Below are 57,264 nucleotides of genomic sequence, written 5' to 3' on the forward strand. Positions count from 1 at the left end.
CACCAGCAGAAATATATCCCCTCCCGCGCCACACGGCTTTAGCCATCACCTGGCAAAACCTTCCTTTACCTCCTCAACAACCTCGATTAATCGCCGACCTGCATCCCCCAACGCTCCACTATTGTCTATGGTGATGCAGGCGAGGTTCTCAGGCAGCGCCACGTCTTCGCTCCGCCGAAGCCGTGCACCGATCTCCGCTTCGGTCTCCCGGCCACGGGCGCGTAACCGCGCGGCCAGGACTTCGGGTGTTGCGGTGATATTGATAACTGTGAGCTTGGAGAAGGTTGCAGCAAAGAGCGGAAGCACCGAACGAGAACCATTGGCGATCACAAGATCACCAGCCGCCAGCCAGTCTGTCGCCTCTTTCGGAATACCATAGCGCAACCCATGCGCATGCCAGTGGACGGCAAAACCTCCGCCGAGGAGAATACTCTCGAATTCTGCCTCTGAAACGGCATGGTGATCTTCCCCACCGGCATCGGTGGGGCGTGTAATCGCGCGGCGGACGAAATGTACGTCTGGGCGATTGGCGAAGTGTTCTCGGGCAATGGCGAGCAGGCTGTCCTTGCCGACGCCGCTCGGTCCAACCACGACGACCATCATGCCTGGCATGTTCTCGATGGCGTTCGACATCAGCGTCACGCCACCCGGCGACCTTCACGCCACACGGAGCGGACGACAGGCACGTCTTGATGACGGCGAACGCGCACAAGGTCGGCGCGAAGGCCAACGGCAATGCGACCGCGATCGTCAAGGCCGACTGTCCTTGCCGGTGTTGACGTGACCATGGCCAGCGCCTTCGGGAGTGAGATGGCCTCGAAATCATCTGCCAAAACGAAGGGTGCGTGCAGCAGGCTGAGCGGCACATAATCCGAAGACAGCACGTCGAGAACGCCGCGCTCGGCAAGGTCCCGCGCAGCAATGTTGCCGGAATGGGATTTGCCGCGAACCACATTCGGAGCGCCCATCAGCACGCTCATGCCGGCCGAATGGGAGGCTTCCGCCGCATGGAGGCTTGTGGGGAATTCTGCGAGCCGGACACCATGGCCCTTTGCCTCCTCGACGTGTTCGAGGGTCGCATCGTCGTGGCTGGCGACTGTGATGCCTCGTTCAGCGCAAATGGATGCCAGGGTATCCCGATGGATGGAGGAGTACTGTTGTGACAAGGCCAGCCTGCTTTCGACAAACCGCGCAAAGGCCTCGTCGGTCAGGCCCCGCTTGGTTTTGTAGTACAGCGTATACTGGTCCATGGTCTGGAACTGCCGCTGACCCGGCGAATGGTCCATCAGCGAAACAAGACGGACATGCGGGTCTTCGGCGAAATCGGCGAAATGGTCGAGTACGTTATTAGATGCCACTTCGCAGCGCAGGTGCAGCAAATGCTGGGCGCGCAAGCGATCTTCCCGCTCGGCGAGCTGGATGGCATCCGCCATATCGCGCATTTCACCCTTTTCGAAGCCGCCATCCTCGTCCGATCCCATACGCAGGCAATCGAAAACGGTTGTGATGCCTGATGTAACGACCTGGGCATCGTGGGCCTGAATGGCGGAAATCTTGTTCCAGCGCACGCCGGGGCGCGGGGAATAGTGCTGCTCCAGATGGTCCGTGTGCAGTTCGACAAGGCCCGGAATCAGGTAGTCGCCGCCGAAATCCTCGCCAATTGCGCTTTGCCCTTCGGCAATGTCTGCAATCTTGCCGTCAGCGATCTTGACGCTGCCATGCATGATCTCGTCGTCGAGGACGATGCGGGCGTTGGAGAGAATGAGTTCGGGCATCATGTCAGTGACCATTTCAGAAACTTGCCTGTCGGCATAAGGGGCGATTCTCTCGCCGGGTGAAAGTCTGCGCATCACGCAAATGATGCGCAGACCGTATTCCTTAGCGGCTCCGATCGCCGATCAGGCGGGACCGGAGCGCGCTGGAGGCCATGTCGAACAGGAAGACGACAACAAGGATCAGCAGCACCATGTAGCAGACATTCGCCCAGTTGGCGTTGGTGCGCATGGCTTCCCACAGCTTGAGGCCGATCCCACCGGCGCCGACCGCGCCGATGATGGTGGCGCCGCGGACGTTCGATTCCCACTGATAGAGCGTCTGGCCGACGATGACGGGCATGACCTGCGGCATCACGCCATAGCGATGGGTCAGCACGGTGGAGGCGCCGGTGGACTGAATACCTTCACGCGGCTTGTTGTCGACATTCTCCAGGCCTTCCGCATAGAGCTTTCCGAGCGTTCCCCATTCTGTGAGGAAGATTGCACCACTGCCAGCGAGCGGCCCAGGGCCAAAGGCACGGGTGAGGAAGAGCGCCCAGATCAGCATGTCGACCGAGCGCAGGAAATCGAAGAAGCGCTTTACGACCTGATTGACGAGACTGCTCGAGGTCATGTTGCGGGCGGCGAGAAAGGCTGTCGGGAAGGCGAACACGGCGCCCAGCAGCGTGCCGAGAAAGGCCATGACGATTGTCTGGAAGAGCTTCACCCAGATATCGCCATGCTGCCAGGCGGAATTATTCCAGAAATTGTCGAAGGCGAGCGACAGGTTCGACTGGCTCTTGTCGAGACGCTCACCGGATACGATGAGCTGGAGCACTTCGCCGAACGGCTTGTCGAAGAAGGGCGAGTGCGTGTCGAAGATGAAATTCGGCCAGCCCAGGAAGCGCTTGCGCACTTTTACCTGGTCGCCGGAAATGCTGACATCTCCGGAAAAGCCGAGATCGACCGAGATGGTATCCTCATAGGCGGACATCCAGCCGGGCAGGGCGCCGTCCACCTTGGCATTCTCGCCCACCAGCCGCACCGGGGTCGTCATGCCATAGGCGGTGACATCCACCTGGGTGGGCGCGATGCGGACGGATTTGCTACCGGACACTTCGACCAGAACGCTGCCGTCGCTATTGGCGCGAACCCAGTCGGGCTTGGGATCATCACCGAGAGGATTGAAGCGGGGATAGCGGGTGGCAATCTTGCCGTCCGAGCCGATGCGGAAGACGGGCTGAACGTCGTAGCTGATCCATTGGCGCAGATAAATGCCAAGGCGCTCCCAATGGCCTTCCGCTACCAGCTTCGGCAGATCGAAGAACCAGGCGGAATAGATGCAGTAGAGAAGAATGCCGCCGAGCACCATCAACCCGCCGAAGCGCTGCTTGAAGGAGCGGTGCAGAAGATGGGCGTGACGGGTTTCCAGATCGCGGAAGGTATTTGCGTCGAGAGCGGTCATGGTCGTACCTCAATGAACCGGAACGAAGGCGGCTTCGCCGACCAGACGGCGGCGCATTGCCGCCGACACCTGGTCGACGACCACGATCGTCACAAACAGCAGCAGCACCAGCGCCATGGTCTTGGCGCCGAATCCGCGAGAAATGGAGAGCTTCAAGGCCTCGCCGATGCCGCCGCCGCCGACCGCGCCGATAATGGTGGAGGCACGCACGTTGATCTCCAGACGCAGCAATGCATAGGAGGTGAAATTCGGCAACACTTGCGGCAGCGCTCCAAAGCGCACGCGCTCCAGCCAGTTGCCACCGACGGCCGTCATGCCTTCATCCGGCTTCATGTCGATGTTCTCGATCACCTCGAAGAACAATTTTCCGACCGCTCCTATCGTATGAAGCGTAATCGCAATGATCGCAGCCGCCGGACCGATGGAGAGGACTGCGGAAAACAGGCCGGCAATGACGATCTCCGGAAAGGCACGCAGGAACTCCATCAGCCGCTTCACCAGGATGCGCAGTGGATTGGAAGGCGCCAGGTTGCGCGCTGCCAGGAAACTGAGCGGCACCGCAATGACAAAGCCGACCAACGTTGAGATCAGCGCGATGTTGATGGTGACAATCATCAACTCGATGTAGTTCGGGATATAGAGTCCGCCCCAGAGCGGCACGCGACCTACGGTGAAATTATATTCCTCGCCGCCGCGATCATTGGGGCTCGGCAATCCCAGCAGTGCCCGCCAGACATCGTTCCAATCCTTCGGGATCAGCCAGCTCATGAAGTCGAACAGATGCGGCAGGCGATCGAAGAAGTGGCCGGCATTGCTCTCATCTGCAAAGCGGACGGAAGCGACGAAGGCGGCAAACAGGATGGCAAGGCCAAGGATGGTGTAGAAGCGGCGGCGAGCGGCCAGCTTCTCCCAAGCGTCAACGATTGCGACAGTGGCCGGAGCCACGTCCGAGGCGGTTTCCGGTTTGCTCTGGAAGGTCATCTTCTCGTCCAGTCAGATAGGCGGCAATCGGCGCGTATTCTCGGTGTTTTCCGCGCGTCAGAATTACCGGATCATGCAACGGAAAGGGGCGATCACACCGATCGCCCCGATCTTGATTTCAAGCTGAAAAATCAGCCGCCGATCGCCTTCTTGCGAACGTCGATGATGGCCTGGTAAAACTCGTGCTTGACCGGAACGTAACCGGTGTAGTCGCCGCCTTCGATGGCCGCGAAGCACTTGGCATCGGTCTTCGGCAGCTTCATGAAGAAGTCGGTGATCTTCGTCTGCCACTCATTGCCGAGCGCTGTGCGAACGACGAGCGGGCCGTTCGGGATCAGCGGCGAACGCCAGACTTCAACCAGCTTGTTCGGGTCAACGGTGCCCTTGGCAACGACCTTGTGGAAGGTGCCGGACGTGAAGCCATCCTTGAAATCGCCGATACCGGAGGAGTCATCAACGGCAATGTCGACCTTGCCGTCATAGGCGGCGAGCAGGTTGTTCTCGTGACCGCCGTTGAACTGCGTCTTCGCGAAGTACTGGTCGTTCGGCATGCCCGTCGTCTTCGGGATCTGCGTCAGCGGGACGAGGTAGCCGGAGGTGGAGTCCGGATCGGCGTAGCCGAGCGTCTTGCCCTTGGCGTCGGCGATCGACTTGATGCCGGAATCCTTGCGGGCGAGACCGATCGAGTAGTAACCGGTCGAGCCGTCCTTCTGCTGCGTGGTCAGGATCGGCGTCACAGCCTTAGGATCCTTGATATAGGTGCCGGCATAGCCTGCAGCACCGAGTTCCGCGAAATCGAGCGTGCCGCCGAGGAGACCCTGAATGACGCCGTCATAGTCGGCAGCCGGGAACAGCGAAACCTTCTCGAAGCCGAATTCCTTTTTCAGGTTGTCGGCAAGGCATGCGTAGTTGCGCAGGCGGTCGGCTTCGTTTTCGCCGCCGAGGATACCGATGCGGAATTCCTTCATATCGGCAGCAGAGGCGATGTTGGACAGCGACATGACAGCCGCCGTGGCAAGCAAGATCTTCTTCAGCATGTGGGTCTCCTGGGTTTTCCGGATCGTCCGGAAGGTGCCTTGGGGTGTTTCGCCTTTTGATGGGCGATCTCGTTGGCGCCGCGCGATCAGACAGTGGCAAGCGATCGGACGCCTGAAGATGGGTGGATGCCAGTATGTTCAGCCGTGGGCTGAGGCACTGTGATGCTGGTCGAGGTCATCCCTTCATCGAAGGTTGATGCATCGCCGACACCGTAAATCTGATGGACCGCGTCCGCCGTCAGTTCATCCGGCGTGCCGTCGAAGACGACGCGGCCCTGCGACATGCCAATAATACGTTCGCAATAGGTGCGGGCCGTATCCAGCGTGTGCAGGTTGGTCAGAACCGTGATGCCTTCGTTGCGGTTGATGTCGCGCAGCGAGTCCATCACGATCTTTGCGTTCAGAGGATCGAGCGAGGCGATCGGCTCATCCGCCAGCAGCATCTTCGGGCGCTGCATGAGTGCGCGGGCGATGGCGACGCGCTGTTGCTGGCCGCCGGATAATGTGCCAGCAGGCTGCAACGCCGTTTGCTCGATGCCGAGACGCTCGAGGGCGGCGATGGCGAGCAGTCGCTCTTCACGGGTGAATAGGTTGAGGATGCTTGCCAGCGTCGAGCGATGGTCGAGACGGCCCAGCAGAACATTGGTCATCACATCAAGGCGCGGCACGAGGTTGAACTGCTGGAAGATCATCGCGCAATCGCGCCGCCAATGGCGCAGTGCGCTGCCACGCAGCGAGGAGACTTCGACATCGCCGAAATGAATGCTGCCGGAGGTCGGGTCCGCGAGACGATTGATCATGCGCAGAAGGGTGGATTTGCCCGCGCCGGAACGACCGATAACGCCCACCATCTGCCCCGGCGCGATATCGACCGTTACTGCATCCACTGCCGTCTTCTTGCCGAACTGCCGGGTGAGGTCTTGTAGTTTGAGGCGCATCGCGGTCCCTCCGCTGTTATTGTCTTGCCGTCCAATCGACCTGCTACACAGCGTTTATAAAACGTGGATGTAAGATTTGTTTAAGAATTGTGAAACGTTATAACGTCATGTTTTACATTGCTTATTTCTCATATTTGGACAGAAACATTTCGGCATCGAGCGTGCGGAAATCTTCCAGTGCTGCAAACAGCCGGTCGTGATCCCAATCCCACCAGCAAAGCTTCTGCATGCGCTCAGCAACAGTCGATGGGAAGCGCTCGCGAATGAATTTTGCGGGTACGCCGCCGACGATGGTGTAGGGTGCCACATCCTTGGAAACCACGGCGCCTGCCCCGATGACGGCTCCATCTCCCACGCTGACGCCGGGCAGGATAGTGGCGCCATGGCCGATCCAGACATCGTGGCCGATGGTGACGCGATTGTCGCGCCGCCATTCGAAGAAGTCGTGATCGTTCTCGGCGCCTTCGAAGTAATCGGCGGCGCGATAGGTGAAGTGGTGCAGCGTCGCCCGCCAGGTGGGGTGGTTGGTGGCGTTGATGCGAACGGCCGCCGCGATATTGGCAAATTTGCCGATGGTGGCGCACCAGACGGCGCCATCTTGCATGATGTAGGAGTAGTCGCCCATCTCCACCTCATCCAGGCGGCAGCGTTCGGAGACTTCCGTGTAGATGCCGAGCCTGCTGTTGGCTACGCGTGCGCTTTCGTGGATGTAGGGCGTGAGGCCAAGCTTGCGGCTCATGCGGCCACCCCGCGCGGCGAGAACTGGCGGACATCGAGAATGCGATCGGCAACCGCTTCACGCACTTCCTCGTCGTGGAAGATGCCGAGCAGGCCGACACCCTTTTCCTTCTTAGCGCCGATCATCTCCACCACCACGGCGCGGTTGGCGGCATCGAGCGAGGCGGTCGGCTCATCCAGCAGAAGCACTGTATGATCCGTGATGAAGCCACGGGCGATGTTGACGCGCTGTTGCTCGCCACCAGAGAAAGTGGCGGGCGGCAACTGCCAGAGATCCTTTGGCAGGTTGAGGCGCGCCAGAAGGTCGGACGCCCGTTCATGGGCTTCTTCTGTCGAGACACCACGCGAGATCAGCGGTTCTGCAACCACGTCCAGCGTCGCGACACGGGGAACAGTACGTAAGAATTGACTGACGTAACCCAGCGTGCGGCGGCGCACTTCCAGCACGAGACGTGGATGGGAGCTCGCGATATCCACCATGCGGCCGTCGTGGTCGAGCAGGATCTGTCCGGTGTCGACGCCGTAATTGCCGTAGAGCATTTTGAGGATCGAGCTCTTGCCGATGCCGGACGGCCCGCCCAGCACCACGCATTCGCCGCTGGCGACGGAGAAGGAGACGTTGGAGACAACAGGCAGCACGAGGCTGCCGCGCAGATGCATGATGAAGCTCTTGGAAACTTCGGAGACGATGAGTGGGGTGGCCATGGGTGCCTCAGACCTGAAGTATCGAGGAAACGAGCAACTGCGTGTAGCGCTCGCGGGGGTCGTCCAGCACGCGGTCGGTCAGACCCTGCTCGATGACATGGCCATCCTTCATCACCATCATGCGGTGAGAGAGAAGGCGTGCGACGGCGAGGTCATGGGTGACGACAATGGCGGCAAGGCCGAGGTCGTTCACCAGTCCGCGCAGGAGGTCGAGCAGGCGGGCCTGCACGGACACATCGAGGCCGCCGGTCGGCTCGTCCATGAAGACGAGACGGGGAGACGTAACCAGATTGCGGGCAATCTGCAGGCGTTGGCGCATGCCGCCCGAAAAGGACCGTGGCTGGTCGTCGATACGGTCTTCTGCAATTTCGACGCGGCTCAGCCAGTCTGCCGCCGTCTGACGGATGCGGCCATAATTCCGATCCCCGACCGCCATCAACCGCTCGCCGACATTGGCGCCGGCAGACACCGACATGCGCAGGCCATCCGCCGGGTTCTGATGGACAAAACCCCAGTCGGTGCGCATCAGGAAACGGCGTTCCGCCTCGTTCATGTGGTAGAGATCGCGGTAGGTCTCGTCGCGCATGCGATAGGTGACGCTGCCCGTAGACGGAAGCAGCCGCGTTGAGAGGCAGTTCAGCAGTGTCGTCTTGCCGGAACCGGACTCGCCGACGATGGCCAGCACTTCGCCCGGCCAGAGTTCGAAGCTGACATCCTTGCAGCCGATGCGGCTGCCGTAGAATTTCGAGAGGTTGTTGACCTTCAGAAGCGGTAGATCGCTCATTCCGCAGCCTCCTGACTGGGCGCCAGCATCTCGCCGGTATGGCCTTCGGCGCGGCGGGTTTCGCAGAAATCGGTGTCGGAGCAGACGAACATGCGCTTGCCGCCGTCATCGAGAACGATCTCGTCCAAGTAGACGTGGTTTGCACCGCACAGCGCGCAGGGCTTGTCGAAGGTCTGGATCTCGAAGGGATGATCCTCGAAGTCCAGGCTCACCACATCAGTATGCGGGGGAACGGCATAGATGCGCTTTTCGCGACCGGCGCCGAACAGCTGCAGCGCTTCCGAGCGATGCATTTTGGGATTGTCGAATTTCGGGGTGGGAGAGGGGTCCATCACGTAGCGGCCATGCACCTTCACCGGATAGGCATAGGTCGTGGCGATGCGGCCGTGGCGGGCGATGTCTTCGTAGAGCTTCACATGCATGAGACCGTATTCTTCCAGCGCATGCATCTTGCGCGTTTCGGTCTCGCGCGGCTCCAGGAAACGCAGCGGCTCCGGGATCGGTACCTGATAGACCAGCACCTGACCTTCTTTCAGCGTTTCCTCGGGGATGCGATGGCGGGTCTGGATGATGGTGGCTTCGCCGGTATGGGTGGTGACCGCGACCTCCGCCACCTTCTGGAAGAAGGCACGGATGGAAACGGCATTGGTCGTGTCATCAGCCCCCTGGTCGATGACCTTCAGCACATCGTCCGGGCCGATGATCGAGGCCGTGACCTGCACGCCACCGGTGCCCCAGCCATAGGGCATCGGCATTTCGCGGCTGGCGAAGGGCACCTGATAGCCGGGGATGGCGATCGCCTTCAGGATGGCGCGGCGGATCATGCGCTTGGTCTGTTCGTCCAGATAGGCGAAGTTATAGGCGGCAAGCTCGCTCATTCTGCGGCCTCCTTGTCGATATCACGGTTCATCTCGGCGGCATGGCGGGCGCGCATGCGCCGAACAAGATCAAGTTCGGCCTGGAAATCCACGTAATGCGGCAGCTTCAGATGCTCGACGAAGCCGGTTGCCTGCACATTGTCGCAGTGGGAGATGACAAATTCTTCGTCCTGTGCGGGCGCCAGACGGTCTTCGCCGAATTCATCGGCGCGCAGCGCACGGTCGACCAGCGACATTGCCATGGCCTTGCGCTCGCTCTGGCCGAAGACGAGGCCGTAGCCACGGGTAAATTGCGGCGGAGCTTTCGCCGAACCCTTGAACTGGTTGACCATCTGGCATTCGGTGACGCGGATTTCTCCGAGCGAGACGGTGAAGCCGAGTTCCGGCACCTCGAGCTCCACCTCGACCAGCCCCATGCGAATTTCGCCGACAAAGGGATGCGTGCGGCCATAGCCGCGCTGGGTAGAATAGGCGAGCGCCAGCAGAAAGCCTTCATCACCGCGTGCCAAGGCCTGCAGGCGCAGATCCCGCTGCATGGGAAATTCCATGGGCTCCCGCGTCAGGTCACCTGCCACATGATCCTCGGGCATTTCGCCATCCGGCTCGATCAGACCTTCACCATCGAGAATATCGGAGACTCGCATGACATGGTCGGGGGTGCCCGGGCGTTCCACCGCTTGGTCGACCATGCCGTCTTCCAGCAGTGAGGGGTCCAACAGGCGGTGGGTGTAGTCGAAGGTTGGGCCAAGAAGCTGGCCACCCGGCAGGTCCTTGTAAGTCGCGGAAACACGCCGCTCCACCTGCATACTGCCTGTTTCGACAGGCTTCGATGTGCCGAAGCGCGGCAGCGTGGTGCGGTAGGCGCGCAGCAGGAAGATCGCTTCGATCATATCGCCGCGCGACTGCTTGAGGGCAAGGGCTGCAAGCGAGCGATCGAACAGTGAGGCTTCCGCCATGACGCGGTCGACGCCGAGACCGAGCTGTTCGATCAGCTGTTCGATGGTGATGGCGGGCAGGTTGCGATCGCCGCGACGGCGGTCTGCCAGCAGGCGGTGGGCATTGGCGATGGCTGTCTCGCCACCCTTGACGGCAACGTACATGGCTCACGCCTCCTTTAGCGAAATCTTGCAGGTGCGGGGCAGGGCGGCGAGGCGGTGGCCAGCAGTCAGGATCACATCCACGCCCTGCGGAAAGATCTGGCCGTTTTTCGCCCATTGCTTCAGGACATGTTCCGGCAATCCCTTCGGCGAAAGCAGCGCGGTCGTGCGGATGCCCGGGCCCTTCAGTTCCAGGGTTGGTCCGCCGTCCAGCGCTTCCACCTCGATGACCAGCGTCGTCGAGCGATCCGGATATTCCAGCGTGCCCTGCGCAAAGGACATCAGCGACGGCAGTGGTGCCTTGTGATGGGCGAAGGCAAACTTTGCCTCCGTCTTTTCCTTGGTCAGCGGCGCGCCGCAGTGAAAGCCCAGCCAGCCGGTGATGCCGGGGGTAAGAAGGTGCGGCCCAAGCCAGACGGCTGTGTCGTGGTCGCAAAGCGTCAGCATCACGGCACCAGCGGCGGCACCGAGCGGGGCGGGCGGTTCAACGCCCATCGCGACTTCGCCGATGGTGCCGGGCTGCGCCATGCAGTTCATGACAGTGCGAAAGACATTCTGGGAATCGAGAACCGGATTGGTAAAGCCGCCGGTCAGGCTCGTTTCGTGGATCTGCATCAGTCTTCTCCGCGAACCATGGTGAAGAATTCCACCTTCGTGGCGGCCGTCTGGGCGGCGCGTTTTGTCTGCTCTGCCGAAAGCTTCTCCTCCACAGGCTTCAGCAACTTGTCTTCCACCAGCTGATGGGTTGAGTCCTGCTGCCAGAGTGCATCGAAAATGGCTGCCAGTTCCGCTGCCCGCTTGTCGGTGCCGAGCCGATAGCTGTGTCCAACGGTTCCGTCCGTGAAGCGGATGGTGGCGCGGGTTACGGTCGCCTCGCCGAGGTTGAACGCCGCGCCGCCGCCGCCCATGCGCCCGCGCACCATCACGAGGCCGGTTTCGGGTCCGCGCAGGCGCTCGTGATTGGGTTTGGTGACCAAGGCGTTGAAGACGGTTTCCATGTCCGTGCGTGTCGCCCGCGCCAGGAGATCCAGAACGCGCTTGCGGGCAGGGGGCTCTGCCTGATGATGTGTGGTGGCTGCTTCCATGCTTCACCTCGAGATTTTCAATAGAATGTCTATTTATATAGACAACCGTACAATTAACTGTATGATTAGACCCGTGGCGTGACAAGCGTGTGACGGGCGGACATGCAGAGACAGAAGGGCGTGGCCCTGTGGCGGCAGATTGCGGACCGCATTCGGGCGAATATTGCCGAGGGTTTTTACGAGGCCAGCGGTATGGTTCCGCCAGAAACACAGCTGGCGGAAGAATTCGGGGTTAACAGACATACCGTGCGGGCGGCTATTTCCGCCTTGGCCCAGGAGGGTATCGTGCGCGCCGTCCAAGGACGGGGAACTCTGATCGAGCGTCGTGACAAGTTCGCTTTCCCCATCGGTCGGCGCACACGATTTACGCAGGGTATCGGCGACCAAGCGCGGGATATCCGTGGGTATCTTCTGGGTTCGGAGGAGGAAGTTGCCAGTGCGGACCTTTGCAGCTGGCTGAAGCTAGAGGTGGGGACGCGGGTGATCCGGATCGATGCCATGCGGCAGGCGGACGGGCGCGCCTTGTCCCGCTCCACCGCCTGGTTTCCAGCGGATCGCTTTCGGGGAATCGACGAGGCTTTTCGCGCAACCGAATCGATCACCAAGGCGCTCGCGCTGCTCGGGGTCCCGGATTATCTGCGCGACGTCACCGAAATCTCGGCGGTGCATGCCGAGCCTGATGATGTGGCGCAGATGGGGCTGACCCCCGGTTCGATCGTACTGGTCACCAAGGCGCTGAACACGGATGCAGACGGTGTTCCCATTCAATATGCGGTCACGCGCTTCCCGGCGGACCGGGTGCAGTTTACAATTCGCAGCTAAAACATGGCGCTGCAATCGCGAGGAGGCGGTTGTTTCGAAAAGCCTTCTACAAAGTCGCCGTTCTGTGGAAGGACGATCCTTTCCGGCAGGCTATGCGGCTGATAGCTACGAACGTGCTGGGATGGGAGATCTTGATGACCGGTGCCTGTGAGATTGCGTGGTTTTCTGCGCTGTGTGATGACGATTACGAGTTCCTCGGAGTTCCGGATTCCAAGCTTCAATCCAGTTTTGAACACTGTCGCGACATCGTGCTGCAGGCAGAAAGTGGCGGCTTCGACAATATCCTGCTGCCGTCAGGCTATTCTCTTGGCATCGACACCACTGCTTTTGCCTCAGCGATCGCAGCGCTAACATCGAAGATCAAGCTGTTGATGGCGGTGCGCATCGGCGAAAATTGGCCCGCGCAGCTGGCGCGTCAGATCGCGACCATCGATCAGATCGCCAAGGGGCGGCTGGCTGTGAACATCATTTCCAGCGAAATGCCCGGCGAGGTTTTGGCGAGTGGGCCTCGCTACCAGCGCACCATCGAGGCGATGTCGATCTTGCGCACGCTCCTTAACGGCCAGCCAGTCGACCATGACGGCACGTTCTGGAAGCTGAAGATCGATCCGCCGCGCATTCGGCCCGTCTCGGGTGTCAGCCCGAAATTCTATTTCGGTGGCCTCTCCGAAGATGCCCGCGAAGCGGCGGCGGAAGGGGCGGATGTCTATCTGATGTGGCCCGACCGCATGGAAGCCGTCCGCGACATCATTGCGGATCTTAAAGCCCGTGCCGACAAACGCGGGCGTTCGCTACGCTTCGGCTACCGTGTTCATGTGGTGGTGCGCGAGACGGAGGCGGAGGCCCGCGAGGCTGCCGACCGGCTTTTGTCGAAGCTGGACGATGCGGCCGGTGCTGCCATCCGGGCCAAGTCGCTGGACAGCCAGTCGGTGGGTGTCCGCCGTCAGGCAGAATTGCGCGAACAATCCGGCCATGAAGGCTATGTGGAAGACAACCTCTGGACCGGCATTGGTCGCGCCCGCTCCGGCTGCGGCGCCGCCATCGTCGGCGATCCGGATCAGGTGCTCGCAAAGCTCGCCGCCTATCAGCGCGAGGGGGTGGAGGCTTTCATCCTGTCGGGTTATCCGCATGCGCGTGAGGCCGATCTCTTCTCGCGCTATGTTCTGCCGCGTATTCAGCACGGCCCCTTGTGAGCGTTGCAAAGCCGGTCTGAAACTATTCCGTTTTTCTTGTCCTCTTTCCGGCGCAGGCACAGTAAGGTCCGCGCCTGAAGATATGCGGATGGGTATGCGGCGATGACAGGCGGCAGGCGGTTGAGAGATTTGGGCATCAGGATCGGGGTCTACCCGCCCGGTCCGTTGAATGCGATCACTGACGTTTCGGGCGTTCGCGTCGGCCATGTCGTCTGCTTCGAAGGTGAGCGGACACGCACCGGCGCGACCGCCATCCTGCCTCATGGCGGCAACCTGTTTCAGGACAAGGTTCCGGTAGCCCTTGCCGTGTTCAACGGCTACGGAAAATTTGCCGGTGCCACGCAGATCGAGGAACTGGGCGAACTCGAAACGCCTGTCGTGCTGACCAACACGTTGGCGGTCGGTCGCGCAATCGAGGCCATCAATCACTATACAATTTCCCAGCCGGGCAATGAAAAGGTCGTCTCGCTGAATGCGGTGGTGGGCGAGACGAATGACAGCCGCCTCAATGATATCCGTGCTGCCCGCCCGACGGTCGATGAAATCGCAACTGCGATTGAAACCGCATCCGAAGGCCCTGTGACAGAGGGGGCGGTCGGCGCCGGCACCGGCACGGTTGCTTTCGGTCTGAAGGGCGGCATTGGAACCAGTTCGCGGGAGGTAGTCGTCGCCAAGGAAACCTATCGCGTCGGTGTTCTGGTGCAGTCCAATTACGGCGGTCATCTCAAGATCGACGGGCGAGACTATGCCTCGCTTGCCGAGCATGATGTTGATGGCTCCATCGTCATTATTGTCGCGACGGATGCGCCTCTGTCTTCGCGCAATCTCAAGCGCCTTGCCAATCGTGCCTTTGGCGGGCTTGCCCGCACCGGTGCCGCCCTCAGCAACGGGTCCGGTGATTACGCGCTTGCCTTCTCCACAGCCGAGGCCGTGCGGCGCACACCGGAGCGGCGCAAGGGGCTGACACTCACGCCATCGCTTTCCAACGATGCCGTCTCGCCGCTGTTCGACGCGGTGATCGAGGCAACGGAGGAGGCAATCCTGAATTCCCTCACCATGGCAGAAACGACGGAGGGTTATAATGCCGCGACCGGTCGTCCCTCCCGCGTTGAATCCATCTCCCTTACTGCGCTGACGCGCGTTTTTCCCTCGGAGTAACCTCATGACCCGTATCGTCTACCTGAACGGCGCCTTCCTGCCGGAACACGAAGCCCATATTTCCATCTTCGATCGCGGCTTCCTGTTCGGGGATGGCATTTATGAGGTGACGGCCGTTCTCGAGGGCAAGCTGATCGATAGTGCTCTCCACATGGCGCGGCTGGAACGCAGTGTGCGTGAGATCGGCGGTCATCTGCCTGTTTCGACGGATGAGATCGTGGCCGCCGAAAAGCGGCTGATCGTAGAAAACAACATCCAGGAAGGTCTGGTCTACCTGCAATATACGCGCGGTGCGGAAGACCGGAATTTCTTCTATTCGGACGATCTGGAGCCGACGCTTGTGATGTTCACGCAGGCGAAGACACTGGAGCATGTGGCCGCGGTGGAGAAGGGGCTGAAGGTCAAGATCGTGCCCGACCAGCGCTGGGAGCGACGCGACATCAAGTCCGTTTGCCTGCTGCCGCAAGTGCTGGCGAAGCGTACCGCAAAGGCCGCCGGTTGCGACGAAGCCTGGATGGTGGAAGACGGCTTCATTACCGAGGGTGCGTCATCCACGGCTTACATTGTGACGGCAGATGGCCGCATCGTCACTCGTGGCAATTCGAATGCCATCCTGCCCGGCTGCACGCGGCTTGCCGTGCTGCAACTGGCCGAAGAAGCGGGGCTGGTTGTCGAGGAGCGCCCGTTCAGCGTCGAGGAAGCCATATCTGCCCAGGAGGCCTGCCTGACCAGCGCATCCAATTTCGTCGTGCCGATCACCAGCATTGATGGCAAGCCGGTTGGTGACGGCACACCCGGCCCGATCTTCAAGCGGTTGCGCGCGCTTTATATGGAAAACGCCCGCAAGACGGCGATCTAACCGGGTAGCTCTGACCATATGCGTTTGACGATGGTCCGGTTGTTGTCGCGGGAGCGATAGAGCCGGATCTCCACCTCGATGTCCCATTCGGCGCCGCCGGCACGGGCCAGTGCGCCGGATGCCAGTTCCGCCTTCACGAGACTTTCCGGTACCCAGGCGAGACCCCAGCCGGCCGCCGCCATGGCTTTCAAGCCGACTGACATGCTGCCCACATGCACCCGCTCATCCAGCGGCAGCCTTTCCCCTAACGCCCCTGCGATCAACTGCCCGAAGAAGGAAGACTTCTGGTAGCTGACATGGGCAAAGCCGGGTTCGATGCGGTGGTGCGGGCTGCCGTTTTGATCGGCGCAGCTGACGGGTACGATGTTTTCCCGGCCCATTGTCCGGTACTCAAACTGGCTGTCCAGCAGCATGGGCACGCTTCCATGCTGGTAGGTCAGCAGGAAATCCGAATGACCGTCCACCAGCGAATTCAGGTTTTCCTCCATGCTGCCGGAGTCGGGTCTCAATTGGGAGACCAGCGGCCCGACCGCTCTGTTTAAGCCGTTCAACCAGTCGGGGAAGAAGGTGAAGGAGAGCGTATGGAGGGCCGTCAGCGTGACGCGGCGGGCGTCCTTGCCTTCTTCCTGCTGCAGGCTGCGACGCGCCTGATAGAGCGCATGAAGCGCTTGCTCCGCGACGGGCACGAAACGTTCGCCGGCCTCGGTTAGCCGGGAGGGATAGGTGGCGCGGTCGATGAGGCTGGCGCCCACCCAGGCTTCCAGTTGCTTGATGCGGCGGCTGAAGGCGGACTGCGTGACATGCCGCTCTTCCGCCGCGCGGGAAAAATTCGAGGTGCCGGCAAGCGCCAGAAAATCCTCAAGCCATTTGACTTCCACGATAGCCGCTCCGAACAGGATAGTGGCATGTCCTGTAGGGCTTCCATCGCTGAAATGCAAAACTCAGCGGCTGAAATATTCGATCATCCGGGCGCGGTTCAGCACCAGTTGCAGGCGGTTTTCGTTCAGCTGGTGCAGGCAGACGCGCTTGGTCCAGGGGCCATCGTAAAGCGTGAAGAGGTAGCGGCCATCCCCCAGCGGCTTCAACGGCATCCGGTGCCGCACAGGGCCGACACCCATCACGATATGGCCGTCTTCAATATCGAAGCGCGCACCCTCGGGTGAAACCCACTGGCTATTCGGCATGGTTTCCGTTTGCGGTGTCACGGGCAGGTAGCGGCGCGGGGCATGGCCGACTTCGCCGATGATGTTGTCGCCGTCCATCTTCAAGCGAACCGGCTGCGAGGCCGATTGGGAGGAGACCCAGCCATTGCTTTCCTCATACACGGTTTCATCTGCGTCGAGGGAGGTCACGACGCTGCCCTTCACCTCAAGCCAGTCCGGCCCGCTCTCGCTCACATAAAGACCGTCCTGAAGGGCAGTCGATGGGGTGGGCAGGGGAAGATCGAGCAGCGCGGCCATGCCGAGAAGGGCGATACGGTAGCCGTTCGTATCCTCGCGGTTGGAGACGACCACGAAACCGGACTGGGTTTCCGGGTCGAGCAGGAAATAGCTCTTGTAGCCGGGATGCGATCCCCCATGGCCTGGAAACAGCCGGTCCCCCAGACGCGATTGGCGGATGCCGAGGCCATAACCGTTCATGCGGCCATCCGCCATGGGTCGATTAGCAGAGAGCTTTTCCAGAACGCCTGCGAGCCTGCCTTCGCCGCGCATCAAAGCTCGCAGCCAGTTGGTCAGGCTTTCGGCGCTGCCGGTGAGGCTGCCGGAGGCGGAAATGTGCAGGCCCGCCGCCGAGAGCTGCCATTTCTCACCCGTATGCCAATAGCCGGGCACGAGGCCTGCAACCGCATCGTTCCAGACATCGGGTGCATCAAAACTGGCATCCGCGCTATGGGCGAGTTCACGAATGAAGTCGCGGAAGAAAGCGCCCTTGCGCTCCAACACCGTCTCCACCAGGCGATAGCCGGTGTTGGAATAGGAGATCTCCGTGCCGGCCGGGTAATTCAGCCGCGTCTGGCGTGCCACAAAGGACATAAGGTCCTTCGCTTGCGTTTCCGTGTAGACGGAGAGGCCGAGCAGGGACAGGCATTCGCGCACATCCGGCAGGCCACCGCTCATGTCGAGCGCGCGACCGACGGTTACGCTTGCAAGCGGCTCCTGCAATTCCGGCAGATGATCGCCGAGCCGATCCTCGAGGCTGATGAGATCCGGGTGCGCGAGTACCATGGCGCAGAAGGCGTGCTTGGTGACCGAGGCGTAGCGTACCACGCTGTGGCAACTGAAGGGAGCTAGGGTGTTGAGGTTTTCGACGCCGCCGCATTGGGCAAAGCGGATACCCTCTGCATCAAAACCGATGACGGCTCCGCCTGGTTCGTTCGCCTTCCATTGATCGGTCAGGCTCTTGGTGGCCTCAGCGGCCGCACTCCAGTTTAGCATGGCGGGCATCGTCACATCACTCACAAGCGGCTGATTCCAAGTTTGCGTGCGAAAGCCGCCCTCGCGTCGCGGGTTTGCCTTGTAGCAGCCCGGTTCAGCGTGCACCAAGTCCGTTTCGGACAATTGTCATGCGCTGTTTGCATTTGCCTTGCCGTGGCGTCTGCCTCACCTTATGCCTTTCTCCTCTTCATTCTCTTCCTGGATATATCAATGACCTCCCATGCTCCCCTGCCGATTTTCGATGGCCATAACGACGTGCTTCTGCGCATCCGCTGCTCGGGGCGCGCTGATGCGGTCGAAGGCTTTCTGAACGGGGAGGAAGGCGGCCATATCGATTTGCCGCGTGCGCGTGCTGGCGGTCTGGCGGGCGGTCTCTGCGCCATCTACATCCCGTCTCCGGGCATGAACAAGGATGCCAATGGCGATTTCCTGGCGCCGGACCAGCCATCGGCTCTGAATGAGACGCTGGCTATGGCGCGGCTTCTGTTCGATATCGAGCGGCAGGCAAACGGCGCCTTGAAGGTGTGCCGGAATGTTGCCGATATCCGCGAGGCGATGGGCCGCGGCGCCTTTGCAGCCGTCCTGCACATCGAAGGTGCTGAGGCGGTCGGCGCCGATCTCGACGCGCTCTATGTTCTGCATCAAGCGGGCTTGCGCACGCTTGGCCCGGTCTGGAGCCGCCCGAACGTGTTTGCCTATGGCGTTCCGTTCCGCTTTCCCTCGACGCCGGATATCGGTCCCGGTCTGACAGCTGCCGGCGAGGATCTTATCCGCGCCTGCAATGAACTGAAGATCATGATCGATCTTTCGCACATGAACGAGCAGGGATTCTGGGATATTGCCAAGCTTTCGAAGGCGCCGTTGGTGGCTTCCCACTCCAACGCGCACGCACTTTGCGGCCATAGCCGTAACCTCACCGACCGGCAACTGGATGCGATCCGCGATACGGGAGGGCTCGCCGGCATCAATTACGGCGTGCTCTTCCTGCGTCAGGACGGCATCAAGAATCCGGATACGCCGCTGGATTTGCTGGCTGATCATGTCGCCTATATCGCTGATCGTATCGGCATCGATCATGTGGGGCTCGGTTCGGATTTCGACGGCACGACTGTGCCCGATGACCTGAAGGATGCGGCCGGTCTACCCAAGTTGGTTGCAGCTCTAAAGGCTCGGGGCTTTGATGAGGAGGCTATGACGAAGATCGCGCATGGCAACTGGCTGCGGGTTCTTGGTCAGACCTGGGAAGGCTGAGTCAAGTGGAGTTTGCGGGCCGCAATCCGGCTTATTTCGCCGGCTCGCGGCCGAGCACGCGAAAGCTGAAGCGGCCGTGGCGGACCAGGCCTTGGAGCGGTCGCTCGATCCCCTCATAGGCCACGATGCCGAGTGCCACACCTGCCAATGCAGCAATAGAAATGCCCGCCCAGCCTGACAGCGCAAAAGCGGTGGCCGCCTTGAGCACGACGGAAATCGCCAGCGTATGCCAGAGATAGATCGAATAGGACGCGTCGCCAAGGTATGAGAGCGGTCGCCAGATGGGTAGGCGGCCAGCCTTTTCCAGGGCCAACATGCCGGTGACCATCATGATGGCCAGCGGTGCGCAGATCCAGGTGTTGAAGTCCAGTTGCCAGACGTAGATGCCGGCGAATGCCAACAATCCGACTGCGACCAGTATCAGGCCCGCGCCGGGTCCAGGAATGATGCCCCGCAGCCAGAACCGGGCGATAAGGGCGCCTGCGAGAAATTCCAGGATCACCGGGCGGGTGTAGAAGACGAGTGCGGGGCTGGCGGGCGTCACGAAAAAGCCGGCCACAGCCAGAAGAACGAAAACCATCGCCAGTGCTGCAAGCCGCCTGTTCAACCCAAACATCAGGGTCGAGGCAAAGACGAGATAGAAGAACATCTCGTAATTCAGCGTCCATCCCTGAACGAGAATCGGCCAGAGCGCGCCTCCATTGGGGGAGGGGACTGGTAAAAACAGATAGGAGCCCACCAGATGCGCCGTGCTCAGCGTCAGGTTCGGGAATAGCCCGACAAGCGCGCCGACAACCATGATGGTGGTGACGAGCCAGTAGCTGGGCGCGATGCGCAGCAAACGATCCCTCAGAAAGGCTGCTGGTGACTGATGCCGCTTCTCGCTGATGACAACCATGATGAAGCCACTGACGACGAAGAAGACATCGACACCGGCGGCACCGATGCTGAAATGCGCGCCAGCCCTTTCTGCTGAGTGAAACAGCACGACGGCCAAAGCTGCAACAGCGCGAAGATACTGGATGCCATAGAGGGTCTTCATGCCTTATCTCCGGTCAGAACCGCATCGGTCCGAGAAGCGGCTGCTCCGCCCACCGCGCTTCATCACGTGCGGGTGCTGGCCGGATCTGTTCGCGCTGTTTGAGCGGGATGCTCGCCCTTGAGCGCAAGCTCAGCTTGGCCGCCGAGAAATACAGGAGGAAGGAGCCGACATGGTAAGGGTGCATGATGTCGATTTCCACGAAGGATCTCACCAGCAGCAGGGCCAGCACGCCGAAGAGGACGAGTGAATCCTTGTTTTTCGCATCATGCAGTAACCGCTTGAGGTGGCCGAGGAAGCCGGTCAGCAGCACGGCGATAAGCAGGACGGTACCGACGATGCCCGTTTCCACCATGGCTTCGATATAGGTGTTGTGGAAATGGAAGCCGCTGCGGGAGGCGATGTAGAACTCTTCCCACAGGCGTTCGGCATCGGCAAAACCTTGAACCCAATAACCCTGGTAGCCGAGCCCGAGGACCGGGTTCTGCCGCGCCGCTTCAATGCCCTGTTGCCAAAGGTAGGTGCGGCCGGTCAGCGTCGAATCCTTGCCGAAAACGCCGAGCAGTGCATCCATGGCGCCCAGCGACAAGGCCGCGTCTGCTGCCATGATGACGCAGACGAGGCCGCCTGCGAAGATCAGCTTGCGCGCGCCGGGTCTCAACAGCAGGAGGCTCTGCACACCGATGCATCCCGCGATGATACCGAGCGTGGTAATGACCGATGTGGCTGACTGTGAGGCAAACAGGCTGTAGGCGGAGAGGATAGAAGCCGCTCCCGCGCCTGCGATCCAGAACAGGTTGAGGCGCAGCACCATCACGCCCGCATAGGCGAAGAAAAGGCCGAGCGAGGCATAGAAGCCCAACTGGTTCTTGGAGGCGAAGGCGCCGACGAAGCTGTAGGTGCCATCCAGCGGGTCGAAGAAGTAGACACCGAACAGCAGGGAGTAGAGAAGCACGAGCGTGCAGCCGGCGATCGCACCGCGGGTCAGCGTCGAGACGCTGATGGTTCGCATGGCGATCAGTGCGCAGATGATGTGGCTCAGATACTGGAGGGCTGCGCGCAGCGACGTCGAGGGCGCCGGCGACCAGAAGACGGAGACGAAGCAGAAGAGGCCGAAACCAAACAGCCAGAGAAGCTGCATGTAATTGCCCAGCACCCGCCGATAATCGAGCAGCACCAGCGGGAACCAGAGGGCGTAATAGACCAGGATGGAGGCCTGACCGAAGCGGCTGGAATAGGCAAAGACAAAGAACGAGAGCGCCACGGCGACGATGCCGTAGGGCGCGTTCACGTTCATGTCGATGAAGGAAGCCTTTGCCAGCTTCATGGTTCGCCTCACTGCATCAGCAATTGCGAGGAAACCTTCACGACGTCGCCGGGCCGCACCAGCGTGGCCTCGTTCGCTTCGATCTCCTTCGACCCCTGTCCCTCGTCACGCACAATGGAGTAATGGATCGTGGCGGACTTTCCGCTGGGGTCGAACTTCAGGGCTTCAGCAGATTGTGCCAGAGCTTCCGCGACAAGCTGCTGGCTGGTGGAAATCTGCAGGTTCAGCTTTTCCATCTCGGCCTCGGTATCCTGGAGATCCTTGGCCCGTTGCGCCTGCCAGTCGTTACGAAGATTGACCTCATCCTGCTGTGCCTGCGTGATCTGCTGCTTGGCACGCAGTGAATTGGTGTCGATATCAAGCAGCGTCGATTGGAGTTCCGCCGTGCGCTTTTCGATGTCGAGCAGACGCGTACTGAGCGCCAGGCCCTGTTCGCTGAGGCGGCTCACCTTGTCGCGATCTTCCTGCGCCAGTTCCAGCTGCCGGGTCTGCGTGTCCGTCTTGCGCTTCAGCGATTCCACTTCGCTCTGAAGAAGCGATTTCAGGTCAGCCAAGGCCTTCAACTGGAGTTCGTAACGGTCGCGGCGCTGCTTCATCAGTGCCGTTTCGCTACGGATCAGCTCGTCCGCATTCGGAACCCGCTCCAGTTCCTTGGGCATCTTGATGTCAGCGTTGCCGTTGTTTTCGGCCAGAAGGCGAGCGTGCCGCGCAATCAGCCGGGCGCGCTGAGAATCATAGACGGCCATGTCGCCCTTGGCATTGATGAAATCGCGAGCGAAGCGCTGCCCGGATTCCGAGCGCCGGAGCCCACCGGCAAGGCTGACGGCCTTTAGGACGGTCAGGTTCGGTGAAAAGGGATATTCACCGGGGGTGTGGACATCGCCGGCCAGATAGACCGGCCGGAACTGTGCGACTTCAACGGACGCTGAAGGCAAATTGCGAAGGGCAAACTGCTGCTGCAACTGCTTGCCGATCTCAGTGCCGATTTCCGCCGGCGTCTTGCCGGCCGCCTTCAGCTCCCCGATGAAGGGGAGAGCAACGCCGCCATCTGGCCCGATGCTATAATCCCCTGAAAGTGCATCCCAGTTGCGGATGGTGCCATCCGTGGGCTGCCATTCGGCGATGCGGATGCGCACCTTGTCCATGACGCCCAGGCGGTAGGTGTCATCGGCTGCCATCGCCGACTGCCCCGCAAACATCGTGAGGGCGAGGACCAGTCCGGTGACCTGCAAGCCTTGCCGGTTACGATGCTGCCGTTTCAGTGTTTTCGACATGAATGACCTCTGAATTCAACGGACAGGCGGCGGGCTCGGGAGGCCCTGCATCCTGTCCGGGAATGAACCTGCGTCGAAATAGGGTGCTATGCCTGTAAGGGAAGCGGTGACAGGGTGACTGACGTGCCGTCAGTAGCTGCCACGAGAAAGGCAAACGGCCGGAATGGTCTTCAGGATGATCGAGACATCCGTCATCAGCGACCAGTTCTGGACATAGTGGGTATCGAAGGCGATACGGCTTTCATAGGATACATCGTTGCGGCCACTGATCTGCCACAGGCCCGTCAGGCCCGGGCGGGTCTGCAGGTAGTAGACGGCAAAGTTATCGTAGAGCGTCAGTTCATCATCGACGACCGGACGCGGTCCCACCACACTCATCTCGCCACGCAGAATGTTCAGAAGCTGCGGCAGTTCATCAAGGCTGAGCTTACGCAACACGCTGCCAACGGCTGTTACACGCGGATCGTTCTTCAGCTTGCGCGTGGTACGCCATTCCTCGGCGGCTTCCGGGTTATTCTGAAGGTGTCGGCGTAGCACCTCGTCTCCGTTCACCATCATGGTGCGGAACTTCAGGCATTTGAAATAGCGGCCATTATGGCCGACACGGCGGTGTCCGTAGAATGCGGGACCGGGATCGGTCAGCTTCACGAGTGTCAGGATCAGCAAAAAAAGCGGACTGAACACCAGGAGAGCTGCCACTGCCGTCGTAACATCGAATGCACGTTTGGCGAGCCCGCCGGTTGGGAAGGCGAGCTGCATTTCTTCAGATGCATCAAACGGCGAATTTGCCGATCGTGTCGCGGACTTCATAGAGGGAACTCCATTTTGGTTGCGAATGGTCGGTGCCTTTGCGGCGCGTTAGAGCTTGCGAATGTGATTATAATTATGTGTTCTGAATTTGTTGCCAGTCCTTTTTTTGCACCGAAAGCCGTACAACCGTTTCAAAAGGGGTTTGCACAGGCATTCGCAGGCTAGAGGGACAATGCTATAAAAGAATTTTTCGAATGGTTTTTCGAATTTTACTGTTTGATTTCGGAAATTTTCAGGTCGTTCTCCAAGCTAAGACGTGACTTTTACAGTTTTAGATGGCACTTCACTTGAATGCATTAGAGGTATGAAATCTTTCTTTAACCCAGTTTGGTTACCTTAATATCTGTCAGTTAATCATATTTCTGCACTGCAATGACCATGCTGCACTGCAATGAAGGCCATCAGGCGCCGCAACTTCTGTGTAACAAATTTTGATCCCTGCTCGCGGCTTACCGTGGCACTTCGATGCGTATTCTCGTTTTGGTTGCGTCAAATGCGTCCTAAATCTGTCATCACAATTTCAGGCTAACGAACCTGATGACGAAAAGTTCTATGGCCGGTACCCACGCCGATGTGCTAATAGGATAGATGCAGTCTTTAGAAAGCTTACCGGCTGCAGCGTCGGACCAGAGGCACATGTTCCCGTGATGACTTCGAAGCCCACGCGTCCGGGAGGGTTGTGATGTACGCACCGCGTGCGCTTTTCAGTATGCTGGTGGTTTTGGTGGTCTTTGCCATTTCCACTTACCTTCTGTACGGCTCTTTCTGGAGTACGGTTCTTCAGACGATCCTGTGCGCCATCATCCTGCAGGTTGGATATTTTCTTGCGGTTGTTTTCCTGGTGAGACGGGAACACGCCCTGCGACAGGCTGATCCTGACGACGCGACTGCCGTTTCTCGCTCGCGTGAAACCAATCGTTCGGAAGAGGCGCATCCGGCGTCTGCGCCAAGCCTCAAGGTCGGCGATCGCTAAATAGTCAATTCCGATTCAAATTCAGATCTTCCATATCCTCGTCAATTTCCTAGGTTTGCATTGGGGAAAGAATCGACGGAACGGAGGCTGGGATGACTGGAATGACCGGTGATGGCGTATGCGTTATCATTGCCGCCAAGGATGCGGCCGATACGATCGGCAAGGCGATTGCATCCGCGCTTGCGGAAGCGCCTGTCCGGGAAGTGGTTGTCGTGGATGACGGTTCCTCGGATGGCACTGCTGACGTGGGACGGGCTCTGGATGATGGCTCCGGCCGGGTCAAGGTGATCCGCTTCGACCGCAATCGGGGTCCATCTGCAGCTCGCAATGCGGCCATAGCGGCATCGTCGTCGCCGCTGATTAGCATTCTCGACGCTGACGATTTCTTTTTCCCAGGCCGCTTCGAGGCCATGCTGCAGGAAACGAACTGGGATCTGATCGCCGACAATATCGGCTTCATCCACCACGATGCCTCCATGAGCGTTCAACCGGATCGCTTCCATCCGCGGACACGGCAATTGTCACTCATTGATTTCGTCAACGGCAATATCTCGAAGCGCGGCACCCAGCGTGGTGAGATCGGCTTTCTCAAGCCCGTCATTCGCCGGGATTTTCTGCTCCGGCATTCGCTGCGCTACAATGAGGATCTGCGACTCGGCGAGGATTACGATCTTTATCTCAGGGCATTGGCGCTTGGTGCGCGTTACAAGGTCATCGATCATTGCGGTTATGGTGCGGTGGTGCGTGCCAATTCGCTCAGCGGCCGCCATCGTACCGAAGATCTTGGCCGGCTTTACCGGGCGGAAAAAGCCATTCGGGAAACGCTAGGCCTGCTCGATGCCCAGCAGGCGGCGGCCGTGCTGCGACACGAACGCCAGATCAAGGCGCGCTACGAACTGAGGAATTTTCTCGATATCGGCAAGTCACGCGGCAAGCCTGCGGCGATCCTGCATATGCTGGGACGTCCCGATGCGGCGCCTGCGATCATATCAGGTGTGCTAGGGGACAAACTGGATGCCGTGACACGGGCGCGAAAGGCCCCGCCGGCACCGGTGCCAGCGGGTCAGTTGCGCTATCTTCTGCCGGCGGTGCCCGTTGCTCAGAAATAGTCCCGGCGAACCCCTTCGATCACCTGCATGAAGCGCTCCTTCTTCGCTTCCAGCGCCCCATCCGGGGAGAGCTGCGGTTCTGCGCGGCTCGCCTGCCAGAGCGCAAGCGTGGAGGGGGCGGCTAGCATCTGCTTTGCCACGGATCGGAAGCTTCCGCCGGATGTTGCCTGACGCGATAGCGTCGCCACCGTGTCCGCCCCAGGATATGGCGCAGGCGCATTCTCCTGCGCGTTGGGGAATTTCAATCCCCAGAAGCGCGATTGCTTGCGCACGGCTTCAGCACGCGTGGAAACCGGTACGTAGCGTGGCGCATAGGTTGCCCCGACGGAACTTGCCCAATCGGTCCATTTGAAGTTGTTGATGGAACGGGAGGTGCTGACGGCAACCCATGGCACGCGGAAGGCATCTGCCAGAATGGCACCGTGCATGGATTCGGCTACGATGAATTCCGACTGCGCAATGCGCGTGATGACGGATTTCGCCTCTTCACGGGGATCGAGATAGGTCAGCCCGGCCGGTTCGCAGGCCTGCTTCCAAATCCCGAACTCTGCCGATTCCCAATGAGGGATAAAGGTTTTCTTGTAGCGTTTCGGCTGATTGCGGAATTCCGGCATGTCCGCGACCATCACCGCCGGATCGACGATGCCCATCTCGGTCGGCAGATTGAGCTTGGCAGCCGTCAGCGGTCCGCGAACGCAGCGCACATCCCATTCGGCGGTGTTGGTGATATCAGGTGGCATGCCGTAGCCGTAACCGCTGCCGATCACGAGCTTTCGGGTGCCAGTTGGCAGCAGGACCGGATTGAGAACGGTGCCGACGCCGACCAGAAGAACATCCGGGTGGCTGTCTCGGAGCCCCGGCAGAAGGTAATCCCAGAGCCAGAGATTGAGGTCGTCGCCGAAATTCCCGTGGTGCGATTCCCAGTGGTAAGGCTTCATGTCGAGTGATCCTTCAGGCGATAGGGGAGGGTGAAGTCCAGCGCGCATCAGCGCGCTGCGGCTTCGTCAACGGGAGCTTCCGGCAGCCGCGACAGGCTTAAGTTTGCCGGCACCCAGTTCAAATGCGGCACGGATGAGAGCCGGATCACGCAGTGCCCAGCGGGCAAGAAGCGTGAGATCCGGCATTTTCTTCCGCTTCACCAGACCGGCCTGGCTCCACAGTGCCTGCCGTCTTGCGGTGTTTTTGTAGGAGGCAATGGATGCGACATCCGCCGGACGGCGGGCAAACCGCTGCTCCAGCGTGTCGAGTGCCACCCAGGTATTGAACTGCTGGCGCAGGAACTGCGGCGACTGGTTGTCGATACTGTGGAAGATGTTGATGCCACGCCCGCGTTTTGCACCGGCATCGTCGCAGAGCAGCGGACGGCGCGCGGCCAGAATGCAGTCGCAGAAGAACAGCACGTCTTCCGCCGCAAGGCGCAGCGATGGATCAAAGCGCACCTTCTCGAAGATATGGCGCCCGATCACCATGCAGGAGAGGTGCAGGAAGCTCCAGTTCTTCAGCATGGTGCTGGCGAGATCGGGGATTTCGAGCAGAAGCGGCTTCTCCGAAAGGCGTACCGCCCCTTCCGTCTTTTCGAGCGTCGCCATGCCGAAGTGGTAATAGAAATCCTCATCCGGCTGCATCGAGGCCCAATAACAATCGCCATCAAAGGCGGTGAGGCTCTCATAGGCGTTCTTCAGATGATCCGGCAGCCAGATGTCATCCGAATCAAGCAGCGCGACATAGCGGGTATCCGTTGGTACATTGTCCAAACCCGTGTTGCGTGCGCCGCCAGGGCCTGCGTTCAGTTGCTTGATAAGCCGAACCTTGTCCAACTGTTCCGGCGGCAGCTTTTCCAATTCCCGTTCCGCGGGGAAAGGTGATTCGTCATCAACGACGATGACCTCGAAATCCTGGTAGGTCTGCTGGAAGATCGATTGCAGGGCGCGCCCCAGCACGCCTTCCTGCTTCTGGTAAAACGGGATGATGATCGTAAATGTTGCCATATGTCGCCCCACTGTCTCTGGAAAGTTCAGGCGAGGGATGACGTTTTCCCGCACCCGCGTTTGAGCGGCAGTTCAGCACCAGTTTCCTCCCGACACCGGTACCCTGTGGATATCTGTTTCGTCTCTCCTCATCGTCAAGATGGCGTGTCTTCTCCCAAGCAGGGCAGAGACAGAGCCAGCTTTAAGGCTGAAGTTTGACGTCTGCCCCGCTCTCATCCGCCCTCAAGTCCTCTTTCGTCCGTCCCGGTTTCGCCGCATTTGAACCGGAAGCGGCTCCGAATTCCGCACGACCATTTACATAGTCCATTTTTTACTGATACCTTATCATAAAATTTCTGAAAAGGCTTCCCTTGCGAAGTCCTTGGCGCCAAGGGCAGTTGCGGGAAATGTTCAAGCCTGCGAACAGAGCGGAGAGGGCACAAATCTGATAGGTACTTGAGATTTTGCTGCACTGCCACATTTTCCACGAAACTGGGCAGCATGCTTTTCAGCAAGTTCTGAAGTGAGTCTGCTGTAGACGACAACCGGTCGCGAGGGGAGGCGCGGCTCAAGAGGGGTACACGATATGACCGCAGGTCAGAGCATATCCTCCCGTTGCACGCCGATGAGCAGCCCGCTTGTCGTGATGCTGTCGATGGTGCCTTGTTCCTCGAAGGTAGCCCTTCATCGCCGCACAAACGTGACGATTCCCACGCAGTTCCGAAAGATTGGAGGTGAATGATGTCCCATCTTCACGGCATGTCCCGGACCATTTTCCCCACCCTTAGCCTTGGTCTTCTTCTCTTGTCTGGTTCTGCGTCCGCGCAGGAGCCACTCGGCAGCTCCTTCGTGGAAAACTTCGATCGGTTGGATCCATCGATCTGGTACATTTCCGATGGCTGGAACAATGGCGGTCATCAGAACTGCCAGTGGTCCAAGGACGCGGTGAAGGTCGAAAACGGTCGCCTCGTGCTCACCTTCCAGGCCGCTGATGTGAAGGATCGCCAATATGCCTGCGGCGAAATCCAGACCCTAAAGCGGTTCAGCTATGGCACCTATGAAATCCGCATGAAGGCTGCGACGGGTTCGGGGCTCAACTCTGCCTTCTTCAGCTATATCGGCCCGACCGACAAGAAGCCGCATGACGAGATCGACTTCGAAGTGCTGGGCAAGAATACGGCCCAAGTGCAGGTCAACCAGTATATTAATGGCAAGGCCGGCAATGAGAAGCTTGTGCCGGTCGCAGGTGGTGCGGACAAGGCTTACAATGATTACGCCTTCATCTGGGAAGAAAACCGGCTGCGGTTTTTCGTGAACGGCAAGCTGGTCCAGGACGTCACCGACAAGGCGAAAATCCCGACCAACCCGCAGAAGATCTTCGCAAGCCTTTGGGGCACCGACACGCTGAAGGATTGGATGGGCACCTTTGCCTATAACGGGCCGGTTCAGATGGAGGTGGATCGCATCGCCTTCACCAAGCTGGGCGAAAGCTGCCGTTTCCCCGAATCCGTGCTCTGCACCACGAACTGACCCGTATCGCACGGGTCGGATCTTTCTCTTTGCATCGCCCCGATGAAGGCTGAGACAGGAGTAGCGTCGTTTGAACCTGAATGTTCTTTACCTCGCCCATGACCTTTCGGATGCCGCGGTCCGCCGGCGTGTCGTCACGCTGCAAGCCGGCGGTGCCCGTGTCACGGTCGCCGGTTTCCAGCGCAAGGATAATCTTCTGCAAGGCGAGGCTGAGGTCAGGAGCATTTTGCTGGGGCGCACCGCCGATGGCAGGCTTGGTCAACGTATCGCGGCAGTTCTCAAGGCTCGTCTGTCCCTTGGGCGGCTTCTTCGCGGCATTGAGAAACCTGATGTCATCATTGCCCGCAACCTGGAAATGCTGGCCCTTTCAAAAGGAGCCTCATCCTTCTTTGGCGGCGTGCCTGTTGTCTACGAATGTCTGGATATCCACCGGCTTCTGCTGGACGATGGCATCAAAGGGCGCTTGCTGCGGGGAGCGGAAGCCAGTTTTGGCCGGGGCGCATCCTTGCTGATCACCAGTTCACCGGCCTTTATCGAGCATTATTTCAACACGCGTTCCGGTCTCCACCTTCCGACATTGCTGCTTGAGAACAAGGTACTTGAGCTGCAGTCACCGGCAGGGGAGGGCAAGCCGCGGCTTCGCCCGCCGGCGCCCGGCGAGCCCTGGCGGATCGGCTGGTTTGGTGCGATCCGTTGCGCCAAATCCTTCCGCATCCTGGCCGAGTTTGCCGCGCGCATGGAAGGTCGCGTCGAAATCATTATTCGGGGGCGACCGTCACCCCGGGAATTCGCCGACTTTAATTCACTGGTGGCGGCTTCTCCGCATGTCCGCTTTCACGGCGCCTACAAAAACCCGGAGGATCTGGCGGAGATCTACCGCGAGGTCCAGTTCGTCTGGGCGATCGACTTCTTCGAGGAAGGGTTGAACTCGAGCTGGCTGCTGCCCAACCGGCTGTATGAAGGCTCGCTGCATGGCGCCATACCGATCGCGCTTCAATCGACCGAGACGGGTCGATATCTGGGCAGCCGCAGCCTCGGGCTGCTCATGGAGCGCGCCAACCCCGAAGAACTTCATGCGCATTTCAGCGCGATGAACGCTGACGCCTATACGGATCTCTTCGAGAGCCTCGCCCGTGTGGACCGCGCCCACTGGGTCACTGGCCCCTCTGATTGCGTGGCTCTTGTGCGCCAGCTTTCCCTGCTTGGCGTGCGCGATGCTGCGCAGCCGGATCTCACCCTCACGTCCACCCTGCAATCGGAAGGTTAAAGTATGTCGTCTCCGATCCTGCCTGACATGAAAGCCCTGATCATCATTCCCTGCCTGAACGAGGCGCGCAACATCGAGCGTATCCTGCGCAAGATTGCCGCAAACCGGGGAAACCAGGACATGCTGATCGTCGTTGCGGATGGCGGCAGCAGCGACGGTACGCGTCCGATCGTGACGCGGCTGATGGAGGAGATCGAGGGGCTTGAACTTCTCAACAATCCGAAACGCATTCAAAGTGCAGCGGTCAATCTGGCGGTGGAAAAATTCGGCGCGGGCAGGGACTACCTGATCCGTATCGACGCGCATGGCGATTACCCTGATGACTACTGTCAGGCGCTGCTGCAGGAGGCGGTGGATACCGGGGCCGACTCGGTCGTCGTCGGCATGAAGACGGTCGGGTTTGGCGTATTCCAGAAGGCAACCGCTGTCGCCCAGAATTCCAAGCTCGGCAATGGTGGCTCAAAGCATCGGGCCGGCGCCTCCGGTCACTGGATCGATCATGGGCATCATGCGCTGATGCGCATTTCCGCCTTCCGCCAGGTGGGGGGATACGATGAAACCTTCACCCACAATGAAGATGCGGAACTGGATTTTCGTCTGCGCAAGTCGGGCTTCCGCATCTGGATGACCGCCAAGACCTATATGGTCTATTACCCACGCTCTGCGCCCTATCCGCTGTTTCGCCAATATCTCGGCTATGGCCGAGGGCGCGCCCGCAATCTTTTGAAGCATCGGTCCATCCCGAAGCTCAGGCAGGCCATTCCGCTTGCCGTGCTGCCTGTCGTCGTGGGCGCGTTGCTCGCCGTGCTCCATTGGGCAGCGGCGGTACCGTTGATCGTATGGGTTGTTGCCTGCCTCGGTTACGGCGTCTGGATCGCGTTGTCCGAGCGCAACGCTTACGGGCCGCTTGCGGCACTTTCGGCCATGATCATGCATCTCGCCTGGTCTGCGGGCTTCTGGTTGGAACTGTTGAAGATCAAACCCCGGAGGGCAGCGGCATGATGGATGGGCGGGATCAATCCGTCGTGCGGGTCGATATCGGTGTCTGCACCTTTCGACGGTCGGAACTGGAGGCGACCCTGGCGTCGCTTTTTCAGCTTCTCGTTCCAGCGGGCGTGAAGGTGCGCATTATCGTTGCTGACAATGATGAGGTGCCAAGCGCGGAGGCGCTGGTCGAGAGTTTGCGCGCTCGCTCGCCGTTCGACATCTTCTATGTGCATTGCCCGAAATCCAATATTTCGATTGCGCGCAATGCCTGCCTGTCCGCCAGCCGCGCCGACTATCTCGCTTTCATCGACGATGACGAAACGGCAAGCGTCGAATGGCTTTCGCAATTGCTGGAGACGGCCTCTCACACGGCGGCGGATGCGGTTCTGGGGCCTGTTCAGGCAGTCTATGATGACCGGGCTCCGGCCTGGATGCGGGTGGGCGATTTCCATTCCACTCTGCCGGTCTTTGTCGATCGCTCTATCCGCACGGGTTATACCTGCAATGTGCTGCTCGACCTGCGCTCCCCGCGCATTCGCGGTCGGCGGTTCGCGCTCAGCCTCGGGCAGAGTGGTGGAGAGGACACCCATTTCTTTACGCAGGTGACTGATGCCGGCGGGCGCATTGCCTTTGCGGAAAAGGCTCTGGTGCTGGAACCGGTACCGGAAAAGCGGGCGCGCTTCGGCTGGCTGATGAAGCGGCGCTTCCGCTCCGGCCAGACGCATGGGCGGATTGTCGGTGCTAAAAACTCAACGGTCGGTCGGCTTTCGCAGGCGGCACTTGCTGGTGCAAAGGCGGCTTTTTGCCTTCTGGGTTCTGCGGCCTATCTTCTCTCGCCGATCGAACGCAACCGCTATGCCCTGCGGGGTGTCCTTCATCTGGGCGCCATTAGCGGCATCATGGGCATGCGGGAAATTCGTCAGTATGGTTCGGTGGAGGCAGCATGAGCTTGGATGCAATGCCGGATGTCAGCTTCGTGGTCGCCGCATATAATGCGCGCGAAACCATTGCCCGCACGCTGGAGAGTGCGCTGACCCAGGTGGGCGTCACTTTGGAAGTGATTGTGGTGGATGACCGCTCGACGGATGGTACGGCGGAGCTTGTCCGCTACTATGGCGACCCGCGCGTTCGACTGGTCGAACTGCCGGTCAATTCCGGCCCAGGTGCGGCCCGCAATGCCGGCATCGAAGCGGCGCGTGGGCGCTGGATCGCGGTTCTCGATTCCGATGATGAGATCCTGCCGCATCGCACCGCTGCCATGATCGCCTGTGCCGGTGCAAAGTCTGCCGAGATCGTTGTCGATAATCTTCAGGTGGTGAAGCCCGGCGCGCCGCGCGACGTCATGTTCTCCGAGCGGGAACTGCAGAAGCGCGAGATGCTGACCCTGGCCGACTTCATCGACTCCAATGTCATTTTCCGCTCCACCTATAACTTTGGCTACATGAAGCCGATGTTCGAGCGCGCGTTTCTGAACCGGTTGGGTCTGCGCTTCGATGAGAGCCTGAGGATAGGCGAGGATTATCTGCTTCTCGCCTCCGCGCTTGCCAGCGGCGGACGGTGCGCCATCGAACCCTCGGTCGGCTATGTCTACCATATCCGCGAAGGCTCGATATCACGCGTACTGGAACCGCGGCATGTGCGTGCCATGATCGAGGCCGATAGTAGCTTCGTTGCCCGCTACCCCTTGGACGCCAAGGCCGCTGCCGCGCAAGGGCGGCGCAGCCGCAGTCTGGTGGAGGCGGATGCCTTCCTGGCGCTGGTGGAGGCGATCAAGAAAAGGTCCGCGGGCGATTGCCTGCGGATTGCGCTGAAACATCCGGCGGCACTCCGTCATCTCAAAATGCCGATTGCGGCGCGGATGCGCCGGATCATCCAGCCAACACCGCGTCTCACAAAGGCGTCTTCCCGATCAGCTGGCTGATCGTCTGGGCTCAGAAGGATCTTCATGATGGATCAAATCAACTTCCGCACGACGACCACATATCCGGGCGCTCCCAGGGAAACCGATAGCTTCATTGATTTGGACCGGCTGTTCACGATCGTGATGCGCCGCCTGAAACTGATTGGCATCTGCGTCGTCGTGGCCATGGTGCTGGCCGGCGCCTACTTGCTTGTGACACCCTCCACCTATACGGCGATGACGCAGATCCTGATCGACGAAAACCTCTCTCGCTATGCGGAGGAGGAGCAGAATGCGCAGTCTGCCCAGCAGATCGACAACCGCATCGCAAGCGCTGTCGAGATCCTCAAGTCCAAGGCCCTGGCGCTGCGGGTGACGGATGAGGCGGGCCTTGCGGATAACGATACCTTCCTCAATCCGCCCGCCTCTCCGATTGCGTTGGCAAAGGATTCGGTCAAAAGCATCCTGGCGCTGGTGAAACGCGGTGGCCCCACGGTATCCGAGGCTGATGCTCGCAACGGGCGGCGCGAAAAGGCAGCTGCCATGTTGCAGCAGGCGCTGGAAGCCGACCGCGTCGGGCGCAGTTCCGTTATCGCGGTTTCGGTCAAATCGTCCACGCCGCAACTGTCGGCTCGGATCGCGCGGGCCTATGCGGAGGCTTACGTCTCCGAACAGCTGAACGCGAATTTTGAGGCGACAGAACGCGCCTCCAATTGGCTGCAGGAGCGTCTGACCGAACTCAACAACCGCTCGCAGGAAGCATCCATGGCGGTCGAGAAATACAAGATCGACCACGGTTTGATTTCGCCGCGCGGCGAACTTCTCTCGGCGCAGCAGCTTTCCGATCTCACCAGCCAGTTGATCGTGGCGCAGGCGGATGCCGCGACAGCGACCGCCCGCTACCAGCAATACAAGGCAATTGTTGACCAGGGGCAGGATGCCGCCGTCAACAACGCCATCGTCTCCTCCCGCGATACGGACAACACGGTTATCCAGGACCTGCGCAAGCGCTATGTGGCGACAGCCGAGCGCGAACGCGGCGTTGTGGATCAGTTCGGTGCCGATCATCCGCAGGCGAAAATGCTGGAGAGCGAGAAGTCGCAGATCGGCCAGCAGATCTACCGCGAGCTTCAGCAGCTGACCTCCGGTTTCCGCAATGATGCCGAGGTGGCAGGTTCGCGTGAGAAATCGTTGCGCGACAGCATCGACCGTGTCGCGGGCCGCAATTCCGAGGCAAATGTGTCCCTCGTCCAGCTGCGCGAACTGGAGCAGAAGGCGACGTCGCTCAAGGCACTGTACCAGACCTATCTGGACCGGTTCGAACAGGCGTTGCAGCAGCGCTCCTTCCCGATTGCCAAGGCGCGTGTCATTTCCTCCGCCGGCATCCCTTCTGCGCCGTCCAGCCCACGCAAGACGCTGACCATGGCTCTATCGATCGTGCTTGGCCTTTTTGTCGGTGGTGGCATCGCGACGGTTCTGGAACTGAAGGAACGTTCGCTGCGGGTCGGCCAGGATGTGCGAAGCCAGCTGGGCCTGCGCTTCCTCGGTTATCTGCCGCTTCTCTCGGCCTCGACGAAGGCAGCGCTTGCAGAAACTGACAAGTCGCGCAATGCGCTCGTCAAGGCCGGCGGCGGAACAGGGGGTGTTCCGGAGGATGCCAAGAAGAGCTTCAATGAGAAGCTGCGGCGGGTGACTGCCGAATATCCGCGCTCCGGCTTTACCGAAACGCTGCGCAACACAAAACTTGCCTGCGATCTGGCGCTGCCTGGACGAAGCTGCCGCGTGATTGCTGTCATTTCCGCTCTGCCTGGAGAAGGCAAGTCCACAATTGCCGCTAATCTGGCCGTGCTGCTCGGTTCGATGAACAAGCGCACACTTCTCTTGGATGCCGATCCGCACGATGGTGGTTCGAGTGGCATCCTCGGCGCAGAACCCCTGAATGGGCTGATGGAGGTGTTGCGCGGCGAGGCCCCCTGGACCAGCGCCATCACGCTGGAGCCGACCGCCAATCTCGCGATCCTGCCGATCGCCTCGCCCAACAAGGCGATGCCGCATACCAGCGAGCTACTTGCTTCCGCCGACATGACGCGCCTGATGGAAACCGTGGGCGGCAAGTTTGATTACGTGGTGGTGGATCTTGCGCCGCTGGTGCCTTCCATCGATGCCAAGGCTTTCGCGCATCATGTCGATGCCTTCGTCTGGGTGGCGGAATGGGGTGAAACCCCGGTCAAGCTCATCCGCAGCCTCATGGATGCCGAACCGTCCATCTCCTCGAAGACGGCCGGCGTGATCCTCAACAAGACGGATATGGACGAGCTTCCGAAATATGCCGATCCCGGTGCGCCGGAACGTTTTCGTGCACGTTATGCTCCCAACAGTGCGGATGAGCCGGCCATGGCCTGACCACACTTTTCGGGCTGATTTTCTGCGGGCCGCGAGCGATCGCGGCCTTTTTCATGAGGAGCGGATGACGCCAAAGAGAACGATAACGAGATAGAGCCCGAAGGCCGCCAGCGTATATATAATAAAGAATGAAACGAGGCCTCGACCGCCGCGCCGCTTTTGCTGCCGCTTCGAATAACTATCCTCGGGAGCCGTGATCGGGTCGTTTTCAGGATCTTTTGCCATCATGCCTGCCTTTCCGTGTCGAGATCCAACAGGACAGGCAGGCGAGGGTTCCGGCATAACGCCTTATACCAAATCTCGATGATAGGAATCGATTGCGCCGGAGCGATTTTGGTTTCCGGCGAGGAGAAAACCACAGTCGGACCCGTTGGTCCGGCGCGGATTTTCGACGACGTCCGGAGGCCTAAAGCGCCCGGTCCTCCGGATGGGCCGGAAATCCTTCACCGACTTTGTCGCAATCCTCGACCGATGCGGGAGCATCGCTCTCCGGTATGCTCCTTGCCGGATGAAGGCCTCCGGTCCCACGCAATCGGTTCCTATCATCGAGATTTGGTATTATTCTTCGGTCGTGGCGATCCGGTTGCGACGGCGCCAAAGATAGCTGGCAGCAGCAAGCGACATGATCGCAAGACCAAACCACGTCAGCGCATAGACCAAATGGCTGTTACGGAATTGAATGACGGTAAGGCCACCGACAGGATAACCACCCGGATTGGGGGTGGCATCTGCGTCGATGAAATAAGGCGCGGTGTTTGAAAGCGCCTGCTGTTTTGCGATGGCCTGCACATCCCGCGAATACCAGCGCCCGTTTGCCGGATCATTGGAGCGGAGGAATGCTCCGCCAGGCTCGGTGATCCGGAGCAGGCCGGTGACGGTGACATTATCCGTCGACTGACCTTCCGGGCGGGATGCGGCATCCCGCTTCTCCTGCGGGACAAAGCCACGATTGATCAGGATGGTGCCGCGGTCGGAAGTCAGAAGCGGTGTTACCACCCAGAAACCGGGGCCACGTTCGGTCACCGCCTGAACCAGCACTTCCCTGTCGCTCTGGAAGATTCCGCTCGCGGTGACGCGGCGGTATTCCGCATTGTCCGCCGAAATGCTGTTCCAGTCCGCAGGACCGGGTGCCGGGACCGCCGGTGCCGAAACACGGGCCGCGACGCGGGCAATGAGGTCCAGCTTCCAGAACAGCCTCTCGATCTGCCAGATACCCAGGCCTGAAAAGACCAGGGTCATGAAGGCCATGAAAATGGCGAGGCCGATGCGCGGCTTGCGGGCAGGTGCGGGGGCTTGGGAGGTCATGGAGTTCAGCAGTCAGCTCATACAAGAAGGGCGGCACTTTCGTGCCGCCCTGTCATACCCGTCAGGGCATGTTCTTCATCATTTCGGGGCTCATCGGCATCATGTTGGCATTCAGATGATGCATGACCCAGAGCGAACCCGCCATGGCAATGACCACGATGATGATCGTGAAGATCAGGGCCAGCATGGTCCAGCCGCCTTCCGACTTGGCGTTCATGTGCAGGAAGTAGATCATGTGAACCACGACCTGCACTGCGCCCAGGATCATGATGATCGAGGCGGTCGCAGCCTTGCTGTCGATGACATTGTTCATGACAAGCCAGAAGGGAATGGCCGTCAGGATCACCGACAGAATGAAACCGGTCATATAGCTCTTGAAGGAGCCGTGCGCGGCTTCATGCCCGTGGCTGTGCGCATGATGCGTGTTGTGGGCACTTTCGTGCGCGGGGGCTTCAGGGTGCGAGCTCATCCGAGGACTCCCAGCAGGTAGACGATGGAGAAGACGCCGATCCAGATGACGTCAAGGAAGTGCCAGAACATGGAAAGGCACATCAGGCGGCGGCGGTTGGCTTCGACGAGGCCGAACTTGGCAACCTGCACCATCAGCGTGATCAGCCAGATCGTGCCGAAGGTGACGTGCAGACCGTGCGTACCCACCAGCGTGAAGAAGATGGAGAGGAACGCGCTGCGGTCCGGACCTGCACCCTCGTGGATCAGGTGGTTGAACTCGTAGAGTTCGAGCGCCAGGAAGATCGCGCCGAAGATGCCGGTGACGAACAACCAGAGCAGCGTGCCGCTTCTGTCGTTCTTTTCCATTCGCAGCATGGCAAAGCCATAGGTGATGGAGGAGAAGAGCAGCATGGCGGTGTTGATGGCCACCAGCTTCAGGTCGAACAGGTCGGCCGGCGCAGGGCCGGCCGCATAATTGCGGCCGAGCACAGCATAGGTGACGAAGAGGACTGCGAACATCAGGCAGTCGCTCATCAGGTAGATCCAGAAGCCCAGCATGGTGCTGCTTTCCGGATGATGCTCTTCCGTCAGGTAGAATTCCGGCTTGTCGGCCGAAACGGCATGGGTGTTACTCATGGTGCTTAGGCCTGTTCCGCGAGCTGTTTCGTCCGGGCATTTTCCGTCGTGGTGACGGTTTCAACCGGAATGTAGAAGTCACGCTTGTAGTTGAAGGTATGCGCGATCGCCACGACGATGATGCCGAGGAAGGACAGCGCAGCCAGCCACCACATGTACCAGATCAGACCGAAGGCCAGTGCCACGCTGAGGCCCGACAGGATGACGCCCGTGCCGGTGTTTTTCGGCATGTGGATCGGCTTGAAGCCTTCCAAGGGACGGACGTAACCGCGACGCTTCATGTCGTACCATGAATCGTGATCATGCACGACCGGCGTGAAGGCGAAGTTGTAATCTGGCGGCGGGGAAGACGTCGACCATTCCAGCGTACGCGCATCCCATGGGTCGCCCGTGGTGTCACGCAACTGGTCGCGCTTCAGGAAGCTGACGATGAGCTGGATGACGAAGGAGGCAATGCCGAGCGCGATCAGGAAGGCACCAAAGGCGGCAATCACGAACCAGATCTGCAGGGATGCATCCTCGAAGTGGTTGACGCGGCGGGTCACGCCCATCAGGCCGAGCACGTAGAGCGGTGCGAAGGCGAACCAGAAGCCGATCTGCCAGAACCAGAAGGACATCTTGCCCCAGAACGGATCGAGCTTGTACCCGAATGCCTTCGGGAACCAGTAGTTCACGCCAGCCAGCAGGCCGAACACGACGCCGCCGATGATCACGTTATGGAAGTGCGCGATCAGGAACAGCGAGTTGTGCAGCACGAAGTCAGCCGGAGGAACGGCGAGCATCACGCCCGTCATGCCGCCGATGACGAAGGTCAGCATGAAGCCGATCGTCCAGAGCATGGGCGGCTCGTAGCGGATGCGGCCGCGATACATCGTGAACAGCCAGTTGAACATCTTCGCGCCCGTCGGGATCGAGATGATCATCGTGGTGATGCCGAAGAAGGCGTTGACGCTGGCACCAGAGCCCATGGTGAAGAAGTGATGCAGCCAGACCAGGTAGGACAGAATGGTGATGACGACGGTGGCGTAAACCATCGAGGCATAGCCAAACAGACGCTTGCCGGTGAAGCTGGCGACCACTTCAGAGAAGATGCCGAAGGCCGGCAGGATCAGGATGTAGACTTCCGGGTGACCCCAGATCCAGATGAGGTTGACGTACATCATCGGGTTGCCGCCGAGGTCGTTGGTGAAGAAGTGCGTGCCAACGTAGCGGTCAAGGGTCAGGAGAACGAGGGTTGCCGTCAGGATCGGGAAGGTGGCCACGATCAGGACGTTGGTGCAGAGCGAGGTCCAGGTGAAGACAGGCATCTTCATCATGGTCATGCCGGGAGCGCGCATCTTCACGATGGTCGCGATCAGGTTGATACCTGAAAGCGTCGTTCCGACACCGGCCACCTGCAGGCCCCAGATGTAATAGTCTACACCAACCCCCGGCGAATAATCCGCACCCGAGAGCGGCGGATAGGCCAGCCAGCCGGTACGCGCGAATTCACCGATGAACAGCGACATCATGATGATCACGGCGCCGGCCGTCGTCATCCAGAACGAGAAGTTGTTCAGGAAGGGGAAGGAAACGTCGCGTGCGCCGATCTGCAGCGGCACGACATAGTTCATGATACCCGTCACGAAGGGCATGGCCATGAAGAAGATCATGATCACGCCGTGGGCCGTGAACACCTGGTCATAGTGGTGTGGCGGCAGGTAGCCTTCGTTGGCACCGAATGCGATCGCCTGCTGCGTACGCATCATGACCGCGTCCGCGAAGCCGCGCATCAGCATGACCAGAGCGAGAACGACATACATGATGCCGATCTTCTTGTGGTCGACGCTGGTGAACCACTCCTTCCAGAGATAGCCCCAGAGGCGGAAGTAGGTCAGTGCGCCTACGACGGCGATGCCGCCCAGCGCCACTGCGATGAAGGTGACGACGAGGATCGGTTCGTGGAAAGGGAGGGCGTTCCACGACAACCGCCCGAATATGAAATCCGTCAGGTTGTTACTAGAGGACATGGCAGTTTCCATTGTGTCTCTCGCCGGGTTCACGGCTTGGTGTTTGTATTGAGCTGCTCCGGAGCCGGAGTAGCGCCATGCGACGCGTGGTCACCGTGGCCGGAATGGCCATTGTTGTTGCCGGATGCCGGCTCGTTGACCCCTTGCGGGTCCTGGCTGCTGTGCGAAGGCTGGCCGGAGGCCGGATGCGTTGCGCCGGGCGCCATTTCCGTCGAAAAGCGGGCGTCGTATTCAAGGCGCTTGCGATTTTCTTCGCTTTCCTTGCCGCCGCCGCCCATCATGTCGACATGCATCATGTCCTTCATGCACATCTGGCCCGGCTTTGCGCACAGGTTGACGATGGCATCGAACAGGCCGGTTTCCGCAGTTGCGTAATACATGACCGGGTTGCGAGTGCTCGGCCGTTCAAGCTTCAGATACGCATCGCGATTGAGAGCGGATCCCTGGTTCTTCACACGTGCGACCCATTGTCCGAACCCGTCTTCCGACAGGCCGTGGAACTTGAAGCGCATGCCCGAGAAGCCTTCACCGCTGTAGTTCGCGGAAAAGCCTTCGTATTCGCCTTCCTTGTTGATGACGGCGTGCAGCTTGGTCTGCATGCCCGGCATCGCATAGATCTGGCCGGCAAGGGCGGGGATATAGAAGGAGTTCATCACCGACGAGGCAGTGATCTTGAATTCGATCGGGCGATCGATCGGTGCCGCCATCTCGTTGACGGTGGCGATCCCCTGCTCCGGATAGATGAACAGCCATTTCCAATCGAGTGCGACCACTTCGACGGTCAGCGGCTTCACTTCGCCCGAAACTGGGCGGGTCGCGTCGATGCGATCCAGCGGGCGATAGGGGTCAAGCTTGTGGGTGCTGATCCAGGTGACGGCACCCAGTGCAATGATGATGGCCAGCGGCGCGGACCAAATCACCACTTCGAGGCGCGTGGAGTGGTGCCATTCGGGATCGTATTTCGCATTCACGTTCGAACGTCTGTAATGCCAGGCGAAATAAACTGTGAGACACATAACCGGAATGATGATCAGCAGCATCAGAACCGTCGAAACGACGATCAAGTCACGCTGCTGAGCTGCGATGTCGCCAGACGGCGACATCACGACGAGATTACAGCCAGCCAGAGCTAGCGGGAGAGTGAGGGCACAAAGGCCGCGAACGAGCTTTAACAACCGTGGCATCTTTCAACGTTCGAAATTTGCGTTTTGTCTACCTGCGACTAAAGCACTGGAGCAAGGCTCCCTATGAGGTCTTTCGTCGCAGTGCAAAACATTTTCGTGCGGCGCAACAGGAACCCACAGGCCGCTCCACCCGTTTCTAGTTACGCGGGTTGAACAATCGGATAACAGGACTGTTCAGCGGGTCCTTCGCGATGTGGGGCGGATATTCCATATAGACAGGTCTCTCAACGCATTTTTCGTGAAATTTGGAGCGCTCAACGAAATTTGCTTGATTAGAACGAGATATGGATCATGCTGTTCTTCCAAGGAGGCAAGTCAACGCAAAGGAGGAATTGCATTGATGAGTATAGCCAGTAATCCGACATCTGCGGCATTCGAGCGGGACGCGCGGCAGATGCACGATGACAAGCCGCTATCGCCCGGCAGTATCGCGATCGGCGTCATTATCGGCCGCATGTCCGAATTTTTCGATTTCTTTGTTTACGGCATCGCTTCGGTTCTTGTCTTCCCAAGGCTGATTTTCTCATTTGCCGGCGATCCCGTCACTGCGACACTTATGTCCTTTGCCGTGTTCTCGCTCGCTTTCATTGCCCGCCCCGTGGGTTCGCTGTTCTTTATGTGGATCGACCGTCGACATGGCCGCGGAACCAAGCTGACGATGGCGCTTTTCCTTCTCGGCGGATCCACAGCTGCAATGGCCTTTTTGCAAGGGTACGACTCACTCGGCGTTTGGGCTGTGCTGCTTCTTGCCATCTTCCGTCTTGGCCAGGGATTTGCGCTGGGCGGTGCCTGGGATGGCATGGCATCTCTTCTGGCCATGAGCGCGCCGCAAAAGCATCGTGGATGGTATGCAATGATCCCGCAGCTTGGCGCGCCTTTCGGCTTTGCTCTGGCGAGCGCCCTGTTCGGATATTTCTACTCTAACCTCAACAGTGCCGACTTTCTGTCTTGGGGATGGCGCTTCCCGTTTTTCGTAGCGTTCGCCATTAACGTTGTAGCTCTCTTTGCCCGCCTCCGCATTGTGGCAAGCCCGGAATTCGGCAAGCAATTTGAAAACAGCGAGCTGCGTCCTCGACCTGTATCGGAAACCATTGCCGTGCACGGCCGTGATATCTTGCTTGGCGCCTTCGTGCCCTTGGCGAGCTTTGCCATGTTTCACCTTGTCACGATTTTCCCGCTCAGCTGGGTGACGCTGACGGGAGGGCAGTCTGCGGGAGATTTCCTCTTCGTGCAGATCTTTGGGGCGGCTGTCGGTCTTGGTGCAGTGATCCTTTCCGGTCTCCTCGCGGATTTGATCGGTCGCCGCAGCCAGTTGATGGTGGGCGCCATCATTATCGCCATCTTCAGCTTCACTGCTCCCTTCCTGCTGAACGCTGGCAGCAAGGGTCAGGATGCGTTCATCATCATTGGTTTCGGCATCCTTGGCCTATCTTTCGGTCAGGCATCGGGCGCGGTTTCGGCCCGTTTCGGCCAGGCCTATCGCTACACCGGTTCGGCCCTGACTTCCGACCTTGCGTGGCTGGTGGGTGCAGGTTTCGCCCCGCTCGTGGCGCTAGGCCTTGCAACGAAGTTCGGGATCATCTTCATCGGCGGTTACCTTATTTCTGGTGCCATCTGTACGCTGCTTGCCATCAAGTTGAGCCGCGTTCTGGATACGGTGGAGCATCAGGCTCCGTCCAAATAAAAGGTGAACTCAAGGCTTCTCGAAATGCCCACAGCGATGCGGGCATTTTACCGTCACACGGTTGAGACGCCTTAAAATGTTATTCAGAAATCAATAACATTTGTTGTGTGCATAGGTTTAAATCGTTTGATATACGTCTTGGACGATCAGGTCGTCGCCGATATTATCGTATGCGAGTTTTCTTTTATCGAGGGAATGGATGGCATCGTTTGATCCTCCGTCAGTCCGTAGTCTTTCATTTACACCAGAGCAAGTGGGCGTTTTTTGCTGGGATCTCAGAAAAGATCTTGTGCAAGCTGATGCCCCTATCGCTGAATTGTTTGGTGTAGAACCGGAAGAGCTTTCGCGCGGCCTGCCCATTGCTGCAATGCTTCTGAGAATACATGAAGAGGACCGCCCGGATGTCGCGCGGTCTATGCATGAAACCATTACATCGGGGCAACAATATTGCACGGAGCACCGCGTCATTCGACCGGATGGCAGTGTTCGACACATTCTATCCATTGGACATTGTTTTCGCGACGAGAATGATCTTCCGTCCGTCCTGACAGGCGTCATATTCGCTGATCTCGGCGAAATGAATGAAGGTCGTGAGGAGATCGAAAGCACTTGGCGGATCGCCAGCTATCGCACAGCCCATGCGCTTGCGCGCAACGCCAATCATGCACGTGTTGAGATGGCTCTTGAAGAAGCCCTGCTGGAGATGGGCGAAGAGGTTGCCACCAGTAGCCAAGCGCGCGTTCTTTGCTGATCAGTTATAGTCGATCAGCGGAAACCTTTGCCCTCCGCTGACGTTAAGGTGCCACTCCATTCATCAGGAAGGGCACTGACTTGACTGAGCTTCTCTTCGGCCCGGTTCTTTCTCCATCTGAGGTTCTGTTCCGGTTTTGGGCGCCGTTGCATGACCGCATCCAGCTGAAAATCGAAGGCCGTGAGGTGGCGGACATGGAGCCGCGGGATCACGGTTGGCATGAGCTGACGGTCGAAGGTGTGGGTGCATCCGCGCGCTACAGCTTTATCCTGCCGGACGGGCTGGCCGTGCCAGACCCGGCCTCGCGATATCAGCCGCATGATGTGCATGGCCCAAGTGAAGTGGTGGATCTCACATCCTACTCTTGGAAACAGACCGAGTGGAAAGGGCGTCCGGTCGAAGAACTGGTGCTTTACGAATTGCATATCGGTGCCTTCACGCCGGAGGGTACCTTCCTCGCGGCGATCGACAAGCTCGATCATCTCAAAGAACTCGGCGTAACGGCGATCCAGATCATGCCGGTAGCCGATTTTCCCGGCGCCTATGGTTGGGGCTATGATGGTGTTTTGCCCTATGCGCCCGACAGCAGCTATGGCCGCCCGGAAGACCTGATGGCGCTGATCGATGCCGCGCATGAACGGGGCATCTGCGTGTTCCTGGATGTGGTCTACAATCACTTCGGCCCGGATGGGAACTACCTGCCAGTCTATGCGCCCCTGTTCACCGATCGCCACAAGACGCCTTGGGGCAACGGCATCAATTACGATGGCGACAGCTCTGTCCCGATCCGCGAATTCGTTATCCACAATGCGATCTATTGGGTCACTCAGTTCCGGGTGGATGGGCTGCGGCTGGATGCCGTCCATGCCATCCGCGACGATAGCTGGGAGCATCTGCTCGACGAGTTGGCGCGCCGTGTTCGCGAAGCTGCCGGTGACCGCCATGTGCATCTGGTGGTGGAGAACGAGGACAACAACAGCGACCTGCTGCGCCGCGATCCCTCGGGCAAACCGTTGCTGTACACGGCGCAGTGGAATGACGACATTCACCATGTACTGCACCGCGCCGCGACCGGCGAAGACTTCGGCTACTACGCCGATTACCAAGGCGGCGCGGAGGTCATCGGCAAGGCACTTGCTGAGGGGTTCATCTTCCAGGGCGAGATGATGCCCTATCGCGGCGAGACCCGCGGCAAGCCAACCCTCGATCTGCCGCCGACCGCCTTCATTTCCTTTATCCAGAACCATGACCAGATCGGCAACCGCGCGCTGGGTGATCGCATGGTCACCGCGCAGCCGGCGGAACGTCTGCGCGCCATTGCGGCCGTCTATCTCTTGGCACCGCAACTGCCCATGTTGTTCATGGGGGAAGAATGGGGGGCCCCCGAACCTTTTCCTTATTTCTGCGACTTCGATGAAGAGCTGAACGAGAAGGTACGCAAGGGCCGCCGGGAGGAACTCTCGCGCTTGCCAGGGTTTGATGCAGACGACCTGCAGGACCCGACCGCGCGCGAAACCTTTGAAAGTGCCAAGCTGGACTGGGCGGCGACGCGGGAGACGTCTGGCGAAAACTGGCTCTCCTTCTATCGAGACCTTCTGAGGGTTCGGCGGGAGAGCGTTGTGCCGCTCCTGAAAAATGCGAGAGGTCCCGGCTGTTGGGCGACCTCTGGCGAGGCCCTTGTCGTGGAGTGGCAGCTCGGCTCAAAGGTGCTGCAACTTCTCGCCAATCTGTCCGGTGAAGAGGCAGCGTTGCCGCAGGCAGCGGAGGCTCCCGAAGAGCTTCTGCATCTTGGCTCTATCGAGGCCGGTGCTGCTGGTCCCTGGTCGGTGAAGTGGAGCCTGCGCAATGCCTGATCACGCTTTGAAGACAGATCTGGATGCGCTGGCGCGTGACCATGGCATAGCGCCCTACCGTCCCACGCCCGAGGGCAAGGTGATCCGTGTTTCCTCCGAAACCAAGCGCAAGTTGTTGCGGGCGTTGGATGTAGAGGTACCAGAGAGCTCTGAAGCGAAGATGCCCGTCTGCTTCGTGCCTTCCTTTCTGGAGGACAGCAAAGTCTGGGGCATTTCGCTGGAACCATATGAGCTGCGGTCTGCCCGCAACTGGGGCATCGGCGATTTCGAGGATCTGGCGCAGCTTTGCGAATTGGCGGGTTCGGCCGGTGCCGACTTTGTGGGGCTGACTCCGCTGCATGCGCCGTTTCTGGCGGATCCCAACCGGTGCAGCCCCTATGAGCCATCCGGTAAGCAATGGCTCAATCCGCTCTATATCGCGGTCGATCTGCTGCCGGGCGTGGCATTGACCCAGTCTGAAGAAACAGAAATCAATCGGCTTCGCTCGACGGAGTTGGTGGACTACGTCGGTGTCGCGAAGCTGAAGCTCGCCGTCCTGCGCCGGGTCTGGCGCGAGAGGCAGAAGGCTGGCGGCATCCTGATGGCGGAAGATCAGGCTGCATTTTCCGCCTTCTGCGACGAACGGGGTAGCGGCCTAAGGCGCCATGCGCTGTTCGAAGTGATCTCTGCCGAGATGGTGGAACGTGGCCTTGGCGCCGGATGGCGTTCGTGGCCGGAGGAGCTGCAGGACCCGACCGGTGAGGCGGTGCAACACTTCGCCCAGTCGAGACTGGACGAGATCGAATTTCACATGTGGCTGCAGTTTCTGGCGCATCGTCAGTTGCAGGAGGTGGGGGAGCGAGCGCGACGGAGCGGCATGCGCATCGGGCTCTATCTCGATCTCGCCGTCGGCGAGGCGCTCGATGGTTCCGCCACCTGGAGCCGGCGTGACGTCTATGTGCGCGACGCCAGCATCGGCATTCCGCCGGAGCCCTGGGCGCTGGAGGGGCAGGACTGGCGGCTCGCGGCCTTCCTTCCGGCCAAGATCGCCGATGGGGAAGATGCTCCCTATTGCCGGATCGTAGATGCTGCGATGCGCTATGCGGGCGCGATCCGCATCGATCATGCGGCAGCTCTCAGGCGGCTGTTCATCGTTCCCTCGGATGGCACGCCGGCGGAAGGCGCGTATGTGAATTACCCGCAAAGCGCGATGTTCGACGTTCTGGCGGACGCCTCTCACGCCCACGAATGCCTCGTGATTGGCGAGGATCTCGGCATTTTGCCCGAGGGGCTGCAGGGCGATCTCGCGGCGGCGCACATCCTTTCCTACAAGATCCTGTCCTATGAGCGCGATGCGACAGGCTTCAAGCCTGTGGAGGATTATCCGGCGCTGGCCTTGGCCTGCATCTCCACGCAGGACCACCAGACCATCGGCGGATGGTGGCTCGGAAAGGATGTCGAGATGCGGCGCAAGCATGGGCTGATCGATGACGCCACCGCTGACGCTCAGCTTGCCGAGCGCGTGAAGGAACGCGGTTATCTGGCAAAGGCGTTCGAGGTGGAAGGGCTAACCGTCCCGACCGAGGCAGAGGAGCTATCCGACGAGGATGTGGAGCAGCTGACGCTCAATGCCTATCGATTTGTGGCGCGCACGCCCTCCATGCTGCTCGCCATCCGCCTTGCCGATCTCACGAGGGAAAAAGAGCCGACCAATGTGCCCGGTACCAGCGAAAGCTACCCGAACTGGAAGCCGAAGCTGTCGGTCAGTTTGGAGCAGTTTTCCGATCTGCCCCTGTTCAGGACGATCGTCGCGGCCATGCATGAGGAACGGCCGCGGTAGAATTATCCGATTGCGGCCTGCTGGCTTTCGGCGGGCCGCTGCTGATCCGCGTCTTTCAGCGCCTTGACGAAGGCGTCGCCGATACCGATCAGCACGGGGTTCTCGTAACCGATCTCGGCCATGGCGGCCGGCATATCGACCAGGCGGCCGACCCAGCGGCGTTCGTCTTCACGGGCAATGGCACTGAAGATCACGGCGGGCGTTTGCGCGCTCATGCCATTGCCGGTGAGCTTTTCCGTGATCGCAGCCGCCGTGCGGCCGCCCATGTAGAAGACTGTGGTGACGCTGGCATCCGCCAGCTTCGACCAGTCGAGATCAGACGGCAGTTCGCCCTTGCGTGAATGGCCCGTGACGAAGCGCACCGATTGCGCGTGGTCACGGTGGGTCAGCGAAACGCCGAGACGTGCGGCCATGGCGGTCGCGGCGGTGACGCCGGGCACGATCTCCACCGGAATACCCTCGCGTTCCAGGCTTTCGATTTCCTCGCCCGCGCGGCCAAAGATCATGGGGTCGCCGGATTTCAGCCGCACGACGCGCTTGCCCGCCTTGGCAAGCGAGATCATCGTTGCGTTGATATCTTCCTGCTTGCAGCTTTCGCGACCGCCGCGCTTGCCGACCAGCATGCGCTTGGCTTCGCGCCGCGCCAGCTCCAGAACATCGCCAGAAACCAGATCGTCGAAAAGGATCACGTCGGCAGCCTGAAGGGCGCGCACGGCCTTCAGTGTCAGCAGTTCCGCATCGCCGGGGCCTGCGCCAACGAGGGTAACGCGACCGACCATGGGCGCCGTCTCCGGCTGCATGATGTGCTCGGCATCGGCAATCAGCTGTTCGGCGACACCCTCCGCCGGGACTTCCCGGAAGACGCGGTCGACGAATCGCTCCCAGAAGGTGCGGCGCTCCGTGCCGGGCTTCAGGCGCTCATTCACCGCCTCGCGAATGGATTGCGCAATACCCGCCCAAGCTTTCAGCGCCGGGGGCAGCAGGGTTTCGATGCGGCGGCGGATCGCCTGCGCAAGAATGGGGGCTGCGCCATCGGTGGAAATGGCAATGACAACCGGCGAGCGATTGACGATCGAGCCGAACTGGAACTGGCAGAAGGCAGGCTTGTCGATGACATTGACCGGAACGCCCGCAGCTTTCGCCGCGCAATAGAAGGCTTTGGCTTCCTCATTGGTTTCGCAATCGAGAAGCGCCAGCGCTGCATTTTCGAAGATGTCGATGGACCACGGGCGGTCGTGGTGGATGAGGGGCGAATTCTCATCAGAGTGCTGGGCAATCAGATTGCGCATCACATCGCCCAGTTCGTCTTTCGGGCAATAAAGGCGCACGGTGGCGCCGCAGGCGATCAGAAGCTCGGCCTTCCAGGCGGCGCCATCGGATCCGCCCGCCAGCACGACCTGCTTGCCTTCAAGGCCGAAGAAGACGGGCAGCTTTGCCAAAGGCTCCATGCGGGCAGGCGTCGAACGACGCTCGTCATTCCGCAGCGGCTGCAAGGCTTCCATGCATGATCTCCTTGATCTCGGCGCGGCACGAGCCGCAATTGGTTCCCGCTTTCGTTTCCCGGCCGATCGCCTCGACATTGTCGCAGCCTTGCCGGATGGCGGCAACGATTTGATGAACGCCGACGCTCATGCAGGAGCAGACAATTTGTCCCTTGTCCACTTTTCCCGCATCGGGGCGTCCAGCCAGGATCTGGAAACGTTCGCGCATTCCGGCCACGGCCGAGGAAAGCTGCGAAACCAGGAAGTCTCGTGCCACCGGAACGGGCTCTTTCGCAAGGAATAATCCTGCCAAAAGACGCGTTTCCTTGAAAAAAGCCAATCGTCGTGTGCCGGAAGGACCATCTTCATAGGCGATCGCTTCGGCGTCTTCGGGCAAACCAAGGGTTTTGGCGGCCCATGCGGTCCAATCCGCCGGGGCTGACGCAAAGGCCAGTTCCATTCGCCATCCGCCGTCGGCCTTGGCGAGAGCCCAATAATCGGCCTCGATGGCTTGCGGCTTTTCCACGCTGACAGCGAAGCCATAGACTTCTGCCTCATAGGGCGCTGCCGTCACGCGCGCCATCTTGGAAGCAGGCTGGCCGGAAAAGGGATCGGTGACCGCCTTGATGACGGAGCCGACGCGGGCATTCGACGCAAACTGGTCATTCCAGTGGATCGGGGCAAAGAGATTACCCTGCGCCTGACGGGGGGTGACGAGTGCGCGCAGAAGCACGCGGCCATGCGGGCTTGCCACCTCGACCAGTTCGGCGGCGCGGATGCCGAGACGGTCTGCATCGGCGGGGTGAATTTCCACGAAGGGTTCGGCCAGATGGGTGGAAAGGCGTGCGCTCTTTCCCGTCCGGGTCATGGTGTGCCAGTGGTCGCGCACCCGACCTGTGTTGAGGATAAACGTATTCGTCGGCGCTGCCTGGACCGCTGCCTCCACTGCGATGAAGCGCGCCTTGCCATCCGCATGGTAAAAGCGGCCATCGGCAAAGAAGCGTGTTTCAACCTGCTGCTGACCGACGCGTTGCGGCCATTGGACGGGCTTCAGGTCGTCGTAGGCGTCGGGCTCAATGTCAGCGAAAGCGCCGATATCGAAATCGCGGCTGCCATTGTTTTCAAAGGCGGAAAGGGCGGCGTGTTCGGCAAAGACTTCGGCGGCATTCCTCCAGCCGAACGCCTTTCCAAAGCCCATGCGGCGACCCATTTCCGCCATCTGCCACCAATCGGTTTTCGCGTCGCCGGGTGCCGAAAGAAATGCGCGCTGACGGGACATGCGGCGTTCGGAATTGGTGACGGTGCCGTCCTTCTCGCCCCAGCCGAGCGAGGGCAAAAGCACATGGGCGAAGGCTGTGGTGTCGGTTTTTTCCAGGATGTCGGAGACGACGACAAAGGGGCAGGCGGCAAGGGCTGCGCGCACCAGATCTGCTTCCGGCAGCGAGACGACCGGGTTCGTCGCCATGATCCAAATCGCCTTGATGCGCCCATCGGCCACGGCGCGGAATATGTCGACTGCCTTCAGGCCGGGTTTGTCCGCGATTATCGGCGAGTTCCAGAAGCGCTGGACGCGGTCGCGATCCCCGGCACTTTCGAGCGCCATATGGGCCGCCAGCATATTGGCAAGGCCACCGACTTCGCGCCCGCCCATGGCATTCGGCTGGCCGGTCAGCGAAAAAGGCCCCATGCCCGGGCGGCCGATGCGGCCTGTCGCCAGATGGCAGTTGATGATGGCATTGACCTTGTCGGTGCCGCTCTCAGACTGGTTGACGCCCTGGCTGTAGCAGGTGACGACCTTTTCCGTTGCCTCGAACAGACGGAAGAATTCGCGGATCTGCATAGCCGGTAGGCCGGTTGCCTCGATCAGATCGGCGTTGGTCAGGGAAGCTGTCTTCTCGAAGGCTTCGGCAAAGCCTGTCGTATGCGCACCGATATAGGCCTCATCGATCCGGCCCGCCTTTACCAGATGCGCGAGCAGACCCATGAACAAGGCGACATCGCCATCCGGCCGGATCGCCAGATGCAGATCGGCGATGTCGCAGGTCATGGTGCGGCGGGGGTCGATCACTACCACCTTCATAAGGGGGCGTGCCTGCTTGGCTGCCGCCAGCCGCTGGTAGATGACCGGATGGCACCAGGCGAGATTGGAGCCGGTGAGAACAACCAGATCCGCCAGTTCGATATCCTCATAGGTTCCGGGGACGGTATCGGAGCCGAAGGCGCGGCGATGGCCCGCCACCGAAGAGGACATGCAGAGCCGCGAATTGGTATCGATATTGGCCGATCCGATGAAGCCTTTCATCAGTTTGTTGGCGACGTAATAATCCTCTGTAAGGATCTGGCCGGAGACGTAGAAGGCGACCGAATCCGGTCCGTGTTCGGCAATTGTCCGCGAAAACCTCTCTGCCACCAGATCGAGCGCCGTGTCCCACTCAACCGCTTCTCCCCCGATCTTCGGCGTCAGAAGACGTCCGTCGAGATCAATGGTTTCCGCCAGCGCCGAGCCCTTCGAACAGAGCCTGCCGAAATTGGCGGGATGATCCGGGTCGCCCTTGACGCTGACCTGGCCGTCATCTTCGCGGCGGGCGATGACACCGCAGCCGACGCCGCAATAGGGACAGGTGGTGCGGGTTTCAGTGGGCATGGGCTGCACCTTCAAAGTTTACCGCTCTTTCACCCCCCTCTGTCCTGCCGGACATCTCCCCCTCAAGGGGGGAGATCGGCATATCGGCCCTCGCTCGATCCAAAATCGTTCGTACCCAAGCCCAAAAAGTGAGACCAAAGTACCTCAGGGTGAATGTGGGGCAGTTGGCTTGCCGCGAATCGATCTCCCCCCTTGAGGGGGAGATGCCCGGCAGGGCAGAGGGGGGTAAACCTGCTGTCATCACCGTCTACTCCGCCGCCACCATCATGGGGTGATCCAGCAAAATCGAGAGCGTGCCGTTGTCGTTGCGGAGTTCGAAGGTTCGCACTTCGCCTTCATCCGCGCCTTGGGCCATGCCGCTTTCCAGCGAGATGACCCAGTTGTGCAGCGGGCAGGTGACGGACTTGCCATGCACGATGCCTTCCGACAGGGGGCCTGCCTTGTGCGGGCAACGGTTTTCGATGGCGAAGACTTCGTTCTCGCTGGTGCGGAACACGGCGATGTTCATGCCCGGCGTCTTCACACAACGGGCACCGCGCAGCGGGATGTCGTCGATATGGCCGATGGCTTTCCAGTTCATGGGATAATCCTTCCGGTTGAAGACCCCTCCCCCTGCTGGTAGGGAGAGGGCTAGGGGAGGGCAGCATTGGCCCCCCTCATCCGCCCTTCGGGCACCTTCTCCCCAAGGGAGAAGGGAGCTTTATTCTGCAGCTTCGCCGTAACCGACGCTCGCCATGGGCTTGAACTCGTGCTTGTCCTTGCCGGAGACGCGCTCCGACCAAGGATCGACCTGCGCGAATTTCTGGCTGAAGACGAAGCGGTCGTAATAGGCCTTGCGACGCTCCGTATTTTCCAGGATCTGCTTGCGGATCTCGTCATGGCCCACGCGTTTCGCCCATTTGTAGATGCGCTCCAGATAGCGGGCCTGCTCGCGGTACATCTGGGTGAGTGCCACGATCACCTCCAGCGCCTCATCCTCGGTCTTCACCAGACCCAGAACATCGGTGCCCTTGATGTCGAGACCGGCGGCACCGGCAAAATGGATCTCGAAGCCGGAATCCACGCAGATCACGCCGATATCCTTGCAGGTCGCTTCCGCGCAATTGCGCGGACACCCGGAAACGGCGAGCTTCAACTTGGCAGGCGTCCAGGAACCCCACATGAATTTTTCGATGCGGATGCCGAGGCCTGTCGAATCTTGCGTACCGAAGCGGCACCAGTCGGAGCCGACGCAGGTCTTTACGGTGCGCAATCCCTTGGCATAGGCCTGGCCGGAGATGAAACCGGCCTCACCCAGATCGGCCCAGACGGCTGGCAGGTCTTCCTTCTCGACGCCCAGCAGGTCGATGCGCTGGCCGCCTGTGACCTTCACCATCGGGATCTGGAACTTGTCGACCACGTCGGCGATCGCCCGCAATTCCTTGGCGTTGGTCACGCCACCCCACATGCGCGGCACGACAGAATAGGTGCCGTCCTTCTGGATATTGGCATGGACACGCTCGTTGATGAAACGGGACTGGTAGTCGTCCGCATATTCATCCGGCCAGTCGCAGACGAGATAGTAATTCAGCGCCGGGCGACACTTGGCGCAGCCGCAGGATGTTTTCCATTCCAGTTCCTGCATCACGGCGGGGATGCTCTTCAGGCCCTTCGCCTTGATCAGACGGCGTACATCGTCGTGACCCAGTTCCGTGCAGGTGCACATGGGAGTGACGGCGGCAGGATTGTACTTGTCGCCGAGCGTCAGCGTCATCAGCTGCTCGACCAGGCCGGTGCAGGAGCCGCAGGAGGCGGACGCCTTGGTATGCGCGCGCACCTCGTCCAGCGAAGTCAGGCCCTTGGTCGTGATCGTCGAGGTGATCTTGCCCTTGCAGACGCCGTTGCAGCCGCAGATTTCCGCATCATCCGGCAAGGCTGCAACGGCCGCCATAGGGTCCAGCGGAGCCCCTCCCTGATAGGCCTGGCCGAAGATCAGCGTATCGCGCATCTCGGAGATGTCGGTCTGCTTCTTCTTCAGGTCATTGAACCAGGCGCCGTCGGCGGTTTCGCCGTACAAAACGGTGCCGATAATGCGGTTTTCCTTGATCACCAACCGCTTGTAGATGCCAGCTGTCGCATCGCGCAGCACGATTTCCTCGCGGTCAGGGCCTTCAGCAAAGTCACCCAAGGAGTAGAGGTCGATGCCGGTCACCTTGAGTTTGGTGGGCGTATCGGAATGCACGAAGGCAGGGCTCTTATCGCCCGCCAGATGCGAGGCGGCGATACGCGCCATTTCGTAGAGCGGGGCAACAAGCCCATAGACCTGACCGCCCACTTCCGCGCATTCGCCAAGAGCCATGATGTGACCGTCCGAGGTCGTCATGCCATCATCGACGACGATGCCGCGATTGACCGCGAGGCCCGCATCCTTCGCCAGCTGCACATTCGGACGGATGCCGACCGCCATGACGACGATGGAGGCCGGAATGATGCGGCCATCGTCGAGTTCAATGGCTTCGACTTTGCCATTGCCCAGGATCGCCTTGGTGTTGGCCTTGCAGATGACCTTGATGCCGCGATCTTCCAGCGCCTTCTGCAGCAGATAGCCGGCGGCGGGATCGAGTTGGCGCTCCATCAGGCTCGGCATCACATGCAGCACGGTCACATCCATGCCGCGAGCCTTGAGGCCGGCCGCTGCCTCAAGGCCCAGCAGCCCGCCGCCGATCACGATGGCTTCTCCTCCCATCTCGGCAGCGGCAAGCATGGCGCTGACATCATCCAGATCGCGATAGGCGACAACGCCCTTCAGGTCCTTGCCCGGCACCGGAATGATGAAGGGGTTGGATCCGGTGGCGATGATCAGCCGGTCGTAAGCGGCGACAACGCCCGTTTGCGAGGTCACGGTGCGCTTGGCGCGGTCGATGGCAACGATCCTGTCGCCACGATGCAGTGTTACGCCATGCGTCTCGTACCAGGCATCGCCGTGGATGATGATGTCTTCATAAGTCTTCTCGCCGGACAAAACGGGCGAGAGCATGATGCGGTCATAGTTCACGCGGGGTTCCGCGTTGAAGATGGTGACCTCGTAAGCACCCGGCGCCTGCTCGAACAGATGCTCCAGCATGCGGCCCGGCGCCATGCCATTGCCGATGATGACAAGTTTCTGGGTCATCTCTGTTACTCCGCCGCTTCCACGAAGCGGTGACGCTCGTAGAGGAATTTCAGGACAGCCTCGCGGCACTTGAGATAGGTGCGGTCGGAGGCCAGTTCGATGCGGTTGCGGGGGCGTGCAATCGGCACCTCAAGGACTTCGCCGATGCGGGCGGAGGGGCCGTTCGTCATCATCACGATACGGTCGGAAAGCAGTACCGCCTCGTCCACGTCATGGGTGATCATGATCATGGTGTTGCCGAGCCGGGCATGGATTTCCATGACGGCATCCTGCAGATGGGCGCGGGTGAGGGCATCGAGTGCGCCGAAGGGCTCGTCCAGCAGCAGGATCTTGGGCTCCATGGACAGCGCACGGGCAATGCCCACGCGCTGCTTCATGCCGCCTGAGATTTCGGACGGGCGCTTGTCGCGGGCATGGCCCATCTGCACCAGGTCGAGATTGTGCATGACCCAGTCATGCCGTTCCGCCTTGCTCTTGATGCCGCGGAACACCTTGGAGACGGCGAGATCGACATTCTCGTAGACGGTGAGCCAAGGCAGGAGCGAATGGTTCTGGAAGACGACGGCGCGATCCGGACCAGGCTGGTCCACCGGCTTGCCTTCCAGAAACACCACGCCTTCGCTCGCCTGTGTAAGCCCTGCGATGATGTTGAGGAGGGTGGATTTGCCGCAGCCGGAATGGCCGATGATGGAGATGTATTCTCCCTTTTCGACGCCGAGCGAGACCTGTTTCAGGACTTCCGTGCGGATGCCGTTGCGTTCAAAGCTCTTGTCGATGAATTCGAGCGAAAGATAGGGCTGAGCCATGGTCGGGGTCCTCCTCAGGCGTTGGCGGTGCCGCGGGTGACGAGGCGCCCGACGAAAGCAATGAGACGATCGAGAAAGAAGCCGACAACGCCCACATAGATCAGCGCAACGATGATGTCGCTGATCAGGGAGGAGTTCCAGGCATCCCAGATGAAGAAGCCGATGCCGACGCCACCGATCAGCATTTCGGCGGCAACGATGGCAAGCCAGGAAAGGCCGATGCCGATACGAAGGCCGGTGAAGATGTAAGGGGCGGCTGCCGGCAGCATGATCTTGCCGAAGTACTCAAAACCGTTGAGCCGCAGCACCTTGGCGACGTTCTGGTAATCCTGCGGTATGTTGCGGATGCCAACGGCGGTGTTGATGATGATCGGCCAGATGGCAGTGATGAAGATGACGAAGATGGCGGACGGGCTGCCATCGCGGAAGGCGGCCAGCGATAGCGGCAGCCAGGCAAGCGGCGGCACCGTGCGCAGCACCTGGAAGATGGGATCGAGACCGCGCATCGCCCATACGCTCTGGCCGACCAGCGCGCCAAGCGCGACACCCACCACGACCGCAATGGCATAGCCGATGGCAACGCGCTGCAGGCTTGCCAGGATGTGCCAGAACATGCCCTGATCGACGCCTTGTCCCACATGGAAGGGATGAGCGATCAATTCCCAGCTCTCATGCAGCACCCGGCCCGGCGATGGCAGGCTTGATGTAGGCGAGGAACAGAGAAGTTGCCAGACGAGCAGGATGACAGCCAGCATGATGACCGGCGGCAGGATCTGCAAGGCAGCGCGACGCACGGCCTTCATGAACTTTGCCCTATAGGGTGCCGAAGAGGCGGGTGGAACGAAAGCCACCACGCTTGCTTTCTTCGCCGCTGGCTTCTTGTCTTCCTTGATGTTCAACTGGGTGACGGACATGCCGGTCTCCTTTTGCGTCTTGAGGCCCGGGCAGCAGTTCAGGCTGCCCGGAGGCTGGTCATGCCATGCGGGTGATGGTGAGGCTTTTCAGGTAGGCCGCCGGATTTTCGGGGTCGAAGACCTTGCCGTCGAAGAAGGTTTCCTTGCCGCGCGAGGTGGAGGTCGGGATGTCCGATACCCCCAGCGTCTTGGCGGCATCGCGCCAGAGATCCTCACGGTTGACCTTGGAAACGAGCGCCTTGATATCGAGATCAGGCGCGAACTTGCCCCAGCGGATGTCTTCCGCCAGGAACCAGGCATCGTGGCTCTGGTAGGGGTAGGAGGCATGGTCGCGCCAGAACTTCATGAAGTGCGGGCTGTTCTCGACCAGCTTGCCATTGCCGTAGTTGTACTTGCCCTTGATGCGGTCGACGATGTCCTTGGATGGCACGTTGAACCAGCTGCGCTTGCCGACGATTTCGGCCAGTTCATCCTTGTTCTTCATGTCGTCGCACCACTGCGCCGCTTCCATCACGGCCATCAGCAGGGCCTTGGTGGCGCGGGGGTTCTTCTCCACCCAGTCGGCGCGCATGCCGAAGGATTTTTCCGGGTGCTTGTTCCAGATCTCGGCCGTGTTGACGGCGGTATAGCCGATGCCCTGATTGACCAGCTGCTCGTTCCACGGCTCGCCCACGCAGAAACAGTCCATGGTGCCGACCTTCATGTTGGCCACCATCTGCGGCGGCGGCACGACGATTGTTTCGACATCCTTGTCCGGGTCGATGCCGCCGGCGGCCAGCCAGTAACGGATCCAGAGATCGTGGGTGCCGCC

General features: G+C 60.1%; 51 protein-coding genes (1 of these 51 only partly in view). 17 read left to right on the forward strand and 34 right to left on the reverse strand.

Features of this window, described 5'->3' with window-relative positions; all coding sequences use genetic code 11:
• Window positions 1-45: 45 nt before the first annotated feature.
• The 13 genes from phnN to phnG all read right to left on the reverse strand — a co-directional run bounded on the left by phnN (window position 46) and on the right by phnG (window position 11,462).
• Window positions 46-633: a phosphonate metabolism protein/1,5-bisphosphokinase (PRPP-forming) PhnN gene (phnN, locus tag Q2T52_RS18870; RefSeq protein WP_302078384.1), complete on the reverse strand. Its 588-nt coding sequence runs from the start codon at window positions 631-633 to the stop codon at window positions 46-48.
• A 5-nt stretch (window positions 634-638) separates the two neighbouring features.
• On the reverse strand, window positions 639-1,778 hold the full coding sequence (locus Q2T52_RS18875; protein ID WP_302078385.1) for an alpha-D-ribose 1-methylphosphonate 5-triphosphate diphosphatase: 1,140 nt from the start codon (window positions 1,776-1,778) through the stop codon (window positions 639-641).
• A gap of 100 nt (window positions 1,779-1,878) precedes the next feature.
• Window positions 1,879-3,219, reverse strand: coding sequence for a phosphonate ABC transporter, permease protein PhnE (gene phnE / locus Q2T52_RS18880; protein WP_302078386.1), 1,341 nt, complete (start codon window positions 3,217-3,219; stop codon window positions 1,879-1,881).
• Window positions 3,220-3,228: 9 nt separating this feature from the next.
• Entirely contained in the window at window positions 3,229-4,200 is a 972-nt protein-coding gene (gene phnE / locus Q2T52_RS18885) for a phosphonate ABC transporter, permease protein PhnE (RefSeq protein WP_302078387.1), read from the reverse strand.
• A gap of 131 nt (window positions 4,201-4,331) precedes the next feature.
• Complete coding sequence (gene phnD / locus Q2T52_RS18890) at window positions 4,332-5,237, reverse strand: phosphonate ABC transporter substrate-binding protein (RefSeq protein WP_302078388.1); 906 nt, start codon at window positions 5,235-5,237, stop codon at window positions 4,332-4,334.
• A gap of 86 nt (window positions 5,238-5,323) precedes the next feature.
• Window positions 5,324-6,175 carry a phosphonate ABC transporter ATP-binding protein gene (gene phnC, locus Q2T52_RS18895; RefSeq protein WP_302078389.1) on the reverse strand — a complete coding sequence of 284 codons (852 nt, stop codon included), beginning with the start codon at window positions 6,173-6,175 and terminating at the stop codon, window positions 5,324-5,326.
• A gap of 121 nt (window positions 6,176-6,296) precedes the next feature.
• On the reverse strand, window positions 6,297-6,914 hold the full coding sequence (locus Q2T52_RS18900; protein ID WP_302078390.1) for a DapH/DapD/GlmU-related protein: 618 nt from the start codon (window positions 6,912-6,914) through the stop codon (window positions 6,297-6,299).
• Window positions 6,911-7,618 carry a phosphonate C-P lyase system protein PhnL gene (phnL, locus tag Q2T52_RS18905; RefSeq protein ID WP_302078391.1) on the reverse strand — a complete coding sequence of 236 codons (708 nt, stop codon included), beginning with the start codon at window positions 7,616-7,618 and terminating at the stop codon, window positions 6,911-6,913. Before phnL ends, Q2T52_RS18900 begins: the two co-directional genes overlap by 4 nt.
• A 7-nt stretch (window positions 7,619-7,625) precedes the next feature.
• Window positions 7,626-8,402 carry a phosphonate C-P lyase system protein PhnK gene (gene phnK, locus Q2T52_RS18910; RefSeq protein WP_302078392.1) on the reverse strand — a complete coding sequence of 259 codons (777 nt, stop codon included), beginning with the start codon at window positions 8,400-8,402 and terminating at the stop codon, window positions 7,626-7,628.
• On the reverse strand, window positions 8,399-9,280 hold the full coding sequence (locus tag Q2T52_RS18915) for an alpha-D-ribose 1-methylphosphonate 5-phosphate C-P-lyase PhnJ (protein WP_302078393.1): 882 nt from the start codon (window positions 9,278-9,280) through the stop codon (window positions 8,399-8,401). The genes phnK and Q2T52_RS18915 overlap by 4 nt, the downstream gene beginning before the upstream one ends.
• Entirely contained in the window at window positions 9,277-10,380 is a 1,104-nt protein-coding gene (locus Q2T52_RS18920; protein ID WP_302078394.1) for a carbon-phosphorus lyase complex subunit, read from the reverse strand. Before Q2T52_RS18920 ends, Q2T52_RS18915 begins: the two co-directional genes overlap by 4 nt.
• A gap of 3 nt (window positions 10,381-10,383) precedes the next feature.
• Entirely contained in the window at window positions 10,384-10,992 is a 609-nt protein-coding gene (gene phnH, locus Q2T52_RS18925; protein WP_302078395.1) for a phosphonate C-P lyase system protein PhnH, read from the reverse strand.
• Window positions 10,992-11,462 carry a phosphonate C-P lyase system protein PhnG gene (gene phnG / locus Q2T52_RS18930; protein WP_302078396.1) on the reverse strand — a complete coding sequence of 157 codons (471 nt, stop codon included), beginning with the start codon at window positions 11,460-11,462 and terminating at the stop codon, window positions 10,992-10,994. The genes phnH and phnG overlap by 1 nt, the downstream gene beginning before the upstream one ends.
• A gap of 102 nt (window positions 11,463-11,564) precedes the next feature.
• On the opposite strand from phnG, the gene phnF reads away from it, so the two are divergent.
• From phnF to Q2T52_RS18950, 4 genes are all read left to right on the forward strand, one after another.
• On the forward strand, window positions 11,565-12,284 hold the full coding sequence (gene phnF / locus Q2T52_RS18935) for a phosphonate metabolism transcriptional regulator PhnF (RefSeq protein WP_302078397.1): 720 nt from the start codon (window positions 11,565-11,567) through the stop codon (window positions 12,282-12,284).
• Between the two features lie 134 nt (window positions 12,285-12,418).
• Window positions 12,419-13,477 (forward strand): LLM class flavin-dependent oxidoreductase, encoded by a 1,059-nt coding sequence (locus tag Q2T52_RS18940; RefSeq protein ID WP_302078398.1) that lies wholly within the window; start codon window positions 12,419-12,421, stop codon window positions 13,475-13,477.
• A gap of 102 nt (window positions 13,478-13,579) precedes the next feature.
• Window positions 13,580-14,635 carry a DmpA family aminopeptidase gene (locus tag Q2T52_RS18945; RefSeq protein WP_367187337.1) on the forward strand — a complete coding sequence of 352 codons (1,056 nt, stop codon included), beginning with the start codon at window positions 13,580-13,582 and terminating at the stop codon, window positions 14,633-14,635.
• Between the two features lie 4 nt (window positions 14,636-14,639).
• Window positions 14,640-15,494 carry a D-amino-acid transaminase gene (locus tag Q2T52_RS18950; RefSeq protein ID WP_302078400.1) on the forward strand — a complete coding sequence of 285 codons (855 nt, stop codon included), beginning with the start codon at window positions 14,640-14,642 and terminating at the stop codon, window positions 15,492-15,494.
• On the opposite strand, the gene Q2T52_RS18955 is transcribed toward Q2T52_RS18950, so the two are convergent.
• Window positions 15,491-16,372, reverse strand: a complete 882-nt coding sequence (locus Q2T52_RS18955; protein WP_302078401.1) for a LysR family transcriptional regulator — start codon at window positions 16,370-16,372, stop codon at window positions 15,491-15,493. The two genes, Q2T52_RS18950 and Q2T52_RS18955, sit on opposite strands and share 4 nt — an antisense overlap.
• A gap of 63 nt (window positions 16,373-16,435) precedes the next feature.
• Window positions 16,436-17,938 carry a serine hydrolase domain-containing protein gene (locus Q2T52_RS18960; RefSeq protein WP_302078565.1) on the reverse strand — a complete coding sequence of 501 codons (1,503 nt, stop codon included), beginning with the start codon at window positions 17,936-17,938 and terminating at the stop codon, window positions 16,436-16,438.
• A 201-nt stretch (window positions 17,939-18,139) separates the two neighbouring features.
• Here Q2T52_RS18960 and Q2T52_RS18965 point away from each other — a divergent pair, with 201 nt between their 5' ends.
• Complete coding sequence (locus tag Q2T52_RS18965) at window positions 18,140-19,180, forward strand: dipeptidase (RefSeq protein ID WP_302078402.1); 1,041 nt, start codon at window positions 18,140-18,142, stop codon at window positions 19,178-19,180.
• A gap of 31 nt (window positions 19,181-19,211) precedes the next feature.
• On the opposite strand, the gene Q2T52_RS18970 is transcribed toward Q2T52_RS18965, so the two are convergent.
• From Q2T52_RS18970 to Q2T52_RS18985, 4 genes are all read right to left on the reverse strand, one after another.
• Window positions 19,212-20,222 carry an acyltransferase family protein gene (locus Q2T52_RS18970; protein WP_302078403.1) on the reverse strand — a complete coding sequence of 337 codons (1,011 nt, stop codon included), beginning with the start codon at window positions 20,220-20,222 and terminating at the stop codon, window positions 19,212-19,214.
• Between the two features lie 13 nt (window positions 20,223-20,235).
• The gene (locus Q2T52_RS18975) at window positions 20,236-21,546 is read right to left on the reverse strand and encodes an O-antigen ligase family protein (protein ID WP_302078404.1); all 1,311 of its coding nucleotides are present in this window, start codon (window positions 21,544-21,546) and stop codon (window positions 20,236-20,238) included.
• An 8-nt stretch (window positions 21,547-21,554) separates the two neighbouring features.
• Complete coding sequence (locus Q2T52_RS18980) at window positions 21,555-22,820, reverse strand: polysaccharide biosynthesis/export family protein (protein ID WP_436799557.1); 1,266 nt, start codon at window positions 22,818-22,820, stop codon at window positions 21,555-21,557.
• Window positions 22,821-22,949: 129 nt separating this feature from the next.
• Window positions 22,950-23,630 carry a sugar transferase gene (locus Q2T52_RS18985; protein ID WP_302078405.1) on the reverse strand — a complete coding sequence of 227 codons (681 nt, stop codon included), beginning with the start codon at window positions 23,628-23,630 and terminating at the stop codon, window positions 22,950-22,952.
• 682 nt (window positions 23,631-24,312) lie between these two features.
• Between Q2T52_RS18985 and Q2T52_RS18990 the strand changes: the two genes are divergently transcribed.
• Both Q2T52_RS18990 and Q2T52_RS18995 read left to right on the forward strand, forming a co-directional pair.
• Window positions 24,313-24,603: an exopolysaccharide production repressor protein gene (locus Q2T52_RS18990; RefSeq protein ID WP_302078406.1), complete on the forward strand. Its 291-nt coding sequence runs from the start codon at window positions 24,313-24,315 to the stop codon at window positions 24,601-24,603.
• Between the two features lie 92 nt (window positions 24,604-24,695).
• The gene (locus Q2T52_RS18995) at window positions 24,696-25,712 is read left to right on the forward strand and encodes a glycosyltransferase family 2 protein (RefSeq protein WP_302078407.1); all 1,017 of its coding nucleotides are present in this window, start codon (window positions 24,696-24,698) and stop codon (window positions 25,710-25,712) included.
• Here Q2T52_RS18995 and Q2T52_RS19000 read toward each other — a convergent pair.
• Both Q2T52_RS19000 and Q2T52_RS19005 read right to left on the reverse strand, forming a co-directional pair.
• Window positions 25,703-26,650: a polysaccharide pyruvyl transferase family protein gene (locus tag Q2T52_RS19000; protein ID WP_302078408.1), complete on the reverse strand. Its 948-nt coding sequence runs from the start codon at window positions 26,648-26,650 to the stop codon at window positions 25,703-25,705. The two genes, Q2T52_RS18995 and Q2T52_RS19000, sit on opposite strands and share 10 nt — an antisense overlap.
• Window positions 26,651-26,716: 66 nt before the next feature.
• Window positions 26,717-27,700, reverse strand: a complete 984-nt coding sequence (locus Q2T52_RS19005; protein WP_302078409.1) for a glycosyltransferase family A protein — start codon at window positions 27,698-27,700, stop codon at window positions 26,717-26,719.
• Between the two features lie 738 nt (window positions 27,701-28,438).
• Between Q2T52_RS19005 and exoK the strand changes: the two genes are divergently transcribed.
• From exoK to Q2T52_RS19035, 6 genes are all read left to right on the forward strand, one after another.
• On the forward strand, window positions 28,439-29,209 hold the full coding sequence (exoK, locus tag Q2T52_RS19010) for an endo-1,3-1,4-beta-glycanase ExoK (RefSeq protein ID WP_302078567.1): 771 nt from the start codon (window positions 28,439-28,441) through the stop codon (window positions 29,207-29,209).
• A gap of 70 nt (window positions 29,210-29,279) precedes the next feature.
• The gene (locus Q2T52_RS19015) at window positions 29,280-30,476 is read left to right on the forward strand and encodes a glycosyltransferase family protein (protein ID WP_302078410.1); all 1,197 of its coding nucleotides are present in this window, start codon (window positions 29,280-29,282) and stop codon (window positions 30,474-30,476) included.
• 3 nt (window positions 30,477-30,479) lie between these two features.
• Complete coding sequence (locus Q2T52_RS19020) at window positions 30,480-31,478, forward strand: glycosyltransferase family 2 protein (protein WP_302078411.1); 999 nt, start codon at window positions 30,480-30,482, stop codon at window positions 31,476-31,478.
• On the forward strand, window positions 31,475-32,410 hold the full coding sequence (locus tag Q2T52_RS19025; protein WP_302078412.1) for a glycosyltransferase family 2 protein: 936 nt from the start codon (window positions 31,475-31,477) through the stop codon (window positions 32,408-32,410). The genes Q2T52_RS19020 and Q2T52_RS19025 overlap by 4 nt, the downstream gene beginning before the upstream one ends.
• Window positions 32,407-33,384 (forward strand): glycosyltransferase family 2 protein, encoded by a 978-nt coding sequence (locus Q2T52_RS19030; RefSeq protein WP_302078413.1) that lies wholly within the window; start codon window positions 32,407-32,409, stop codon window positions 33,382-33,384. The genes Q2T52_RS19025 and Q2T52_RS19030 overlap by 4 nt, the downstream gene beginning before the upstream one ends.
• A 27-nt stretch (window positions 33,385-33,411) precedes the next feature.
• The gene (locus Q2T52_RS19035; protein ID WP_302078568.1) at window positions 33,412-35,766 is read left to right on the forward strand and encodes a Wzz/FepE/Etk N-terminal domain-containing protein; all 2,355 of its coding nucleotides are present in this window, start codon (window positions 33,412-33,414) and stop codon (window positions 35,764-35,766) included.
• 51 nt (window positions 35,767-35,817) lie between these two features.
• On the opposite strand, the gene Q2T52_RS19040 is transcribed toward Q2T52_RS19035, so the two are convergent.
• From Q2T52_RS19040 to cyoA, 6 genes are all read right to left on the reverse strand, one after another.
• Complete coding sequence (locus Q2T52_RS19040) at window positions 35,818-35,994, reverse strand: hypothetical protein (RefSeq protein WP_302078414.1); 177 nt, start codon at window positions 35,992-35,994, stop codon at window positions 35,818-35,820.
• Between the two features lie 330 nt (window positions 35,995-36,324).
• Complete coding sequence (locus tag Q2T52_RS19045; RefSeq protein ID WP_302078415.1) at window positions 36,325-37,071, reverse strand: SURF1 family protein; 747 nt, start codon at window positions 37,069-37,071, stop codon at window positions 36,325-36,327.
• 61 nt (window positions 37,072-37,132) lie between these two features.
• Window positions 37,133-37,540, reverse strand: a complete 408-nt coding sequence (cyoD, locus tag Q2T52_RS19050) for a cytochrome o ubiquinol oxidase subunit IV (RefSeq protein ID WP_302078416.1) — start codon at window positions 37,538-37,540, stop codon at window positions 37,133-37,135.
• Complete coding sequence (gene cyoC, locus Q2T52_RS19055) at window positions 37,537-38,157, reverse strand: cytochrome o ubiquinol oxidase subunit III (protein ID WP_302078417.1); 621 nt, start codon at window positions 38,155-38,157, stop codon at window positions 37,537-37,539. Before cyoC ends, cyoD begins: the two co-directional genes overlap by 4 nt.
• A gap of 5 nt (window positions 38,158-38,162) precedes the next feature.
• Window positions 38,163-40,166, reverse strand: coding sequence for a cytochrome o ubiquinol oxidase subunit I (gene cyoB, locus Q2T52_RS19060; protein ID WP_302078418.1), 2,004 nt, complete (start codon window positions 40,164-40,166; stop codon window positions 38,163-38,165).
• 29 nt (window positions 40,167-40,195) lie between these two features.
• Window positions 40,196-41,350 (reverse strand): ubiquinol oxidase subunit II, encoded by a 1,155-nt coding sequence (gene cyoA / locus Q2T52_RS19065; protein ID WP_302078419.1) that lies wholly within the window; start codon window positions 41,348-41,350, stop codon window positions 40,196-40,198.
• 340 nt (window positions 41,351-41,690) lie between these two features.
• On the opposite strand from cyoA, the gene Q2T52_RS19070 reads away from it, so the two are divergent.
• The 4 genes from Q2T52_RS19070 (at window position 41,691) to malQ (ending at window position 47,457) form a co-directional block, all read left to right on the forward strand.
• Window positions 41,691-43,034: an MFS transporter gene (locus Q2T52_RS19070; RefSeq protein ID WP_302078420.1), complete on the forward strand. Its 1,344-nt coding sequence runs from the start codon at window positions 41,691-41,693 to the stop codon at window positions 43,032-43,034.
• A 199-nt stretch (window positions 43,035-43,233) separates the two neighbouring features.
• Window positions 43,234-43,785: a PAS domain-containing protein gene (locus Q2T52_RS19075; RefSeq protein WP_302078421.1), complete on the forward strand. Its 552-nt coding sequence runs from the start codon at window positions 43,234-43,236 to the stop codon at window positions 43,783-43,785.
• Window positions 43,786-43,865: 80 nt separating this feature from the next.
• Window positions 43,866-45,638 (forward strand): malto-oligosyltrehalose trehalohydrolase, encoded by a 1,773-nt coding sequence (gene treZ / locus Q2T52_RS19080; RefSeq protein WP_302078422.1) that lies wholly within the window; start codon window positions 43,866-43,868, stop codon window positions 45,636-45,638.
• Window positions 45,631-47,457 (forward strand): 4-alpha-glucanotransferase, encoded by a 1,827-nt coding sequence (malQ, locus tag Q2T52_RS19085; protein WP_302078423.1) that lies wholly within the window; start codon window positions 45,631-45,633, stop codon window positions 47,455-47,457. The genes treZ and malQ overlap by 8 nt, the downstream gene beginning before the upstream one ends.
• Window positions 47,458-47,459: 2 nt before the next feature.
• Here the strand turns inward: malQ and cysG are convergent, their stop codons facing one another.
• From cysG to Q2T52_RS19120, 7 genes are all read right to left on the reverse strand, one after another.
• On the reverse strand, window positions 47,460-48,959 hold the full coding sequence (gene cysG / locus Q2T52_RS19090) for a siroheme synthase CysG (RefSeq protein ID WP_302078424.1): 1,500 nt from the start codon (window positions 48,957-48,959) through the stop codon (window positions 47,460-47,462).
• Complete coding sequence (locus Q2T52_RS19095) at window positions 48,931-51,582, reverse strand: nitrate reductase (protein WP_302078425.1); 2,652 nt, start codon at window positions 51,580-51,582, stop codon at window positions 48,931-48,933. Before Q2T52_RS19095 ends, cysG begins: the two co-directional genes overlap by 29 nt.
• 247 nt (window positions 51,583-51,829) lie before the next feature.
• Entirely contained in the window at window positions 51,830-52,162 is a 333-nt protein-coding gene (gene nirD / locus Q2T52_RS19100) for a nitrite reductase small subunit NirD (protein ID WP_302078426.1), read from the reverse strand.
• A gap of 120 nt (window positions 52,163-52,282) precedes the next feature.
• Window positions 52,283-54,733 (reverse strand): nitrite reductase large subunit NirB, encoded by a 2,451-nt coding sequence (gene nirB, locus Q2T52_RS19105; RefSeq protein WP_302078427.1) that lies wholly within the window; start codon window positions 54,731-54,733, stop codon window positions 52,283-52,285.
• Window positions 54,734-54,738: 5 nt separating this feature from the next.
• The gene (locus tag Q2T52_RS19110) at window positions 54,739-55,539 is read right to left on the reverse strand and encodes an ABC transporter ATP-binding protein (protein WP_302078428.1); all 801 of its coding nucleotides are present in this window, start codon (window positions 55,537-55,539) and stop codon (window positions 54,739-54,741) included.
• Window positions 55,540-55,553: 14 nt separating this feature from the next.
• A complete protein-coding gene (gene ntrB / locus Q2T52_RS19115; protein ID WP_302078429.1) occupies window positions 55,554-56,453 on the reverse strand; it encodes a nitrate ABC transporter permease in 900 nt (299 codons plus the stop codon).
• Between the two features lie 58 nt (window positions 56,454-56,511).
• Window positions 56,512-57,264, reverse strand: the 3' portion of a protein-coding gene (locus Q2T52_RS19120; RefSeq protein WP_302078430.1) for a CmpA/NrtA family ABC transporter substrate-binding protein. It continues 537 nt past the right edge of the window; only the last 753 of its 1,290 coding nucleotides appear in the window; its start codon lies beyond the right edge, outside the window; its stop codon occupies window positions 56,512-56,514.

Origin of the sequence: Rhizobium oryzicola, assembly GCF_030504645.1 — a bacterium.
GTDB lineage: Bacteria > Pseudomonadota > Alphaproteobacteria > Rhizobiales > Rhizobiaceae > Neorhizobium > Neorhizobium oryzicola.

Bases quoted from the DNA above. Each gene is read 5' to 3' on its own strand.
- phnN (WP_302078384.1), bottom strand. From the start codon at position 633: ATGTCGAACGCCATCGAGAACATGCCAGGCATGATGGTCGTCGTGGTT.
- Q2T52_RS18875 (WP_302078385.1), bottom strand. From the start codon at position 1,778: ATGATGCCCGAACTCATTCTCTCCAACGCCCGCATCGTCCTCGACGAC.
- phnE (WP_302078386.1), bottom strand. From the start codon at position 3,219: ATGACCGCTCTCGACGCAAATACCTTCCGCGATCTGGAAACCCGTCAC.
- phnE (WP_302078387.1), bottom strand. From the start codon at position 4,200: ATGACCTTCCAGAGCAAACCGGAAACCGCCTCGGACGTGGCTCCGGCC.
- phnD (WP_302078388.1), bottom strand. From the start codon at position 5,237: ATGCTGAAGAAGATCTTGCTTGCCACGGCGGCTGTCATGTCGCTGTCC.
- phnC (WP_302078389.1), bottom strand. From the start codon at position 6,175: ATGCGCCTCAAACTACAAGACCTCACCCGGCAGTTCGGCAAGAAGACG.
- Q2T52_RS18900 (WP_302078390.1), bottom strand. From the start codon at position 6,914: ATGAGCCGCAAGCTTGGCCTCACGCCCTACATCCACGAAAGCGCACGC.
- phnL (WP_302078391.1), bottom strand. From the start codon at position 7,618: ATGGCCACCCCACTCATCGTCTCCGAAGTTTCCAAGAGCTTCATCATG.
- phnK (WP_302078392.1), bottom strand. From the start codon at position 8,402: ATGAGCGATCTACCGCTTCTGAAGGTCAACAACCTCTCGAAATTCTAC.
- Q2T52_RS18915 (WP_302078393.1), bottom strand. From the start codon at position 9,280: ATGAGCGAGCTTGCCGCCTATAACTTCGCCTATCTGGACGAACAGACC.
- Q2T52_RS18920 (WP_302078394.1), bottom strand. From the start codon at position 10,380: ATGTACGTTGCCGTCAAGGGTGGCGAGACAGCCATCGCCAATGCCCAC.
- phnH (WP_302078395.1), bottom strand. From the start codon at position 10,992: ATGCAGATCCACGAAACGAGCCTGACCGGCGGCTTTACCAATCCGGTT.
- phnG (WP_302078396.1), bottom strand. From the start codon at position 11,462: ATGGAAGCAGCCACCACACATCATCAGGCAGAGCCCCCTGCCCGCAAG.
- phnF (WP_302078397.1), top strand. From the start codon at position 11,565: ATGCAGAGACAGAAGGGCGTGGCCCTGTGGCGGCAGATTGCGGACCGC.
- Q2T52_RS18940 (WP_302078398.1), top strand. From the start codon at position 12,419: ATGACCGGTGCCTGTGAGATTGCGTGGTTTTCTGCGCTGTGTGATGAC.
- Q2T52_RS18945 (WP_367187337.1), top strand. From the start codon at position 13,580: ATGACAGGCGGCAGGCGGTTGAGAGATTTGGGCATCAGGATCGGGGTC.
- Q2T52_RS18950 (WP_302078400.1), top strand. From the start codon at position 14,640: ATGACCCGTATCGTCTACCTGAACGGCGCCTTCCTGCCGGAACACGAA.
- Q2T52_RS18960 (WP_302078565.1), bottom strand. From the start codon at position 17,938: ATGCCCGCCATGCTAAACTGGAGTGCGGCCGCTGAGGCCACCAAGAGC.
- Q2T52_RS18965 (WP_302078402.1), top strand. From the start codon at position 18,140: ATGACCTCCCATGCTCCCCTGCCGATTTTCGATGGCCATAACGACGTG.
- Q2T52_RS18970 (WP_302078403.1), bottom strand. From the start codon at position 20,222: ATGAAGACCCTCTATGGCATCCAGTATCTTCGCGCTGTTGCAGCTTTG.
- Q2T52_RS18975 (WP_302078404.1), bottom strand. From the start codon at position 21,546: ATGAAGCTGGCAAAGGCTTCCTTCATCGACATGAACGTGAACGCGCCC.
- Q2T52_RS18980 (WP_436799557.1), bottom strand. From the start codon at position 22,820: ATGTCGAAAACACTGAAACGGCAGCATCGTAACCGGCAAGGCTTGCAG.
- Q2T52_RS18985 (WP_302078405.1), bottom strand. From the start codon at position 23,630: ATGAAGTCCGCGACACGATCGGCAAATTCGCCGTTTGATGCATCTGAA.
- Q2T52_RS18990 (WP_302078406.1), top strand. From the start codon at position 24,313: ATGTACGCACCGCGTGCGCTTTTCAGTATGCTGGTGGTTTTGGTGGTC.
- Q2T52_RS18995 (WP_302078407.1), top strand. From the start codon at position 24,696: ATGACTGGAATGACCGGTGATGGCGTATGCGTTATCATTGCCGCCAAG.
- Q2T52_RS19000 (WP_302078408.1), bottom strand. From the start codon at position 26,650: ATGAAGCCTTACCACTGGGAATCGCACCACGGGAATTTCGGCGACGAC.
- Q2T52_RS19005 (WP_302078409.1), bottom strand. From the start codon at position 27,700: ATGGCAACATTTACGATCATCATCCCGTTTTACCAGAAGCAGGAAGGC.
- exoK (WP_302078567.1), top strand. From the start codon at position 28,439: ATGTCCCGGACCATTTTCCCCACCCTTAGCCTTGGTCTTCTTCTCTTG.
- Q2T52_RS19020 (WP_302078411.1), top strand. From the start codon at position 30,480: ATGTCGTCTCCGATCCTGCCTGACATGAAAGCCCTGATCATCATTCCC.
- Q2T52_RS19025 (WP_302078412.1), top strand. From the start codon at position 31,475: ATGATGGATGGGCGGGATCAATCCGTCGTGCGGGTCGATATCGGTGTC.
- Q2T52_RS19030 (WP_302078413.1), top strand. From the start codon at position 32,407: ATGAGCTTGGATGCAATGCCGGATGTCAGCTTCGTGGTCGCCGCATAT.
- Q2T52_RS19035 (WP_302078568.1), top strand. From the start codon at position 33,412: ATGGATCAAATCAACTTCCGCACGACGACCACATATCCGGGCGCTCCC.
- Q2T52_RS19040 (WP_302078414.1), bottom strand. From the start codon at position 35,994: ATGATGGCAAAAGATCCTGAAAACGACCCGATCACGGCTCCCGAGGAT.
- Q2T52_RS19045 (WP_302078415.1), bottom strand. From the start codon at position 37,071: ATGACCTCCCAAGCCCCCGCACCTGCCCGCAAGCCGCGCATCGGCCTC.
- cyoD (WP_302078416.1), bottom strand. From the start codon at position 37,540: ATGAGCTCGCACCCTGAAGCCCCCGCGCACGAAAGTGCCCACAACACG.
- cyoC (WP_302078417.1), bottom strand. From the start codon at position 38,157: ATGAGTAACACCCATGCCGTTTCGGCCGACAAGCCGGAATTCTACCTG.
- cyoB (WP_302078418.1), bottom strand. From the start codon at position 40,166: ATGTCCTCTAGTAACAACCTGACGGATTTCATATTCGGGCGGTTGTCG.
- cyoA (WP_302078419.1), bottom strand. From the start codon at position 41,350: ATGCCACGGTTGTTAAAGCTCGTTCGCGGCCTTTGTGCCCTCACTCTC.
- Q2T52_RS19070 (WP_302078420.1), top strand. From the start codon at position 41,691: ATGAGTATAGCCAGTAATCCGACATCTGCGGCATTCGAGCGGGACGCG.
- Q2T52_RS19075 (WP_302078421.1), top strand. From the start codon at position 43,234: ATGGCATCGTTTGATCCTCCGTCAGTCCGTAGTCTTTCATTTACACCA.
- malQ (WP_302078423.1), top strand. From the start codon at position 45,631: ATGCCTGATCACGCTTTGAAGACAGATCTGGATGCGCTGGCGCGTGAC.
- cysG (WP_302078424.1), bottom strand. From the start codon at position 48,959: ATGGAAGCCTTGCAGCCGCTGCGGAATGACGAGCGTCGTTCGACGCCT.
- Q2T52_RS19095 (WP_302078425.1), bottom strand. From the start codon at position 51,582: ATGCCCACTGAAACCCGCACCACCTGTCCCTATTGCGGCGTCGGCTGC.
- nirD (WP_302078426.1), bottom strand. From the start codon at position 52,162: ATGAACTGGAAAGCCATCGGCCATATCGACGACATCCCGCTGCGCGGT.
- nirB (WP_302078427.1), bottom strand. From the start codon at position 54,733: ATGACCCAGAAACTTGTCATCATCGGCAATGGCATGGCGCCGGGCCGC.
- Q2T52_RS19110 (WP_302078428.1), bottom strand. From the start codon at position 55,539: ATGGCTCAGCCCTATCTTTCGCTCGAATTCATCGACAAGAGCTTTGAA.
- ntrB (WP_302078429.1), bottom strand. From the start codon at position 56,453: ATGTCCGTCACCCAGTTGAACATCAAGGAAGACAAGAAGCCAGCGGCG.